At 60.7% G+C, this 51,598-nt stretch carries 50 protein-coding genes and 7 pseudogenes; 36 read left to right on the forward strand and 21 right to left on the reverse strand.

Translation table 11 applies throughout. The features are described 5' to 3' along the window. Positions 1 to 83 precede the first annotated feature (83 nt). Entirely contained in the window at positions 84 to 329 is a 246-nt protein-coding gene (locus BM374_RS36110; protein ID WP_092303553.1) for a hypothetical protein, read from the reverse strand. 231 nt (positions 330 to 560) lie between these two features. On the opposite strand from BM374_RS36110, the gene BM374_RS36115 reads away from it, so the two are divergent. Further along, a complete protein-coding gene (locus BM374_RS36115; RefSeq protein ID WP_092303555.1) occupies positions 561 to 1,274 on the forward strand; it encodes a Crp/Fnr family transcriptional regulator in 714 nt (237 codons plus the stop codon). A 573-nt stretch (positions 1,275 to 1,847) separates the two neighbouring features. Here the strand turns inward: BM374_RS36115 and BM374_RS36120 are convergent. Both BM374_RS36120 and BM374_RS36125 read right to left on the reverse strand, forming a co-directional pair. After that, positions 1,848 to 2,171: an H-NS histone family protein gene (locus BM374_RS36120; RefSeq protein WP_092303557.1), complete on the reverse strand. Its 324-nt coding sequence runs from the start codon at positions 2,169 to 2,171 to the stop codon at positions 1,848 to 1,850. Between the two features lie 353 nt (positions 2,172 to 2,524). Next, on the reverse strand, positions 2,525 to 3,118 hold the full coding sequence (locus BM374_RS36125) for a transposase (RefSeq protein ID WP_283807112.1): 594 nt from the start codon (positions 3,116 to 3,118) through the stop codon (positions 2,525 to 2,527). 289 nt (positions 3,119 to 3,407) lie between these two features. On the opposite strand from BM374_RS36125, the gene BM374_RS36130 reads away from it, so the two are divergent. The 6 genes and pseudogenes from BM374_RS36130 to BM374_RS36160 all read left to right on the forward strand — a co-directional run bounded on the left by BM374_RS36130 (position 3,408) and on the right by BM374_RS36160 (position 8,859). Further along, on the forward strand, positions 3,408 to 4,304 hold the full coding sequence (locus tag BM374_RS36130) for an ABC transporter substrate-binding protein (protein ID WP_177248782.1): 897 nt from the start codon (positions 3,408 to 3,410) through the stop codon (positions 4,302 to 4,304). Between the two features lie 1,059 nt (positions 4,305 to 5,363). Then, positions 5,364 to 5,522, forward strand: coding sequence for a hypothetical protein (locus BM374_RS36140; protein WP_244552834.1), 159 nt, complete (start codon positions 5,364 to 5,366; stop codon positions 5,520 to 5,522). Positions 5,523 to 6,212: 690 nt separating this feature from the next. After that, a complete protein-coding gene (locus BM374_RS40405; RefSeq protein WP_092303561.1) occupies positions 6,213 to 6,428 on the forward strand; it encodes a DUF6894 family protein in 216 nt (71 codons plus the stop codon). Between the two features lie 354 nt (positions 6,429 to 6,782). Then, positions 6,783 to 6,963: pseudogene (locus BM374_RS36150) on the forward strand (DUF3072 domain-containing protein). A 299-nt stretch (positions 6,964 to 7,262) separates the two neighbouring features. Continuing rightward, positions 7,263 to 7,682, forward strand: a complete 420-nt coding sequence (locus BM374_RS36155; RefSeq protein WP_092303563.1) for a ribbon-helix-helix domain-containing protein — start codon at positions 7,263 to 7,265, stop codon at positions 7,680 to 7,682. Positions 7,683 to 7,686: 4 nt separating this feature from the next. After that, a complete protein-coding gene (locus tag BM374_RS36160; RefSeq protein WP_092303565.1) occupies positions 7,687 to 8,859 on the forward strand; it encodes an extracellular catalytic domain type 1 short-chain-length polyhydroxyalkanoate depolymerase in 1,173 nt (390 codons plus the stop codon). A gap of 20 nt (positions 8,860 to 8,879) precedes the next feature. Here BM374_RS36160 and BM374_RS36165 read toward each other — a convergent pair whose 3' ends face one another. After that, positions 8,880 to 9,077 carry a hypothetical protein gene (locus tag BM374_RS36165; protein ID WP_092303567.1) on the reverse strand — a complete coding sequence of 66 codons (198 nt, stop codon included), beginning with the start codon at positions 9,075 to 9,077 and terminating at the stop codon, positions 8,880 to 8,882. Between the two features lie 204 nt (positions 9,078 to 9,281). Beyond that, positions 9,282 to 9,488 carry a cold-shock protein gene (locus tag BM374_RS36170; RefSeq protein WP_210188625.1) on the reverse strand — a complete coding sequence of 69 codons (207 nt, stop codon included), beginning with the start codon at positions 9,486 to 9,488 and terminating at the stop codon, positions 9,282 to 9,284. A 182-nt stretch (positions 9,489 to 9,670) separates the two neighbouring features. Between BM374_RS36170 and BM374_RS36175 the strand changes: the two are divergent. Beyond that, positions 9,671 to 9,772 (forward strand): annotated as a pseudogene (locus BM374_RS36175) (TetR/AcrR family transcriptional regulator); the annotation flags it as partial. Between the two features lie 103 nt (positions 9,773 to 9,875). On the opposite strand, the pseudogene BM374_RS36180 reads toward BM374_RS36175, so the two are convergent. Then, positions 9,876 to 10,737, reverse strand: a pseudogene (locus BM374_RS36180) (integrase core domain-containing protein). 599 nt (positions 10,738 to 11,336) lie between these two features. Here BM374_RS36180 and BM374_RS38270 point away from each other — a divergent pair. The 10 genes and pseudogenes from BM374_RS38270 to BM374_RS39745 all read left to right on the forward strand — a co-directional run bounded on the left by BM374_RS38270 (position 11,337) and on the right by BM374_RS39745 (position 18,641). After that, positions 11,337 to 11,552: a hypothetical protein gene (locus BM374_RS38270; RefSeq protein ID WP_143270336.1), complete on the forward strand. Its 216-nt coding sequence runs from the start codon at positions 11,337 to 11,339 to the stop codon at positions 11,550 to 11,552. 270 nt (positions 11,553 to 11,822) lie between these two features. Beyond that, positions 11,823 to 11,948 (forward strand): hypothetical protein, encoded by a 126-nt coding sequence (locus BM374_RS40060; protein WP_283807111.1) that lies wholly within the window; start codon positions 11,823 to 11,825, stop codon positions 11,946 to 11,948. Then, positions 11,945 to 12,220 carry a hypothetical protein gene (locus BM374_RS36200; RefSeq protein WP_092303577.1) on the forward strand — a complete coding sequence of 92 codons (276 nt, stop codon included), beginning with the start codon at positions 11,945 to 11,947 and terminating at the stop codon, positions 12,218 to 12,220. The genes BM374_RS40060 and BM374_RS36200 overlap by 4 nt, the downstream gene beginning before the upstream one ends. A gap of 175 nt (positions 12,221 to 12,395) precedes the next feature. Continuing rightward, positions 12,396 to 12,756: pseudogene (locus tag BM374_RS36205) on the forward strand (hypothetical protein). 256 nt (positions 12,757 to 13,012) lie between these two features. Next, positions 13,013 to 13,228, forward strand: a complete 216-nt coding sequence (locus BM374_RS36210; protein WP_092303621.1) for a hypothetical protein — start codon at positions 13,013 to 13,015, stop codon at positions 13,226 to 13,228. A 120-nt stretch (positions 13,229 to 13,348) separates the two neighbouring features. Then, entirely contained in the window at positions 13,349 to 13,558 is a 210-nt protein-coding gene (locus BM374_RS36215; RefSeq protein WP_177248783.1) for a DNA ligase-like domain-containing protein, read from the forward strand. 630 nt (positions 13,559 to 14,188) lie between these two features. After that, positions 14,189 to 14,683, forward strand: a complete 495-nt coding sequence (locus tag BM374_RS36225) for an ATP-dependent DNA ligase (protein WP_349510022.1) — start codon at positions 14,189 to 14,191, stop codon at positions 14,681 to 14,683. Between the two features lie 568 nt (positions 14,684 to 15,251). Then, positions 15,252 to 15,470, forward strand: coding sequence for a hypothetical protein (locus BM374_RS38275; RefSeq protein ID WP_143270337.1), 219 nt, complete (start codon positions 15,252 to 15,254; stop codon positions 15,468 to 15,470). Positions 15,471 to 16,719: 1,249 nt separating this feature from the next. After that, a complete protein-coding gene (locus tag BM374_RS36230; RefSeq protein WP_092303623.1) occupies positions 16,720 to 16,932 on the forward strand; it encodes a hypothetical protein in 213 nt (70 codons plus the stop codon). 1,529 nt (positions 16,933 to 18,461) lie between these two features. Continuing rightward, positions 18,462 to 18,641, forward strand: a complete 180-nt coding sequence (locus BM374_RS39745) for a hypothetical protein (protein WP_092303581.1) — start codon at positions 18,462 to 18,464, stop codon at positions 18,639 to 18,641. Between the two features lie 110 nt (positions 18,642 to 18,751). Here BM374_RS39745 and BM374_RS36245 read toward each other — a convergent pair whose 3' ends face one another. Beyond that, entirely contained in the window at positions 18,752 to 19,156 is a 405-nt protein-coding gene (locus BM374_RS36245; RefSeq protein ID WP_092303583.1) for a hypothetical protein, read from the reverse strand. A gap of 745 nt (positions 19,157 to 19,901) precedes the next feature. Next, positions 19,902 to 22,982 carry an EAL domain-containing protein gene (locus BM374_RS36250; protein WP_092303585.1) on the reverse strand — a complete coding sequence of 1,027 codons (3,081 nt, stop codon included), beginning with the start codon at positions 22,980 to 22,982 and terminating at the stop codon, positions 19,902 to 19,904. Between the two features lie 621 nt (positions 22,983 to 23,603). Between BM374_RS36250 and BM374_RS36260 the strand changes: the two genes are divergently transcribed. Further along, complete coding sequence (locus BM374_RS36260) at positions 23,604 to 25,283, forward strand: DNA polymerase/3'-5' exonuclease PolX (protein WP_092303587.1); 1,680 nt, start codon at positions 23,604 to 23,606, stop codon at positions 25,281 to 25,283. 224 nt (positions 25,284 to 25,507) lie between these two features. Here the strand turns inward: BM374_RS36260 and BM374_RS39105 are convergent, their stop codons facing one another. Together BM374_RS39105 and BM374_RS36265 are read right to left on the reverse strand one after the other, a co-directional pair. Further along, positions 25,508 to 25,645, reverse strand: a complete 138-nt coding sequence (locus BM374_RS39105) for a hypothetical protein (protein WP_177248784.1) — start codon at positions 25,643 to 25,645, stop codon at positions 25,508 to 25,510. A gap of 102 nt (positions 25,646 to 25,747) precedes the next feature. After that, positions 25,748 to 26,190 (reverse strand): annotated as a pseudogene (locus BM374_RS36265) (Hsp20 family protein). 397 nt (positions 26,191 to 26,587) lie between these two features. Here BM374_RS36265 and BM374_RS36270 point away from each other — a divergent pair. Further along, positions 26,588 to 26,860, forward strand: a complete 273-nt coding sequence (locus tag BM374_RS36270) for a hypothetical protein (protein WP_092303589.1) — start codon at positions 26,588 to 26,590, stop codon at positions 26,858 to 26,860. Positions 26,861 to 27,036: 176 nt separating this feature from the next. After that, positions 27,037 to 27,834 (forward strand): annotated as a pseudogene (locus tag BM374_RS36275) (AAA family ATPase); the annotation flags it as partial. Positions 27,835 to 27,969: 135 nt separating this feature from the next. Here the strand turns inward: BM374_RS36275 and BM374_RS36280 are convergent. Then, entirely contained in the window at positions 27,970 to 28,908 is a 939-nt protein-coding gene (locus BM374_RS36280) for a LysR family transcriptional regulator (RefSeq protein ID WP_092303591.1), read from the reverse strand. Between the two features lie 90 nt (positions 28,909 to 28,998). On the opposite strand from BM374_RS36280, the gene BM374_RS36285 reads away from it, so the two are divergent. Both BM374_RS36285 and rpoH read left to right on the forward strand, forming a co-directional pair. Beyond that, positions 28,999 to 29,871 carry an NAD(P)H-dependent oxidoreductase gene (locus tag BM374_RS36285; protein WP_092303593.1) on the forward strand — a complete coding sequence of 291 codons (873 nt, stop codon included), beginning with the start codon at positions 28,999 to 29,001 and terminating at the stop codon, positions 29,869 to 29,871. Positions 29,872 to 30,106: 235 nt separating this feature from the next. After that, complete coding sequence (rpoH, locus tag BM374_RS36290) at positions 30,107 to 31,018, forward strand: RNA polymerase sigma factor RpoH (RefSeq protein WP_092303595.1); 912 nt, start codon at positions 30,107 to 30,109, stop codon at positions 31,016 to 31,018. A gap of 40 nt (positions 31,019 to 31,058) precedes the next feature. Here rpoH and BM374_RS36295 read toward each other — a convergent pair whose 3' ends face one another. Then, positions 31,059 to 31,289 (reverse strand): hypothetical protein, encoded by a 231-nt coding sequence (locus BM374_RS36295; protein WP_143270338.1) that lies wholly within the window; start codon positions 31,287 to 31,289, stop codon positions 31,059 to 31,061. A 292-nt stretch (positions 31,290 to 31,581) separates the two neighbouring features. Here BM374_RS36295 and groES point away from each other — a divergent pair, with 292 nt between their 5' ends. From groES to hpnN, 8 genes are all read left to right on the forward strand, one after another. Beyond that, positions 31,582 to 31,896 (forward strand): co-chaperone GroES, encoded by a 315-nt coding sequence (gene groES / locus BM374_RS36300; RefSeq protein WP_177248785.1) that lies wholly within the window; start codon positions 31,582 to 31,584, stop codon positions 31,894 to 31,896. Between the two features lie 35 nt (positions 31,897 to 31,931). After that, positions 31,932 to 33,554 (forward strand): chaperonin GroEL, encoded by a 1,623-nt coding sequence (gene groL, locus BM374_RS36305; protein WP_092303601.1) that lies wholly within the window; start codon positions 31,932 to 31,934, stop codon positions 33,552 to 33,554. A gap of 193 nt (positions 33,555 to 33,747) precedes the next feature. Next, positions 33,748 to 34,080 (forward strand): hypothetical protein, encoded by a 333-nt coding sequence (locus BM374_RS36310; RefSeq protein ID WP_092303603.1) that lies wholly within the window; start codon positions 33,748 to 33,750, stop codon positions 34,078 to 34,080. Between the two features lie 124 nt (positions 34,081 to 34,204). After that, complete coding sequence (locus BM374_RS36315; RefSeq protein WP_092303627.1) at positions 34,205 to 34,459, forward strand: hypothetical protein; 255 nt, start codon at positions 34,205 to 34,207, stop codon at positions 34,457 to 34,459. Positions 34,460 to 34,637: 178 nt separating this feature from the next. Continuing rightward, positions 34,638 to 34,781: a hypothetical protein gene (locus BM374_RS39110; RefSeq protein WP_177248786.1), complete on the forward strand. Its 144-nt coding sequence runs from the start codon at positions 34,638 to 34,640 to the stop codon at positions 34,779 to 34,781. A gap of 389 nt (positions 34,782 to 35,170) precedes the next feature. Further along, positions 35,171 to 37,000 carry a glycoside hydrolase family 15 protein gene (locus tag BM374_RS36320; RefSeq protein ID WP_092303605.1) on the forward strand — a complete coding sequence of 610 codons (1,830 nt, stop codon included), beginning with the start codon at positions 35,171 to 35,173 and terminating at the stop codon, positions 36,998 to 37,000. Between the two features lie 11 nt (positions 37,001 to 37,011). Further along, positions 37,012 to 37,884, forward strand: a complete 873-nt coding sequence (locus BM374_RS36325) for an SDR family oxidoreductase (RefSeq protein WP_092303607.1) — start codon at positions 37,012 to 37,014, stop codon at positions 37,882 to 37,884. 241 nt (positions 37,885 to 38,125) lie between these two features. Then, on the forward strand, positions 38,126 to 40,663 hold the full coding sequence (gene hpnN / locus BM374_RS36330) for a hopanoid transporter HpnN (protein WP_244552835.1): 2,538 nt from the start codon (positions 38,126 to 38,128) through the stop codon (positions 40,661 to 40,663). A gap of 34 nt (positions 40,664 to 40,697) precedes the next feature. Here hpnN and BM374_RS36335 read toward each other — a convergent pair whose 3' ends face one another. Both BM374_RS36335 and BM374_RS39750 read right to left on the reverse strand, forming a co-directional pair. Then, on the reverse strand, positions 40,698 to 41,801 hold the full coding sequence (locus BM374_RS36335) for a S1C family serine protease (protein ID WP_502689493.1): 1,104 nt from the start codon (positions 41,799 to 41,801) through the stop codon (positions 40,698 to 40,700). A gap of 134 nt (positions 41,802 to 41,935) precedes the next feature. Then, complete coding sequence (locus tag BM374_RS39750; RefSeq protein WP_244552836.1) at positions 41,936 to 42,349, reverse strand: hypothetical protein; 414 nt, start codon at positions 42,347 to 42,349, stop codon at positions 41,936 to 41,938. A gap of 192 nt (positions 42,350 to 42,541) precedes the next feature. Here BM374_RS39750 and BM374_RS36345 point away from each other — a divergent pair, with 192 nt between their 5' ends. The 3 genes from BM374_RS36345 to BM374_RS39115 all read left to right on the forward strand — a co-directional run bounded on the left by BM374_RS36345 (position 42,542) and on the right by BM374_RS39115 (position 44,197). Beyond that, complete coding sequence (locus BM374_RS36345) at positions 42,542 to 42,754, forward strand: hypothetical protein (protein WP_092303609.1); 213 nt, start codon at positions 42,542 to 42,544, stop codon at positions 42,752 to 42,754. Between the two features lie 299 nt (positions 42,755 to 43,053). Further along, positions 43,054 to 43,947: a sensor histidine kinase gene (locus BM374_RS36350; protein WP_092303611.1), complete on the forward strand. Its 894-nt coding sequence runs from the start codon at positions 43,054 to 43,056 to the stop codon at positions 43,945 to 43,947. 79 nt (positions 43,948 to 44,026) lie between these two features. Continuing rightward, positions 44,027 to 44,197, forward strand: coding sequence for a hypothetical protein (locus tag BM374_RS39115; RefSeq protein WP_177248787.1), 171 nt, complete (start codon positions 44,027 to 44,029; stop codon positions 44,195 to 44,197). 1,325 nt (positions 44,198 to 45,522) lie between these two features. Here BM374_RS39115 and BM374_RS39755 read toward each other — a convergent pair. The 6 genes and pseudogenes from BM374_RS39755 to BM374_RS36385 form a co-directional block, all read right to left on the reverse strand. Then, positions 45,523 to 45,696, reverse strand: coding sequence for a DUF1236 domain-containing protein (locus tag BM374_RS39755; RefSeq protein ID WP_244552837.1), 174 nt, complete (start codon positions 45,694 to 45,696; stop codon positions 45,523 to 45,525). 356 nt (positions 45,697 to 46,052) lie between these two features. Then, positions 46,053 to 46,766: a glycosyltransferase family protein gene (locus BM374_RS36365; RefSeq protein WP_210188627.1), complete on the reverse strand. Its 714-nt coding sequence runs from the start codon at positions 46,764 to 46,766 to the stop codon at positions 46,053 to 46,055. Positions 46,767 to 46,830: 64 nt separating this feature from the next. Continuing rightward, a pseudogene (locus tag BM374_RS36370) lies at positions 46,831 to 47,332 on the reverse strand (transposase); the annotation flags it as partial. Between the two features lie 251 nt (positions 47,333 to 47,583). Beyond that, positions 47,584 to 47,844: a lipocalin-like domain-containing protein gene (locus tag BM374_RS39120; protein ID WP_177248788.1), complete on the reverse strand. Its 261-nt coding sequence runs from the start codon at positions 47,842 to 47,844 to the stop codon at positions 47,584 to 47,586. Between the two features lie 167 nt (positions 47,845 to 48,011). Beyond that, positions 48,012 to 48,728, reverse strand: a complete 717-nt coding sequence (locus BM374_RS36380) for a dienelactone hydrolase family protein (protein WP_092303615.1) — start codon at positions 48,726 to 48,728, stop codon at positions 48,012 to 48,014. A gap of 16 nt (positions 48,729 to 48,744) precedes the next feature. Then, positions 48,745 to 49,725, reverse strand: coding sequence for a Bug family tripartite tricarboxylate transporter substrate binding protein (locus BM374_RS36385; RefSeq protein WP_244552838.1), 981 nt, complete (start codon positions 49,723 to 49,725; stop codon positions 48,745 to 48,747). A gap of 156 nt (positions 49,726 to 49,881) precedes the next feature. On the opposite strand from BM374_RS36385, the gene BM374_RS36390 reads away from it, so the two are divergent. Next, entirely contained in the window at positions 49,882 to 50,793 is a 912-nt protein-coding gene (locus tag BM374_RS36390; RefSeq protein WP_177248789.1) for a LysR family transcriptional regulator, read from the forward strand. Between the two features lie 122 nt (positions 50,794 to 50,915). Here the strand turns inward: BM374_RS36390 and BM374_RS36395 are convergent, their stop codons facing one another. Then, positions 50,916 to 51,173, reverse strand: coding sequence for a WGR domain-containing protein (locus tag BM374_RS36395; RefSeq protein WP_028337791.1), 258 nt, complete (start codon positions 51,171 to 51,173; stop codon positions 50,916 to 50,918). A 77-nt stretch (positions 51,174 to 51,250) separates the two neighbouring features. On the opposite strand from BM374_RS36395, the gene BM374_RS39250 reads away from it, so the two are divergent. Next, on the forward strand, positions 51,251 to 51,598 hold a 348-nt coding region (locus tag BM374_RS39250), incomplete at its 3' end, for a hypothetical protein (RefSeq protein ID WP_210188626.1).

The raw sequence follows: 51,598 nt of genomic DNA on the forward strand, positions 1-51,598 counted from the left end.
CACCTTTTGAAAAACGGGGATAGCCGAACGCTGCGGCATGGAAACTCCAGTGAGAAGGCATCGTTGCGATCAGGACTAAAGGGCTACTTATCGTCTTCGCTCGGGAAGGGTTCGCAGGTTTTGCGGCCAAGGAATGTATCCGGCGCAGGATCGCGCAATATTCGAACAGTTTTGTAGATCAGCTCCTGCGATTGTGCGATGGCGTGCCCATCTTCCTCTAACGAATGCCGGACTGCCACGGTCTGCGCCTTGGCTGATGCCTTCAGGCGCTTTGATCTCTTTGTAAGCGTCAACTCACGCATCGCACGAGCTAACTCGCCGTCCGACATAGGAACTGCTCTTGCTGTCAACGACGGATGCTGACTAGTCCTCGTAACGGTTAGAGCGTCCACCAATCTTTTCAGGACAGAAATTCGTTCCATCGAATTAAACCTTCACAATTCCGAGTTGGAAATTGGAACCATCCAAGCAATCATAGCTTAGGCGAGTTAAATCGGCTCGACGTACCAAATGATGCGACGATATGATTTTTGGGAGTTTGCTTGGATAGTCCCCAACAGATGTTGGTCCGCAATTTAAGGGAGCACTCCCGGCTGGCCGACGATGACATCGACGAAATCCGCAGCTTTTCGATTACGACCCGTGAGCTTGCGGCAGACCAGGATTTTGTCCGACAGGGAGATCGTCCAGAGGTCGCGGTGCTGGTAGTATCCGGGATGCTCGCCCGCTATCACCTTCTGGAGGGTGGGCGCCGACAATACCTTTCGTTCCACATGTCCGGCGATCTGCCAGACTCTCAAGGGCTCTTCATCGACAGAATGGACCACGCGCTGTGCGCGCTTGGCCCAGCAACCGTCGCATCGATCCCGCACAAGCAGATACTGAAAGCCTTTGCGCGGCGTCCCTCGTTAGGCATCGCGATCTGGAGGGAGACGCTGGTGGATGCCGCAATCTTCCGGGAAGCCATAACTAACAACAGTGCGAGGGCAAAACAGACGAGAATGGCCCACCTCTTCTGCGAGTTGTTCTATCGCGCACGTGTTTCCGGACTTAACAGGGGGAACAAGTGCTCAATCCCGCTAACCTTGGTTCAGCTCGCCGAAACCCTCGCTATGGCTCTCGCCACTGTCAATCGGACACTTCATCAGCTGCGCGCCTCCGGCACCATGGAATTTCATGACGGCGAACTGGTGGTTCTAAAATGGCGCGAGTTACAAAAATTAGGCGACTTCAATGCGGATTACCTTCATTTGAAGAAGCAGTTGCCGATCTAAAAGCAGGTCGCCTTTGCGTCAAAATGCGCAGAACTCAGGTTGAACAAATCTGGTCCGCTCAGCCGTGATGAGCGGACCTCCGCAGACCTGGCGCAACTTCTCAGATGGGTCAGAAGCCTTCGTCGCTCGCTTTCTCGCGGATCACAATTACGCGCAGTATGTCGTACCGCGATCTCGACCTATCAAGCACCCTGCCGTCGTTCAATGCCCGGCAAGCAACATAGCACAGACGACATGGCAGGCGCCCGGCGCGGCTGCACTTGGGGAGTGATCCATAGGGCCGAGCTGGAACGATCTCTCGTTCATCCACCATACATCCGACACGGCGCAATACTTGCTACGGTGCGGGGAGGCCGAGTAGTGCGTGCGGAGTTGTTCCCAGATGGGACGAAAGGTCCGGGCTTCAAAGAAGCAGAAGCGTGTTACGCCGGACCTACTAATCCTGGCTGCTGAGCTTGAAAGGCTGAAACGAAAGCGCGCATCAATCCCCGACCTCGAAAAACTCTGGAGCGAAGTGCAAGCACTCCGAATGCAAGTTAGAAAAGCCGAAATGAGACGCCAGCACTGAACCGGCTACATCGCGGCCCGGTCGATACGTAAGTCATCGATCCGTTTTCCGGACTTCAACAGGTTTGTTACCCAGCGAGGCTGCTTACCGCGCCCGGCCCAAGTCTCCGATCTATTTGACGGGTTTCGATACTTTGGAAGAACCTTGGGATAGCGCCGTTGGGCGCGGACGGTATTCGGCGCAACGGCGCGGCCGAGCTTAGCCAACCGCTCCTCTAGCGTCTTTTGTTTCGCCGCGAGTTTGGCTGGGAGTATGGCCTCGGTCTGGCGGTAGAGATCCCAAAGCTGGTCGATGGACATCTGCGCCAGCGCATCACTAGACAGTTTCATATCTTGCTCCCTTCAGGAGAAGACCCCCGAAAATTAGGTTCCGACATTGGAACTTTTTTGAGGCTTTTTAGCGCCTGATCCTCGTTGAGTCGGTGACCCTTCGGGGCACGACTAGTCTCTGCGACGTAGTGCTTTGTTGGCTCCACACCATAGTGGATCCTGATTGGGCCGCCTTTGATTTAACGCAAGACGATGCCCGCGCTCAGGGCGCCCCATACGCTGGAGCCCGATCTATTCTGGGACGCATCTCCATCCGCGCGCTTTGGGCTAACGTCAGCCACAGGCCGATTCCGTTGAAAAAGGCCGGCAGTATTCCGCTGTAATCGTTGAACCGGGACGAGATCGAGGTGGTCCTATGCTGGCCTTGCGACAGGCATCGCGATCAGCTTGGCTATCTTCCGGAGGTTCTGCGGGGTGGCTGCGAGAGTGAACTCGTCGCGTGCGCCGTTTGGGCCTCGCAATCGTAAACGGTCGAGCTTGAGAATGCGCTTGAGGTGCGCGAACAGCATCTCGATCTTCTTTCGTAATCGACGCGAAGTACGCCCCTCCCATGATCGTGCTATCTCGCGCGCCAGGTTGCGAGTGCCCTCATAGATCGAGCGAGACACTTTGCGGACGAAGTCCTTGGGGCAGCAGCGAACCTTCAAGGCGCAGTCGGTGCAATCGTGCCTGCTCGCGCGGTAGAGCATCGCTGCGCCATCGTTCACCAGTGTTCCGGTTGTGGTCAGCATCTTGCCACCGGGGCAGGTATAGACGTCGCTAGTGTGGTCGTAGGTGAAGTCCTCGCGCGAAAAGGTCCCGTCCGCGCGGGCCGACTTGTCGAACACGGTCACGTGCGGCTCGATCCCGTGCTCGTAAACCAACCAGCCGAGCATCTCGGCCGAGCCATAGCCGCTGTCGCCGAGGAGCCGCGTGGGGTAAAGGGTCGCTAGCAGCAGCGCCTCCAGCGCGGCCTGCCACTCCGGCTAATCGTGCAAAAGTTGGCCCCCCTGTGGCTGAGAAGCGTCCACACAGGGAAGCCAAACTGGAAGTCGTAGCCGCCCGGCCTAGCCGACGCGATTGACGCGGAACGGGCTTCCGGCAACCACTCCTTCTTTTTTCCTATCGGAAATGAGACCGTGTGTATAAACTGCAGCTTCGGATTGATCGCAATCGCCCATGAGACGACGTAGCGCTCTTGGTATTCTCGGTAGCACCGCATTATGGTCGCTTGCTGCGCGTGGGCAAAGGCGAGCGATGCCTTTGATTGGTTTCCTTGGCATTTCCAGCCTCGCAGACCAACACCCCCGCGTTGGCGCCTTCGTCCGGCGCATGCACGAGCTTGGCTGGTTCGAGAACCAGACGATCTTAATCGAATATCGATGGGCCGAGGGCCGGACGGAGCGATATTCCGAAATCGCAGCCGAGTTTGCAAAGCTCAGAGTGGATCTCGTCGTGACCGCGGGTACTGGGCCGGTACTGGCCGTCAAACAGGCGGCACCTGAAATCCCTATCGTGTTCGCGATAGCGACTGATCCGGCCGCAACAGGCATCGTCAGTAGCCTTGCCCATCCCGGCGGCAATGCCACCGGCCTGTCTTACCTCGGACCCGACCTTGCGGGCAAGCGCGTGGAGTTGTCGCGCGAAGTTCTCCATGGCCTATCCCGGCTGGGAATTATGGCCAATCGGCTTGCTCCCGGTCCGATGCTTGAGCTGCAGGAGGTCGAAGGCGCTGCCATCAAGCTCGGAATGGCAGCCACTCTCTTCAAGATTGCCGCAGTCGATGACATCGACGCTGTGTTCACATCATTCAAGGACCGATACGATGCGCTGTATGTATGCTCCGATCCTCTAGTTAACACTGGGCGTTTTCGCATCGTCAGTCAGGCGCTTACCGCGCGCGCACCAACGGTCTTTGGCGAACGCGACAGTGTTAGTGCCGGAGGGCTCTTCTCCTACGGTCCAAACGTTCCTGACATGTATCGACGTGCTGCAGATCTCGTTGACAAGATACTTCGCGGCACCAAGGCTGGGGAAATTCCAGTCGAGCAACCCACCAGAATTGAGTTCGTGATCAATCTCAAGACCGCAAACGCGATTGGCCTGAACATTTCGCCAATTATTCTGGCGCGAGCTGACGAGGTTATCGAGTAGGTGACGCGCCCGAATCGGTGAAGGTGCTGTTGATTGCGATCTGAGAGATGGAAAAGCGCATGTGGCGGGATACATCCGCGGCGTGAAGCACGGCAGGTTCATTATTCCGGCTAGTCCCATTTCGCTCCCCCAATCTTTTGCTTCTGCTTCGGCGAGTTGCCTCGGATGCATGCCGCGAACACCCAGAGCTAGGATGTGTGTCGTTCTGGTTGTGAGGCCGACCAACATGCTCAGCTGATTTGTTAAAAATGCAATTCCGCCTGTAGGGGAATATTTGCCCATCTGCGCCTTGATGACGCTCGCCGTCGACCATGGAGCGTCTAGCGATGGGACAAAGGATCCAAATTTTGAAGCGGGCACAAGCGTTGCCCGATCTCGTGAAAATGCTTCAAGAGCTCGAGGAGTTGCGAGAAAAGGTCCGGCTCGCCCGGGCCGCGCGGGTGTTGCACTGAGGCTAGTCCATCCTCTCTTCCGGGGCGCTTCGGCGCGTTAGGAACATATTACCCGGGGGCGCGTCCTACAGGCGCAATCGATCCTGCTGGCTTGTGGGTCGACGATGGACAAAACACTCGCTTACGCCATTTCTGCAATCATTGTGAGCTTCGGTGTCTGGATCCTTATTGCTGGCGTGGGCTCCAGCTCGCCGGCCCTGTGGACGGTCGTAGGGTTGGTCCCCATTACGATCGGGCTGATCAGCGCCCTCGGACCCTCATGATGGCTTTTCGTTCGTTTCCGAAGCGGAACGATAGCCGCGCTACTCGATTTGTCCTACGAAGAGGCAACCGCCGAGTCGAGCGCGCCTTCCTGAGCCAATTGACTTCAGAGCCGTGAACCAGCACTCCGCTCTTTGATCACGAACTCGTCGCCCGGCTCCTAGAGCTGCGATTGGTCGAGGCTATCTCACTGCCCTCCGGCGATACTGAATATCGAATTACCGCGGAGGGACGAGCGGCTTTGCAAACCTGGTGAAATCTTGAGCTAGGTCAGCGCGTCTGCATTTTCCGAATCGGCGAGGTGTGCTCGCTCTCGTCCTGAAGTTTTAAAATGGTGAGCCATAGAGTGAGCCACTTCGTCTCAATGCTCCTGCTTGCCGTCGCCCTCACCTTGACTTTGTGCTTCGGGCTGGCAGCCTGGCGCCTATCGGCCGGCAATGACGTCGACGTCACCGCCACGATTCCGCATCTGGAATACGGCTGGCGGTCGAGGCCGAACGACTGAGGGCCTTGCGCTCGCCCTCCGGTTGCGGAATCCTGCCGCTCTTGCGGGGAGGACAATCAATGTCGCTTGACATCGAACAACTGAAGATCTGATGCGAATAGCTACGGCTGGCGGCGGCTTCACGATCAAGGGCGGGCCACGAACCACGGAAGATTTGATGCGGATAGCCACAGCGGCAAGCTCGAAAGCATGCCGCGTGACCTTTACGGGCGTGGGTCCGCGGACGACAGAAGACCTCATGCGAATTGCTACGGCGAGAAAGGGATGCTTTGAATTCGCCTAGTCACGGTCGAAAAATGAATCATCGTGCAGTACGGCCAACTCGACTGCAATGTCCGGCCGTAAAATCGATAGTGCGCGGCGGAGCGATTGGCCTGTACCAGAGGGCGGGCCAATACTATCACGAGCTCGCTGATGACGTGCGCGCCGTAATCGCAGCGTTCGATCTTGCCGCTTAGGCGTTCTGCAACGCCATTGAACAAGCTAGGGCACCTGGAGCCTTAAGCCGACTTACGTTGCGACTTGCCGCTAGTTTCTTCGCTGCCGCCTCTTCAGCCACCCTCCATTCCGGCAATCGGCATCGGCATCTCCTTCTGACGGGTGGGTGACACCAGCTTGTAGTTCTGCACTGCAGAGCGAGGGCTAAAGTCTCTTTAGGAACGATTGAATTGCGATGGCGATTACGCGTGCATGCCGAAGTATCGTTTCGATTTGATTGGTGAGCTTGCAGCGTGTGACATCACTGGTCACGAGTGCATGAACGACACAGAAGCCCGGCGTGACGGCGACCTATTGGCGCATAGGCTCGTATCGGAGAAACCGAGCCTGCTCAGCGATAGGAACTTCATCATCGTACGGAATGACAAGGGCGACGAGATCTATCGCGCACCTTTGGTGTTGCATTAGCTTCCGCGATCACAGAGCAAATGCCGCAGCATTTGCCAAATCACCTGCTCGCCAGCCTTACCTCATCAACCCATCAGGGCCGTCCGGCCCCCGAGCGCTCTCGCGTGCGAGGCGGATGAGCACTCCAATAAAAACGCCGCCCGTTTGCATCTTTGCGCGGGCGGCGGATTTCCAGCCCCTGGTGGGAATGGCAATTCCCCTGTGCCCCTGCACCATGCCAAGGTTTTGTGTCACCTAGCCGGACACCTGCCGAGGCGAAAATGCGACACCCGCGGCAATAGCGCGGCCCCACCGAAGTAGAACAAATAAGGAACAAAAGCTCAAGTGTATTGTTGGTCGGAAAAGGAGATCAGCATGGCCGACAACACTGAAAAGGACCCTAAAGACTGGGTTTCCGGAAATGACCCAATGACCGGCGCGCAGCAATCCTATCTAAAAACTCTCGCCGAGCAGGCCCACAAGCCACTAGGATCTGACGAAGGCGGAGGCGTCTGAGATGATCGACCAGCTCCGGCAAAAAGCGGGTCTGGAATGATCGCGACGCCTTCAGCCATCGCCCGAGGTCGGCGATGGTGCTTGTCCTGTCGCAGGCCGCTAAATCTCCGGCACAACCGCTCCATGCGCGCTGGCTCGGGGATGTCGTGCTGATTGCGGACCATGCGAGGTTCCGCGTGTCCCACCAAAATTTGATGAATCGCCCCGAGCGCCGGTTCGCAAAGGCGGATCCAGGATATCGCGGCGGTCCGTATATCACGCGTTGCGGGCACGCGCCCTTGACCCCCCAACGCTCCATCCATATACCATCCAAATGGATGCTATGTGGATGGTAGAGCGATGCCGGGCAACGTTCACGAAATTCGACCAAAGCCGTCCGACACGGAAAAAATCACGATCAATCTTGGCTTTGTCGATCTCGGTCAGGTCGATTTGATGGTGCAGGAAGGCTTCTACTCGAACCGCACGGATTTCATCAGGACCGCGATCCGCAACCAGCTCGAACGCCACGCTGATGTGGTCAAGCAATCCACGGCGCGAAAGAGCTTGGACCTGGGCTTGCGAAACTACAGCCGCGAAGATCTCGAGGCGACGCGGCGGGCGGGCGAGATGCTGCACATCAATGTTCTTGGCCTTGCCACTATCGCGCAGGACGTCACGCCCGAGCTGGCCCGCGCGACGATTGCATCGGTCTCTGTGCTGGGGGCCCTGCACGCCAGTCCGGCGGTCAAGTCCGCTCTCGCCGACAGGACGAGGTAAGGTCATGCTGAACCAAGACATCATTCGCGAAGCTACACGCCTCACACGCTCGGGCCAACTCGTCGAAGCCACCTCGCTGCTTCAGCGCATGCTTCGGGGCGAAAAAGAGCGGGACGCTACCGCACCGATGAGTGGCCAGCCCGCCCTTGCTGCAGGAAGAGAGCCGCAGACCATCGACGCCAAGGCGAACGCCGCCGAGACGAGGCGTCCGCGTCGGGCGGCCCAGCCGGCAGTGGATATCGCCAAACACCTCCACGGGCTCGGGCTGGGAGGCGCCCTGCGGCGTGCGCCGCCTTCCATGGCGGACATCGTGCCGGACGGCGCCAAGTTCGTCGAAGGCGTCTACGCAAATGCCGCGGGAAGCCGCGCCTACCGGCTGTTCATCCCGAGCGGCTATCACGGACAGCCCATTCCGCTGGTGATCATGCTCCACGGCTGTACGCAGTCACCGGAGGATTTTGCCGCCGGCACGCGCATGAACTTCATCGCCGAAGAACAGACCTGCTTCGTTGCCTATCCCGCGCAGCGGGCGGAAGCAAACCAGGCGAAATGCTGGAATTGGTTTCGGCCGGCCGACCAGCAGCGCGGCACCGGCGAGCCCGCGCTCATCGCCGGCATCACCCGCCAGATCATGCGCGACTATTCGGTCAATCCGGAACGCGTCTACGTCGCCGGACTGTCCGCCGGGGCCGCGGCCGCGGCCATCATGGGATCGACGTACGGCGATCTGTACGCAGCGATCGGCATTCATTCCGGACTGGCTTGCGGAGTAGCCAGCGACCTTCCCTCCGCGCTGATGGCCATGAAGCAAGGCGGCGGGCCTGAGGCACCGCCGAGCGACGGCCCGCCCGTGCCGACAATCGTCTTTCACGGCGATCGCGACGCCACGGTGCATTCCAAGAACGGCGCTCGGATCGTACGACAATCGATCGGCGGATCCCGCACGAAGATAAAGGTGCATCGCGGGCGGGTACCTGGAGGACATGCCTACACCCGCACGGTCCACGCCGACGCCGGCGGGCGCGGAATCCTCGAGCACTGGGAAATCCACGGAGCCGGACACGCATGGTCAGGAGGCAGCCCTGCCGGCTCCTACACCGATTCGGACGGACCGGATGCGACGAGGGAGATGCTGCGTTTCTTTCTCGAGCACTCGCTGCAGCGGAGACGAGACTAGCTTCGCTGCGGACGCAACGATCAGGACTTGGGCTTGTGTTCGACGGCCGCCTCGCGAGCCAGCCGCTCCGCCTTCAGGCGCTCCCGGTTCGCATAGAACGCCTGTTGGTCGCGCTCATACTCCGAGGCCGGCACCTTGGCACCTGTGTCTCGAAACACCTTTCGCGCTTCCCGCTCGGCCGCGGCCGGCCTCGTACGCTCCGATGGGCGATTGCTCATTGCTCCCTCCTTCGGGCGCTAACGGTCCTTGCGCTTTGCTGCGCATTTGGACCGCCAACCTAGGGGGTAGATTTTCCCCGGCGGGGCTTTTGGGGAGCCGGGGGCATGGATTCGACGCGTCGCGAAGCCCTTAGTTCCAATCCGTTCACGTTTCTCAGGCAACTTGTGTTGCGGCTTGGATCGGCAATGGACGCGCTCTTCCCGTCAGCCGATCCGCAGATCCTCCGCCGACATTTTACCGGACCGGCCTGCCCTCAGCTCGTAGCTGATCCGCGCGCCTTCAGCCAAGCCCGTGTAGCCGGCTTTCTCGACGGCGCTGATGTGCACGAAGACATCTGAGCTGCCGTCATCAGGTTGAATGAAGCCATAGCCTTTCGTCGTGTTGAACCACTTCACCTTACCCATCGCCACGTCAATATCTCCGATCCAAAAGGTATTATCGCGAGATTGATCATAACCTGGCCATGGACGCATGATTGTTCGATTCCGGACATAGCAGCGAGCCGGATCACATATTCGAGCGCAGGCGCCGCCAACTGAGGCTGCCGGGGACGTGCGGAAAATCAACTTGGACAGTACCGGGCTCACCAATAATTGCCGAGGTCGCCGGCGTCAGCGTTGGCTCGCTCTATCAATATTTCCCTAGCAAGGAGGCGCTCGTCGCGGCCGTGATCGATCGTCACAACGAGAAGATTCATGCAACCCAATTTCTCGGCACTGAAACCACTCAACTTCTTAGTCGAGGTGGCAACCAGCATAGCCGCAGAAGTCTCAGGCCGCTGACCTGCCACTGAGTTTTCATCCGGTGGCGGTTAGAGTCTCGGGGTTTTGTACGCCAAGTGGCGCGGGTGGAGCAACGGACGATCGGCGGAGCTGGTCGGGGTTGCGCTGCCGGTCGTCCGTTGCGATGAGGTGGGCGGCATAGGCCGCCGGGGTCAGGTATTTCAGCGACGAGTGAGGCCGCTGGAGATTGTAGTCGGCAACCCAGTTCGCGATCTTGGCACGAGCATCGTCAAGTTCGAAGAACAGGGTCTCGTTGAGCAGTTCGTCGCGCATTCGGCCATTGAAGCTCTCGACAAAGCCGTTCTGCATCGGCTTTCCTGGTGCGATGAAGTGCCAGTCGATGGCTGCGTCCTTGCACCAGGCGAGCATGGCGTTGCAGGTGAACTCGGTGCCATGGTCGGACACGATCATTCCTGGCTTGCCGCGCCGCTCGACGATCGCCGTCAGTTCGAGGGCCACGCGCCGCCCCGAGATCGATGTCTCCGGAATGGCGCCCAGACATTCCTTGGTGACGTCGTCGACGATGTTGAGGATGCGGAGCAGGCCCGCCGTTCCGACAGGCTCATGACGGCCTGCAGATGCGCGACAGCAGCGCGCTTGGCGGCGGGCCCTACCATTTTTTTGAAAGGAGCTCGCGAAGGGCGGCTGCATCGAGCATCTGCTCGGCAAGAAGCTTCTTCAGCTTCGCGTTCTCCTCCTCCAGGGTTCTCAGCCGCTTGGCCTCGGAGACATCCATGCCGCCGAATTTGGCCTTCCAGTTGTAGATCGTCGCTTCGGAGATCCGGTGCCTGCGAGCCAGATCGGCCGTCTTCGCCCCGGCCTCATGCTCCTTCAACAACGCGATAATCTGCTCTTCCGTAAACCTTGCTCGCTTCATCTGTCCGTCCTTCTTCAGGCCGGACTCTAACTACTTCTGGAGGAAATACTCAGTGGCAGGTCACCGCCCGTGCGGCGATGCCGGCCTCGTCTTGTGAGCGGCGCGTTTCCGAGCCCTCGGGAGCGACGTTCTCTGCCGCTCTCGTTAATAAAATTGACTATTTATGTCTTATTTAATAATTCAATATTGGAACTTTAATTGAGGTGCACGGGCCTGAGCTTGGAGTCTCAATAGGGGCATCTGCCCAGGCACGCATCTTTAAGGGTAATCTGCAGGGACCGGGCGACATGGATCGAGATCACCTTGACGCGATGTCCATCGATGAGCTGTGGGCGCTGCACACCGACGTGGATCAGATCCTAACGGTCAAGCTGATCGCAGCAAAGAGCGACCTTGAGGAGCGGCTTAAACAGCTCGGTCGGAGAGCAGACTGGAAGGGACGGATAAAAAGGAACGACAGAGCTCGCGTTATAATTCGTGATTAATTTTGGATTAAATCCGTTATTTTTTTTGATCTGCATGTGATTTAATTGTGGTCTCGCTACAAAGCCCGGTGCGGCCCTCCTACTCCTTTCCCGGCGCACGCGGAAGGTCCGGCCATGACTGATATCCATTTCCAGAATTCCCCATCCTCAATGCGATCGGTCGCTCCATTCGAATGGGCCAACTTGCCCGAGGCGGGCAATCGCGGCGGTCGAGCGGATGCCGCTGCCGCTGTTCTTCGGCACCGCTTCGAAGCGCTCGCTGCTCAAATTGCGGAGTTGGAAGCACTTCGCGGACGCGTCCTTGAAGCTGAGCAGAAGATCGCCTCTTGAGCTGAACAACGCAGCCGCCTTCCTTCAAGAAGCTCCGCCCCCATCCACATCAGAGTGACCAGCTGGCTCTGCTAGGGAGCGCCACGGCGCCGAACGCGCAAAAACAGCACAGAAAAAAAGATAATTAGAAGTCGGTCTGATTGACTGATACACGCTTTGCTACACACGTCCGAAAGCCAATTTGTTCTTGCTGCGTTCACGTGCGATAACGCGGCGATCACGACAAACCCATTCCTCATCCGCATCATCCCGCACGAAGAGAGCATCGAGGTGCGCCTCTCGACCTATTTCTATTTCGATGACAATCCCGGCCGGCGCAGCATCAACGGTCGTTTAAGCCGCGAACAGGCTGAAGCCACCGCGCGCGCCGAACGCGACAAGCTGGGTCAGGCGTGACACATGAAGCACGTCGAGGCCCGCCCTACGCCGATCCGGACGCCGCCGCGCGCAAGTTGCTCGAGCTCGCCGCCGGCGTCGTACCGATCGACGGCCGCATCCACATCGAGAAGATCAACGCGCCGTTTCTGTCGAAGACCGGCTGCAAGGCCACGGGCGCGGAATTCGCAACCGGGCTGCAGGGCGCGATCGACAAGGGCTGGCTTGAGCTGCGTGAGAGCGGCACCTTCGTGAAGCTCACTTCACCGCCTGAGAAGCTGCTCGCCAAATAGGAACTTTGGAATCGAAGGCCGGTTCTGGCTCGCCGCCGAGCCGGCGTCGCGGCCCCCGGCCGATATCCCCCCAAGCCCCTGCAGCCGGGCCGCGCCTGTCCTTCGGAACCTTCCACGCCGACTCGCTTCTCTACTCGCTGATTCTAAGCTCTGGTCGGTCAGTGGAGTATCCGTGATGCGTTCCTCGCCATCTATCGTGCCGGCCGATCGCCTCGACCGGGACATCTACTTGGTGCTTGAGGATTTCGGCGCGCGCCGGCTGCGCCTGGCGCGAGACCGACGAGGCCGATACCGATCTCGAGAGTGTTCTTCGGGATATCCTCTCCGGCCAATACGCCTACCCCTTGCGAATCGTGTGCTTCAATCCGGTCGAGGGCTGGTCGCGCGACGCGACCTCGGACGTTGCCGACGCGCTGGCGGAGCGGGCTGCTCAGGCCCGCGTGGAGATTTCGCCGGCGCTGCAGGACTTCATCAACGCCAACGCCACGCGCCGCTTTGACCTGCAGCTCGCCCTACCCGTGCGCGGCGTGGCCTGATGGGTGGCAAGCCAGTTGGCTGGACCGCCCGTGACGAGCGCGAGCCCTTCTCCACTGTCCGGTCTGCGGCAAAATGCTTGATATGCGCGATCTCGCCGAGGTGATCAGCTGCATGATCAGGAGATCGAGGAAGAACCGACACAGCACTAGAAAATCCGGCGCCGGCAGAAGATTGCGGAGGCCATATGGACCCTTAGCAACTCCTCGAATGGGCCGAGCGTTGACTACCGCTCGTTGCACTTCGTGGAGCGCTTTGATGGACAGGATCTCGATCTACGATGAATTGAGCCGCGTTGAACGGGATGTGGTCGCAGGAGAGCGTCAGCTCGCAGAACAGGAGCGGCTGGTTTTGGAATTGAAGCGGCAAGGTGAAAACACTGCGAACGCGGAGGCGGAGCTGGAACGCCTGCGTGAATGCCAGCGGCACCGTGATCGGGATCGCCAAAGGCTCCTATCACTCCTGCAGCCCTGAGACAGTAAAAGCGCTCCCTCGAAGCCGACCTATAGCGTCCAGCTCACCTACCAGACCGCGAGCGACGTCAAATCACGCGCAAGATTCGCATATTTGCGGCCGCATGACTATCTCGCATCCATGTCCCGCGTGTTCGAATTCTGCCTGCCCACCAGCGCCAAAGCCGTACCCGATGGCCCCAACTGGTTCCATGAGATCAAGTACGACGGCTATCGGCTGCGCGTCGAGCGGAGTTGCCGAAACGTGCGGCTGATCACGAAGAACGGCCACAACGAACGGCCACAACTCGACCGATCGATTTCCGTGCATCGTGCAGTCCGCGCTGCGTAATCGCGAGCAGCGGTTCATCGTCGACGGCGAGGCAGTGATGCTCGGCGTCGACGGCCAATTGGCGTTTACGTAGATCGATCGAGACGAGAAGCTGAAGCAATGAAACTCGCTCGATGAGTCTCTTCGGCCGTGCAGCTATGGCGGGTGCTGATCGGTCATTGCTGAGCCAGTCGGCAGCTCGTCATGAGAACGTTGTGACTGCATTTCCAACCGGCGCCGAGATCGGAGCTGACCGGGCGCGGGACAAACGCGAGGGCAGCCATGAGCAGCGCGGCGGTGAAAGCAAGAGCGCGGGCGTTTCGACAGTTGGTCATAGACGTCTCTCCGTCCCTTGAGATGGAGGCAATCATTCGCCCTTCCGGCTTCAACTTCATGTCGTCTGCGCCGTAATCGTGTTTCCGGACCGTTTCGACCGGTGTTGGCGAGATCCGCCGGCAAAATCGCAACGGGCCTTCAGTCGCCGCGAATTGCGTTCCCGCACCTTGTTCGCGAACCGGATTCGCAAATTCACGTGTGAGTGCATATCTCCGCTTTCATGCGTATCGCGTACGAGCTGTGCCTGGCTACCGCTGGCAAGCAGGTGCCCGACGGGCCGGACTGGATTCACGAAGTAAAGCTGATGGCTACCGGATGCTGGTTGTCCGGGAGAACGGGCGCGTACGCCTGCTCTCGCGCAATGGCACAGACCGGACGAAGCGTTATCCCTGGATTGCTGAGGCCGCGCTGAAGAACCGGCAAAAAAGGTTTGTGATAGATGGCGAGGCCGTGATCCTTGGGGTGGACGGCATCAGCGACTTTAACGCGCTGCACAGCCGGCAACACGACCATGAGGTGCAGCTATATGCCTTCGATATCCTCGTGATGGGTAGCGACGACCTGCGATCAGTGCCCCTTCACGTGCGTAAGACCAATCTGGAGCAGCTACTGGCCCGCCGGCCCGACGGGATCGCTGCGGCGCCTTTCGAGCGCGGCGAGATCGGGCCGGATCTATTCCGAGCTGCCCGCCGCATGGGTCTCGAAGGATTAGTTTCCAAGCATCGCGATCGCCCGTACCGCGGCGGCCGGCAGAAGTATTGGATCAAGGTCAAGAACCGCAGCCATTCGGCCATAGGGCGGGAATTGTGAGAATGGCCAACCGAGGCGGCCTTAGTTCACCTTGCGCCGTACGCTTCCACTGAAATCATCGGGACCCAACATCTGATATATCCGCCACCGCGCGTGCCCAGCTCCTGCTCTAATAAGAGGGCGAGCATGGAGGCTAAAAGACGCGATGGAGCACGTGTAGACTCTGGACTGCCCAAATTGCAACGAGGTGGTTTCGCTCGGAGTCGGTGCTGGACGGCCGGCTGTCGATGATCGCGCACCTTTTTATCTGCCTCAACTAAGCGCGCCCGCCGGATTGATACTAACACCCCAGTTCGCGTCCCGCCCGACAACCGGCGGCTCCTCGTTTTCGGGTCGTAAGCGGAGGAACACGCTTGCCATTGCATGGGAGGCCATGCCTTCACCGTAATGCGGACCCGACAGGCGGCGGCTTTATCTGCAGCCCTCCAACCAATATTTGTTGTGTTCGCTCCTGAGCGCAAAGTCGGCGGGGCCAGTTAGGAACTACCACTTTTTCCCGCTGTTTGAATGTGCTGGATCGGCCGGCGTTCGTGCTCCGCGAACCCGTCGCCGCCTAAAGGGGGCTTCAATGATCAAGAAGAGAAGGCCTGCTCGCAGCCACGCGACCCAAGGAGCAGAACGTCGTGCACCGATCGAACAAGCGATACGAGAGATCGAAGTGCTGGAAGAAGCGCTGAAAAAGTATTCTGAACAGGTGCGATCACTACGGCTGGCTCGTGAGGCCATCTTGGCTGATCTACGCGGCAGAAGCGGCGCCAGACGCTTAGCTTCAGATGACGCTCGATGACCAGAGCGAATGGACTGGCTGTAGCGCTGCCGTTTCGGGCGCCCGGACAACCTGCCAGCGTGAACCGGCGGGCCGACTGCAACGACCTTAATGGGGAGTTTTGTCTTCTCGGTTGAGTAGCCCTAATCGCCGTTCAAGCTCTTCCTTCTTGGCGACGAGTCTCGCAGCGAGAATCTCATTGACGACCGTGTGAAGTCGCCAAAGCTCTTCGAGAGACATGCTCTCAAACGGCTTCCGCTGCATGAATCCCCCCGACTCATTGCCACAGCTTGGCGCTATGGGGGGCAGATCGCAAGTCGGCTGGTTGCGCGGAAAGTTACCTACACCGACGCCGCCGACCTAATCTATTGGAAGGTGAACGACCGGGCCCTAATCGCGGCCGTCGCAGCTGAGCCTGGGCTAATCGGCTTCGCAGGACACCTAATTCAGCAATTTGGCTTTCGAGAAACACGCTGCGTTGGCGCGGAGCAACAGCGGCATCGAAGATTTGCTCGGAAATACCCATCACGACCTCAATACAACTAGACCGAAAAACATCTCAATAATCATAGGATTAGGACGGTAGATGGGCACGATTGCGAGCGGAATTTTCTTGGGCGGCGCGCCCAAAGGAAGAAACTCCTAGCGGATTGATGCTTGAATCATTTCGGACGGCCGGTCGAGCGGCACGCCAGACCTTTAGCTTTGCCGGCGGCTGGCACGACCACAGGGCGGTGCACGAAACCATTCAAGCCCATCTGAGAAGTCGTCCAGAAACGGAAAAGGGCGTAAGTTGCCGGCATCAGACACGGGGATGCACCATGCTAGTCCTGATGAACCTGATTTGGCGTCGACTTGCCTACACAATGTTGATCGGCATGAGATCCAGGCTCGTACGTCATTGAGACGTAGGAGGCTGTGATTAGGAGGCCACCATGCCCAAGGAGATCGTGATAACCCTCTGCTCATTGGCTGCTGCCTGCGTCGTCGCATTTAGCATGGCCGCCTTCGTGGCTCATCACTAGATCCAAAGAAAAACCCGCCGGCGTGAACCGGCGGCCTTCCCTCACTATCTGTCCCATTAAATACGCATCCAACTGTATGCTAGATAACATTGCGTTGCGGCGTACCTGTTGTAGGCTGCTCCTCACCGGGCCGGCTGCATATTTCACTTAGATGTTTTCACCCGGATTTTGGCATGCGCCGGCCGCAGTCTGTCGCGAGACTGCGGCTTTGCATCTTGTGCAACTGTCACTTTCTCGGAGACCTGATGACTGACGAACATTGCCTCATCGTCCACGCAGCTGGAAAGCAACTTGACCTCCTAAGGGGTGAAGCGTCCCGCATCGCAAAAGGTGCGCAAACCGTCTGGTGGACAGATCGGGCCCAAGTCGGCACACGCTTCTGTTTCGAAGATGCGAAGGCCAAAGAGGTTTTCGCGCTCACCTGCGACAGCTTCGGCATTGCGTGCCGAGACGGCTAGCCCAAAAGAATCCCGCCGATCTTGTAGCAGCGGAGTTTGACTGAATCGGCGGGCACCGATCGCTGATGCTGCCCAGCATGTCGGCCCGCCAGCGAGAACCGGCGAAACGTGATCAAGTGTTGCACAGTGAAACGATTGGTGAGATCCATCTGCCACGCGATGATCAGCCGATAGCACCTCGGTGACAGTATCTTCCGACGGCGTTGCTAGACCGTTTGCAACACATCGGAGGCCCCAAGGACGGCAATCGAGCGCGCTCAGAGCCTTAAACCAGATGAAGACCGCACGAAGGTCGCCCCAGAGTCTGCCGCGCCGTTCATCCTCAGTCCAGTTTCGATTTCGCGGAAGCAGGGACAACAGCCACGTGCCGCTCGATCTCTGAACCGTCCCCGTCGACAACAATAACGATCGTGCCGTTAACGCGATTGTACTCGGGATCGCTGCCGATGTTCCGAGCGACGCGGGTGCCGTAGTCATCCGCTAAATCAGCGAGCTAGATTGCTCGCCCACATCATCGGCCTGTAATTGCCCAATGTGAATGATCAGAAATTGATATCGCTGCACACCGATAGCCCTTCCCGTTGGGGCGATCATGCGCCCCTGCCCGGGTGGGCCGCACCTGTCAAAAATGATAGGTCGATGCTACGGCGAAGATCTTAACAAGCGGACAGGGTAAGGACGCTTTGTTGGCGGTCCCTTTTCATTTCGGATGCGACGCCAAGACTGGTTCGTGGCGAGCAAAGGATTTTTACCAAAACTTGGACGACCTAGGCGGCCCCCAACTCCACCTCTCCGGAAAGTAATAGGCAGTGGAACCATCCGCCGCTTGTTCCGACTTCGCATCATTGAGACTGGAGGGACGAAGGTGGAAACCGGTGTAACCTGGCACAACCTTGGCGCGGATTTCGTCCCGATCGGGGCTTTGAGCACCATCTGTTGACACGCTGGACCTCCTCTGGATCGCAGATCCCTAGCAGCGACCATGGCCGAATGCTGTAACCGAGGTGCGACATTCACGAGGAACTGCGCTATCGCCTAGGTTTGTTTCAGGCCGGTAGCATAATGTGATTCACGAGGCTGCGTGATGGCCTGAGGATTGAATAGGTAGCGACGCTCAGACAGTGACGCCCCCACCTCTTCACCAGGTGGAGCGTTTCGGCCTGCTGCTCATCTTGGCACTCGGGCGATAAGGCCAACACCGATCGCACTTGTTGCCGAGAATCCTCAGCCGGAGCTGAAATTGCGTGATGCGGCACGATCGTTTTTGACTATGCATGGATCGGCGCGTTCAGTCTGAGCATGGACGCGATCATTACTTGGATTTTCGTCATTGTGATTGCGGCGGGCGCAGCGATTTTGATCGCTCACGCGATCGATGCAATTCGTTCTTGATCGAAGCGTAATCGGACTTTGCCAGCGCAGATAGGGACCTAGGATTCACAAGATTTGATGGGCAAGGGAGCCCACCTCTGCTTGACGCATTCGCATGGTCACTCTAACCCGCGCGTGATCACGTTGGAGAAGATCAAGTGGCAAAAACGACGAAGAGCAAGCGCAAAGAGTACACGAAGGACGACGTCAAATTGCTCAAAGCTCATTCTAAAGCCCGCACCCCGGTAGCCAAGCTATCAAAGAGGATGAAGCGATCCGAGGGCTCGTTGAGGCAGAAGGCGCGCAACCTTGGAATTGGTCTGGGACATCAGCGCTAAACGAGCGGTCGAGAAGCGCCCGGGGCTTCTTCAATCACCGTAAACAAACAAGTCGCCCGCCAGCACGGAATGGCGGGCCTTCTTCTTAGGATCATGCTGGGTACAGTCGCCTACCGCTTGCTTCGCCCGTTCCTTTGAGGCTGCTGTGGAATTTGGTTCGCATCAGCACTCGATGAAGAGAGAGCATCTAGTCGCTCACTGATCGAGCCCAGCTGGTCGGAGAGAAGTTTGCGCTCTCCTTGCTCTGCGGCAATCCTGCGCTGAAAATCGGTCACTTGGTCCGTCAAGGCTGTTTGGCCCTTCTGAACTTCGATTAGCCTTTGTCGGATGGCGGCTACGGCTCTCCGCGTATCATCACCGTTCACTTCCTGAGTACGCGCTTTGGCGGCCCCGAGCGCCGCGATTTTGTTGTTCATCCAAAACAAGCTTGCACCGGCAGCAAACACCACGAGAGCAACAATCACCCACGGGAGTGCGGATCGGCCCGTGCGGATGGTGGCTAAAGCGTCTTCCATGTCCAGCCTCTGACTATGATCGAACGAGCCTAAACGCTCAGAACGCGAGTTTGTTGCCAATCCCCTTTCTGATATGGGCTCTACCTGGTGCTACCACGCTGGACGACGCATCGGAACGCGAGTCAATCCTCGCAAGTTAATGCTGGCGAGGAGTTGCCGTGGCTTTGTCTGACGCTGATAGTTTCAAAGAAGGGCTGAGGAGTGTCGCCGTATGGACGAACAGGCCGCAAGGGAAGAGGACAAAGAAGGCTGGCTGCGCCTCGCTCGAGAATGGGACAAGATCGCAGCCAGCGCTGCTAAAAGAGACGGCATTTTCGGCCGGCATGAGTGAATATGGAGGCGCGAAGACTGCTTAGCCCGCGGGCGACCGGCTGAGCTAATATCCATTGCTTCCTTCGGAAACAATGGGGCCACACCCATCAACTTGCATGGCGCGCCTAAGCTTTGGCGCCGCTTATCTCACCCATAGCCGCTACCTAGCCTCGACGTGCAACCGATCAGAGGCAGCCCGCTCAGGCCAGTATCGTGCGTCGGCTCGTGGCCAAGTGGCCAAGCAGAAGCGAATCAAGCAGATTCGGTGCATCGTTCGCCAGAACAAAGTAGTCGCCTCGGCCAGATCTCGAGCGAAGCTCAATCGGAAGCCTCGAACGCTGCGGCTCTTGCGCGCCTTCTTCCGGCCAACCGATCCGGCAACCCATGCTGCACCTTGGCGCTGGCGCCCCGGCTCCGCGCCCGGGGGCGGCCTTCAGGAAACTGCTCGGAGCCGGAGCGTCTCGCCTCTCTTCAGGACCAAACTTCGAGGCCGGCCGATCAGGTATCCCTGCATCTCGTCGCACCCCTCTTGCCGGAGAAGCGACATCTGGGCGTCGGTCTCGATCCCCTCCGCGAGCACTGGCACGCCGAGCCCATGGGCGAGGCCGATCACCGCCCGGACGACGGCCAATGACCGCTCGCTCTGCCCGAGCGAGGCGACGAAGGACCGATCGATCTTGATCCGGTCCAGAGGAAAGGCCTCGATGTACGACAAGGAGGAATAGCCCGTTCCGAAGTCGTCCAGCGCGATCCGTATGCCGAGGTTCTTGAGCGCCTGCATCGCCTTCTTGGCGCGCAAAATGTCCTCGATGAAGACGCCTTCGGTGATCTCAAGCTCGAGGCGTGAGGCCGCAAGCCCGCTCTGCTGCAGCGCCTTGCGGACCTGCACATCGAGGTTGTCGCGGCGGAACTGCGCCGCCGAGACGTTCACCGCCACCCTGACGGGCTGATCCCACGAGGCGGCTTCCCGGCATGCTTCCATCAGCACCCAGTCGTCGATGTGCGCGATCGAGCCGCTGCGCTCCGCGATCGGGATGAATTCCCCGGGAGCGACGATGCCGCGGACGGGATGTCGCCAGCGAACGAGCGCCTCGTATCCCGCGATGTGGCCTTCCCGGTGCTGCTGCGGCTGGTACTCGAGATAAAGTTCGCCGCGCTCGACGGCGAACCGCAGGTCATGTTCGAGGGCGCGCCGCTCGCGAATCTGCTGGTCCATGGCGCTCGTGAACAGGCGGATCGCGCCTCTGCCTTCGTGCTTGGCACGGTAAAGTGCAGCATCGGCGTTCGCGAGCAGCGAGACGGCATCTTGCGCGTCCCTCGGAAATGAGGCCAGGCCGATGCATAGATCGACCTTCAGGGGCCGACCCTCGACCTCGATCGGACGTTCGAAGGCGGCGCGCATTCTAGTCGCCAACAGTTCCGCGCTGGCGAGCAACGGCAAATGGTCGGTGATGCCGATGAACTCGTCGCCGCCGATTCGCGCCACGTACGACCCTTGCGCGGCTTCCTGCAGGCGGCGCGAGGCTTCCCGCAGCACGGCGTCGCCGACTGCGTGGCCGAACTGGTCGTTGATCTCCTTGAAATGGTCGAGATCGATGCAGAGCACGGCGAAGCCGTTGCCGGTGACAAGTGCCCGGTCGATCGCGTCGACCAGATGCCGATCGAACGCGGTCCTGTTCGGCAATTCGGTCAGCGCGTCGTGGCAGGCGAGATAGCCGATCTTCTCCTGAGTCCGGTTGCGCTCGGTGACGTCGAAGGCGACGCTGACGTGGGCGGCGCGACCGTCGTAGAGGAGCGGCCGCGACTCGATCGCGACCTGGATCACCTCACCGGATGCGGTCCTCTGCAGCTCGAAATCGCGTTCGGACCCGTCGCCCGGCTCTCCCCATCCGAGCTGCTCCTCGGTCATGGTGAGGAGCTCCTCACGCCGATAGCCGTAGTGGCGGCACATGGCTCCGTTCACGGCGATCAGTTGCCGCGTCTTCGCGTCCGCCACCCACATCGGAAGCGGGTTCTCCTCGAAAAGAAGGCGGAACGACGCCTCGCGCCGCTTCAGGTCGGTAATATCGATCCGCACCCCGATGCTTCCGCCGTCGACGGTCCGTCTCTCCTCGACGCGGACCCAGCGGTCGCCGGCCAGACGCTGTTCGTGAGAATGTCGGGGCAATGCATGGCGCGCCATGCGTTCGGCGAGCCACTCTTCCTCTTGGCCCATCGCTTCGGGGTACTGTCCTTGGAACAGTCCGACCCGGAGAATGCTTTCGAATGGCGTCCCGATCGCAAGGGCCTCCCCGCTGGCCGCGTAGAACTCCGCGTACTGCCGATTCCAAAGCACCAGCCGGTCGTCTTTGTCGAAGACCGCGAGCCCTTCGGGGACGACGTCGAGCGCCTCCGTGAGATGGGTGTGCGCGGCGCGCGCCGAGGCCTCGGCGTGCTCCGCGGCGGCCTTGGCCTCGGCGAGCGCGGCCTCGGTCCGGTGACGCTCCGTGATATCCTCGTGGGTCGCGACCCAGCCGTTGCCTTCCATAGGCCGGTGCCGAATGCGGACGATGCGCCCGTTGGTCAACTCGACCGTGGTGTCCGATTGCTGGGCGATGACCGGGGCGCTGTTGCGCCAGACCAGATAGTCCTGCTTCGACATCTTCGGAGCGCTGCCGACCGAATAGCGAAGATCGACGATGTCGTTCAACCTCATGCCCGGCTGGACCAGCTCGGGATCGAGATCGTAGATCTCCAGATACTGGCGGTTGCAGACGATCAGGCGCTGATCCTCGTCGAACAAGCAAAGTCCGTGGGACATGTTGTTCAGCGCCGTATCGAAGCGCTCGGCGAAGTCCGTCGCGGTCTGCTCCGCGGCCCTCGCGCGCTCGCCCTCTTCGGCCAGCCTGCCGTGGGTCCGGACCAATTGGACGAAGGAACGGAAGTTGGTGTTGATCATCCGTCCGAGCAGGACGAGCAGCAGCAGTAGATTGATCCCAAGCGAGATCATCATCCCGTCGCCGGAAACCAGCAGTACCGTCGCGATTGGCGCCCCGGCGATAAGCATCGTCAGCAGGGATGCCGGCGGAAAACTGCCTAGGCAGTACGCGGTGCCGACACAGCCCATGAAGACGAGCAGTGCCACCGGCGCGCGGAGCTCGGGCTCGACGACCGCGAACAGCGCCAGAATCCAGAGCACGAATCCGGCATTGAGCACGACTGCCACGAGGCGGGTTCTGGCGAGTTGACGGAAGGCCTCTTCAGGGGTGAACTCGGCGCAGCTCAAGCGCAGCCATTGGATCAGCCGGACAAGACACACCGCGAGCAGCGCCGCCGGCAGCGCAAATCGCAGCCATGGCGATACCGTGGACGGGAGCACGAGCCCTACGCTGATGCTGTCGATCAGCAGCACCGCGTAAAGAACCGGCACCTGCTTCCGCAGCACGCGGAATTGTTCCACGAGCAGCGAACGACCGAGCGGGTCGGTCGTACTGCCGATGGAGAAGGCGCCAAGCGTCCGCGAGAGTAGGCCCATCGAGAATGTCCCCAGCCGATCAATAGGCTAGGGCACGAGTGTCGAACGACGCGTAAAGGTCCTTGGTATCTTTGGGCTTAACGGTTCTACTTCACTTGCGAAGAGCCGCGCAGCTCGGATCACGGCGGACTAGATTTGCCCAGACTGAGAGCCACCGCTCCTATGTTCGCGTGGCGGGCAGTCTACCTACCTTACTCAATGAGTCTCGCAAATTCGAAGGCGGAGAGGAGTTCCAATGGCCTCGCTAGTCCGCAGCGCCAGGCTGCTACCGGTGCCAAAGGGCCAATCCGGTCTTTCGTGGTGCCCATCGAACTCCCGGCGAGAGCCGGCGTTACTGACATCATGTCAGACGCATTCGATTACTTCCGGGCCTACGCAGTCCGAGCTCTCTGCAAAGCGAGGGCCATGCCGCGAGGAAGGATGAAGCATCTGCAGCTGGTGGCCGGCCGGATCTACAATCTCCTCAAGAAGGAGGCTGCCTATGGCCCCAATGTCCAGCACCTCGAGGACTTCCGAGCAGCCCAGAGGCTCGAGAGCTCTCTCGAACGCCGGCCAAGCGACCCCCCCTGCGGTCGCCTTGCTCAGGCTGGGCTGCAAAGCGCGGACCGGGAGGCTCGCTGAATGCCTTCGCTCGACGCTCGCGGTGTGGCAAATCTCCTGCGAGAGTACGCGCAGCGCACCGCCTTGCGCGGCGGCAATCCCTACCGGGCGAAGGCCTATTCGAGAGCCGCCGACAGTCTGGCGGCTCTCGCAGTTCCTCTGGACGTGCTCATCGCCGAAGACCGGTTGACTGAGATCCCCGGGGTCGGCGATGCGATCGCCGACATCATCACCAAACTCCACAAGACGGGCAGTCATCCGAGCCTCGAAAAGCTGCGGAAGGAGATTCCCGAGGGCGTGCTCGAGATGCTTGCTGTGCCGGGCCTTCGTCCGGAGAAGGTGCTGCGCCTTTATAAGGATCTCGGCATCGCGTCGCTCGTGGAATTAGAAGCCGCCGCCAAGGACGACCGCATTAAGAAGGCGAAAGGACTCGGCGCCGCGCTGCAGACCAAGATCCTGCAGAACCTGGCCATCGCAAAGAGTGGAGAAGGCCGCCTGCACCTGCACCGTGCCGCCGCTCTGCTCGCGCATGCGAAGGAGTCCATCCGGAGGGCCCGGCCAGAGCTCAAGCGCGTGACGATCGCCGGCGATTTCCGTCGGGGCTGCGAACTCGTCGGCGACCTCGCGATCGTTGCCGAGGCTGCCAAATCAGACAAGATGTCAGTGCCATCGGCCGGTGGACTGCAGGTCCGCGTTTCCGACCGCAAGCATTTCGGCGCCGCCCTTCTCTTCGCCACCGGCTCCGCCGCTCACATCCAGCAGCTCCAAGCCTTGGCCGACGAGAAGGGCATGCGGTTGGACGCTGACGGCCTGCACAAGGGCCGGACACTGGTTGCCGGCGAGGAGGCCAGCATCTACGAGGCTCTCGGGCTACCCTTCATCGATCCCGAGCTCCGGGAGGGGCACGGCGAGGTCGAGCTGGCTCTGAAGGGTAAGTTGCCGAAGCTCGTCACCGACGACGACCTCCGCGGAATCCTGCACTGCCACACGGATGCCTCCGACGGGACAGAGACCCTGGAGAGGATGGCGAAGGCGACGCGCCAGCGCGGGTTCGAGTATTTCGGGGTCGCCGACCATTCCAAATCTGCGCATTATGCGGGAGGTCTGTCGGTGGAGGAGATCGCGCAGCAGCACCGGGAAGCCGACCGGCTGAACAAGCGGTTCGGCAAGGATTTCCGGATCCTGAAAGGGATCGAGTCCGACATTCTGGCGGACGGGTCGCTCGACTACGACGACGACGTGCTTGAACGTTTCGACTTCGTCGTCGCCAGCATCCACGGCCGGTTCAAGCTAGATCGCAAGGCGCAGACGCAGCGCCTGCTTCGGGCGATTTCCCATCCTTACACAACGATCATCGGCCACATGACCGGGCGGCAGCTGCAGCGGCGGCCAGGCTACGAGATCGACGTGGAGAAGGTGCTGCGGGCCTGCGCCAAGCACGACGTCGTGGTCGAGATCAACGCCCACCCATGGCGGCTCGACCTGGACTGGCGTTGGCATCAGGCGGCGCTGGAATTTGGCTGCACGCTGAGCATCAATCCCGACGCGCACTCAATTGCTGAGCTCGACCACATGCACTGGGGCGTCGAGATGGCCCGCAAGGGCGGCGTCCCTGCCGACAGAGTACTGAATACGTTGACCCTCTCTGAGATGACGCGATATCTCCGCCGCAAGAGGCGCTCGCTCTCCCAAGCCGCCTAATGGCACCGGCTCGCGATCTCTCCCTCGAGGGGGAGCTAGCGGTCGCCGCCGGTCGCGACTAGTTGATCCGTCCAGGCATGTCGGCAGGGGGTCCCAACGCCCGCGGGTCACGGCCAAGTTGATAGCCGAATCCTTGGCCGCCTCCAGCGCCTCGCCTCTAACGAGCCGCTCAAGAAATGGCATGCGATCGTCTTAAGCTTCCGCTCTTTGGCGGAATCGGAGCTCTACCACCACGCCGGCGGGCGTGCGCGTCCATACACGCGTGCGCGCGTCTTCCACACGGCTATCTGCTCCTGCAGCTTGGTCGCCAAATCCTCCTTGAACGCTTCGACGCTGTCCCTCGAAGTTTCGATGAGCTGCATGTCCCTCCTCCGGCGCGACTTCGGCCGCATCGCTGCACTATTTCGCTGATGAATGAAGGCGCCGCGCGGGAAACGCGCGGCTGCTCATGGCTCGCCTGATCGTCAGGCGGCCTTGGATCCGATCTGAGTCACGTTGCTTGGCGAGGGCCATTTAATGGCGATCCGCCGCGGCTTCATCGGCTCCGGAATTTCCCGCTGCAGGTCGATGAGCAGCAGCCCGTTCTCGAAGCGGGCACCCTTGACCCCGATGTAGTCGGCCAAGGCGAACTGACGCTTGAAGTTTCGCGTCGAGATGCCGCGATGCAGGAAGAACTTGCCTTCCGTTTCGGACTTGCGCCTTCGAGGGTCAGGACGTTCTGCTCGCTCGTCAGCGAGATCTCCTCCGGCGCAAAGCCGGCGAGCGCTACTGTGATTTGGAAGCGGTTATCATCGAGACGTTCGATGTTGTGGGGGATAGGTCTCTTCAGCGGTCCGCTGGACCTCGCCGAGAGCGTCGAAAATGCGGTCGAACCCGATGGTCGACCTCCAGACGGGAGTCCAATCATAACTCATATCCAAATCCTCCTTGGAGCAGATGGGTACGGGCAGGCTCCGGATACCGCCGGCGCCCGTCCTGGTCTCGAGACCCCGAAAGCCTCCCGGCGACGACGAAAAAATTTGGAAGCCGACAAAAGGTTTCAAGGAGCGCGACGTGATTTTTTGTCCCCAAAAGGGAGATGGTTAATGCCTGGATTAGGCTCGCTTGCGGTAACGTGCGGCCCTCGCGCGAGCGGGCCTGACATCGCAGTTTCGGGGGCAATCACCCGCATACTCCGGCAACCAATCACTTGAAGTCGCCCCGGCCGGTTCTAATTCAATGCTTAGCCGAACCGAGCTTCGGCTAAGTGGAGCATCATATCGGAGACTAGCGCATCGCGCATAAGACTGAGTTGAGGACATGACATGAGAAAGCTTGCTCTTGCAGTTGTAGCGGCGGCAACGCTCCTCGTTGGATCGGTTGCGCCGGCTTCGGCCCATTGGCATCACCACGGCTGGGGTGGACCGGGAATTGGTCCCGGGCTTGCTCTCGGATTGTTCGCCGGAACACTGGCTGCTGCCACGGCACCCCCGGTCTATTATGGACCGGTCTATGGCCCACCGCCCTACTATTACGGCCCTCCGTATCGGGTGGTTCGCTACTATCGGCCGGCTTATCCCTTCTGGTACGGCTGGTGATGAGACGAAGGCCCGGTCTCCGCCGGGCCTTTTGTCAAGCCTCCCAGGGACGCAACTGGTCTTTCAAGGAGGCAACAGAGTAGCGCGCCGTCCCCTGCTGAAATCAAGCTCGTTCTCTCCGGTTGTTCCGGAGACATGCTCGAGCTTTCAACATGACCAAGAAATCCGGTTCAACGTCGATCTCGGGCTCGGAGTTCGTCGAAAGGTTCGTCGGCGTCGGGGCCGCGCGCGTGCGGGATCTGTTCCAGCAGGCCCACGAAAAGGTGCCTGCGATCATCTTCATTGATGAGCTCGACGCGCTGGGCCGGGCCCGAGGCATCGGCCCCTTTGCAGGCGGGCACGACGAGAAGGAACAGACGCTCAACCAGCTCCTGGTCGAGCTCGACGGCTTCGACTCCCGCTCAGGCCTTGTCATCCTAGCCGCGACCAACCGGCCGGAAATCCTCGATCCCGCTCTGCTGCGGGCCGGCCGTTTCGATCGGCAGGTCCTGGTTGATCGGCCTGACAAGAAAGGCCGCATCGAGATTCTCAAGGTTCACATGAAGAAGGTGCAGATCGCAGCCGACGCGGCCTTGACACCGGGTTTCACCGGCGCCGATCTCGCCAATCTGGTCAATGAGGCGGCGCTCCTGGCGACGCGACGCGGCGGCAATTCCGTCAGCATGAGCGACTTCAACAATGCCGTCGAGCGCATGGTCGCCGGCCTGGAAAAGCGCAATCGATGCTCAATCCCAAGGAACGGGAGATCGTCGCCTTTCAGGAAATGGGGCATGCGCTGGTCGCGCTCTCATTGCCCGGCGTGGATCCGGTGCACAAAGTCTCAATCATTCCGAGGGGTGTCGGCGCGCTCGGCTACACCATCCAACGGCCGATCGAGGATCGCTTCCTGATGACCAAGTAGGAACTCGAAAACAAGATGGCGGTTTTGCTGGGCGGCCGGGCGGCAGAGTTGATCGTGTTCGGTCATCTCCCGCGTAACCCCGTTGATCGAGGAGAGAACGTCAGCATTCGTGCCTCAGTTCCAGAACACGGAATCCGTTTGCCCTCCCGCAATTTACCCCGGCGAACATCACTGCCGTGGCGTTCGAAAGCTGCAAGAGACTGACCGGTCACGTCCGGCCACCGATGCCCTGCTTTTCGAGGCCCGGCGTCCGCGCGATCTGCGCCGCGAGATAGTCGATCAGCAGGCGCACCCGGGCGATGCCTGACCGCTCGGGAACGATCAGCATGTTGAGCGGAACGGGAGGCGGCGAGAATTCGGGCAGCACCATTTCGAGCTTGTTGACGGCAAGGAGATCCTCCACGAGCCAGAGATGCGCAGGCGCGATGCCCCGTCCGGCCGCGAGTGCCTCGCGTGCGGCAAGTCCATGATCAACACGCAAGCGCCCCCGGAACGGCACCACGTGCCGGCCGCCGCGGCGCCCGTGGAGCACGAGCAGATCGCTGCCGGCGATGTTCGACATCCTGACACCCTCATGACGTGCCAAATCTTGCGGGCGCGTCGGCTTGCCGCGCGCGGCGAGATATTGTGGAGCGGCAACCAGCACTCGCCGGGACTGGCCGAGAGACTTCAACTTCATCGAGCTATCACCAGGTGGCCCGAGCCGGATGGCGATGTCAACGCCCTCACGCACAAGGTCGATACGCTCGTCAGTGAGGCTCAAATCAACCATGATGTCAGGGTAGCGATCCTGGAAGGCGAACAGGAAACGGCTGACGTGCAGCACAGCGAAAGCCGCGGTGCAGGAGATGCGCACCGTCCCTTCGGGCGCGCCGCGCGCGCTGCGGGCCTCCTCGCTTGCCTGGTCAACCATGCGGAGGATCTGGACGCAGTTGCGGTAGTAGCGCGCGCCCTCTTCGGTCACTGCCACGCGGCGCGTGGTCCTGCTCAGCAAGGGCACGCCGATCGCTTCCTCCAGCTCGCGCAAATGCCGCGTGATGGTCGACTGACCGACACCGAGCTCGCGCGCGACCGCAGACAGATTGCCCCGCTCCGCGACCCGGACGAAGCTGCGCATGCGCTCGAGGGAGATTTCTGATTTATCCATTTTTCGGCACAATCCTATCCATTGCTGACATCTACCGCGTCGCGGCTTCGCGTGCCACCTCATCGACGTCACTGATCAGGAGGTGCTGTCATGAGAGTCTTGATTGTCTTCGCCCACCCGGAGCCGCGCTCGCTGAACGGTGCGCTGCTGGACGTCTCGGTCACGGAGCTCAAGCGGCTCGGCCACGACGTACAGGTGTCAGATCTCTACGCCCAGGGGTGGAAATCAGAGATCGATCGAGGGGACTTTCCGTCGCTGGGGCAAGCTGAACGGCTGAAGCCGGCCGCAGCCTCCAAGCAGGCCTTCGAGGCCCACACGTTGACCGGCGACGTAAAAGCCGAGATTGAAAAGCTGTTGTGGGCGGATGTCCTGATTCTGCAGTTTCCGCTGTGGTGGTTTTCGATGCCGGCGATCCTCAAGGGCTGGGTGGACCGGGTGTTTGCCTACGGCTTTGCTTACGGGGTCGGCGAACACAGCGACAAGCGATGGGGCGATCGCTATGGCGACGGAACGTTGAAGGGCAAGCGCGCAATGCTGGTCGTGACCGCCGGCGGCTGGGTGGAGCACTACTCGGCTCGCGGCGTCAATGGGCCCATCGACGACCTGCTATTCCCCATCAATCACGGGATTCTCTACTATCCAGGCTATGACGTCCTGCCGCCTTTCGTGGTCTATCGCGTGGATCGGCTCGACGATGGCGGCTTTGCGCCGATTGCCGAAGGACTGCGAGAGCGGATGCGCGCGCTCGCGACCACCGCGCCCATTCCCTACCGGCGGCAGAATGATGGTGATTACCTGATCCCAAGCATGCAACTCCGCGCCGGGCTCGAGGCACCAGGGACAAGCGGATTCGCACTTCACGTGGATCGAGGAGCCAGGCGGGTCAGTAAGCCCCGAGCGTCGGGCTCCTCCCCCGCAGCATCGGGCTCAGGCAGCTTGGCTTCCGACGAGCTGGCTAATTGATAGAGGGAACAACCCATTGGCTTGGCGGTTCTTTTGGCGCCGCCGGCCGGGGTTGTCGTGGGTGCCCTTAGGGCCCAGCCAAGCCGGAGGACACGGCGGTTCGTACCATTTTGCTCCATGGAGGATTTGGATATGAAGGCCAACTGTCTCTTCACTTTGCAGTCCACCGGTCTCACGCCTCCCGCGAGGCTCTCGCGACGAGACCTTCCCTTTGGCAGCCCGTTCGGGCTCAGGGATGGCGTCTGAAGGAGGGCAAGTCATGTCAATCAAGTCTGCCCTTCCTGCCATCCATTCGGAGGCCGGGTTATCCCGCTATCTGCAGGAGATCAGAAGCTTCCCGCTGCTCGATGCATCCGAAGAAGTGATGTATGCAAGGCGCCTTCGGGAGTTCGGGGATCGCGAAGCGGCCTATCGTTTGGTGACGAGCCATTTGCGATTGGCTGCCAAGATCGCCCTGAAATATCGGCGCTACGGACTGCCGATCGCCGACCTCATCTCCGAAGCCAATGTCGGATTGATGCTGGCCGTCAAACGGTTCGACCCTGAAAAGGGATTTCGCCTGGCGACCTATGCCGCGTGGTGGATCAAGGCGTCGGTGCAGGAGTTCGTGCTGCGATCATGGTCGCTCGTCAAGCTCGGCACAACCGCGGCGCAGAAAAAGCTATTCTTCAACCTCCGAAAGCTGAAGAAACGCCTTGGTGCGCCGGATGAAGGCGAGCTTTCGCCGGAGCAGGTGAAGCAGATCTCCGAGCACCTTCAGGTCAGGGAAACCGACGTCGTCGAGATGAACGGGCGGATCCGTGGCGACATGACGCTGAACGTTCAGCTCAGCGAAGAAGGCGAGCAGTGGCAGGACAGGCTCGCCGATTCATCTTCTGATCCTGAGACCCTGCTCATGGAGAGCGGAGACCGTGAACGGCAGAGGATCGCACTCTCCGAGGCGCTGAATGCGCTTTCTCCGCGAGAACGCACCATCGTCGAAGCGCGTTACATGGCAGAACAGCAAAGCACGCTGGACGATCTCGCTCATACTTTCGGGATTTCTCGTGAGCGTATCCGTCAGATCGAGCAGCGTGCGTTGAAGCGCATCAAGACGATGATCTGCGCACGCCTTCCGGATCTGGAGACTGCTTCAGCAAGCGCTTAGCAGAACACGAAAAATCGCTCGCCGGCTGCTGATCGATGGATCAGCAGCCGGTGCAGATGTCGGGTACAATGGCCTCCGCCGAGAAATCATGGGTCTTGCGGCCGTCGGACCTTGTTTTTACGGGCTTGCCTGGCGACTGGCCACTTTGATTGCTGACAATCTGATTGGCGGTGGCGTCGGGACTTCGCGCCGCTCGCGGCGAATCCACTTCTTTGGCCTGCAGCGAAACCGCCATCCCGAGTAGAGCAGCAAGTACCAATAGCGTCCGCATCTCTGATGACCCTCCTTTCGACGATGCTCCAATCTTCTGCGCAGAGATGTTCTGCGGCCGAGAAAAGATCTTGGTTTGACGACCCCGGTTTTCAACATAAGGCGAGTGATTTCGGACGTTGGCGGCCGGCCTCCGATGGACGAGCTCGCGCCCGCATGGACGGGCCAGCCTAGCCGAAAAAATTCGTTTTCCCCTCTTGAAAGTGGTTCCCTCGCGCCTAGGTCCTTTTCGCCCGGGGGCCGTTACGGACCCGGATTTTGGACATCGCTGAACCTACCCAAGGAGGATGTGCATGCATTTCCGTCCCTTGCACGATCGCGTGCTCGTGCGACGCCTCGGCGCCGAAGAGAAGACCGCCGGCGGCATCATCATTCCAGACACCGCAAAGGAGAAGCCGCAGCAGGGCGAGATCGTCGCCACTGGCGCCGGCGCACGCAACGAGCAGGGCCAGCTCGTTCAACTCGACGTCAAGCCAGGTGACTTTGTCCTGTTCGGAAAGTGGTCTGGCACCGAGGTCAAGATCGACGGTGAGGAATTCCTGATCATGAAGGAAAGCGACCTTCTAGGTGTTGTCGACAAGGCAGCCACCCTCAAGAAGGCAGCTTAGCGCGCTGACAGTCATAGAAGAAAGGAGAGATCAAAATGGCTGCCAAGGACGTGAAGTTCGCAACGGAGGCCCGAGAGCGCATGCTGCGGGGCGTCGACACACTGGCAAACGCGGTGAAAGTCACACTCGGTCCCAAGGGTCGCAACGTCGTCATCGAGAAATCGTTCGGTGCGCCACGCATCACCAAGGATGGCGTGACCGTCGCCAAGGAGATCGAACTGGAAGACAAGTTCGAGAACATGGGCGCGCACATGGTGCGCGAGGTTGCGTCCAAGACGAATGATCTGGCCGGCGACGGCACCACCACGGCGACCGTGCTCGCTCAGGCCATCTTCAGGGAGGGTACCAAATCCGTCGCCGCCGGCATGAACCCGATGGACCTGAAGCGGGGCATTGACCTCGCCGTCGAGGCCATGGTGGCCGATCTCAAATCCCACGCCAAGAAAATCACCGCCAATGACGAGATCGCCCAGGTCGGAACAATCTCCGCCAACGGAGACAACGAGATTGGGCGTTTTCTCGCAGATGCGATGAACAAGGTGGGCAACGAGGGCGTGATCACCGTCGAGGAGGCCAAGAGCCTGCATACCGAGCTAGAAGTGGTTGAGGGCATGCAGTTCGACCGCGGCTACATCTCGCCATACTTCGTGACCAACGCCGAGAAAATGCGCGTCGAGCTCGACGATCCCTACGTTCTGATTCACGAGAAGAAGCTCTCCGGCTTGCAGACCATGCTGCCGCTGCTGGAGCAGGTCGTCCAATCCGGTCAACCGCTCCTGATCATCGCAGAGGACATCGAAGGTGAAGCGCTTGCGACGCTGGTCGTCAACAGATTGCGTGGCGGACTGAAGGTCGCGGCCGTCAAGGCGCCGGGCTTCGGTGATCGGCGAAAGGCCATGCTCGAGGACATCGCGATCCTGACCGGCGGCAATGTCATCAGCGAGGATCTGGGCATCAAGCTGGAAAACGTGACGGTGAAGATGCTCGGACGCGCCAAGAAGGTGGTCATAGACAAGGACAACACCACCATCGTCGGCGGCGCGGGCGCCAAAAAGGATATCGAGGCGCGCGCTCAGCAGATCAGGGTCCAGATCGAGGAAACGACCTCCGACTATGATCGCGAAAAGTTGCAGGAACGCCTCGCCAAGCTTGCCGGAGGCGTTGCGGTGATCCGCGTCGGTGGCGCGACAGAGGTCGAGGTCAAGGAGCGCAAGGACCGTGTCGACGACGCCATGCACGCGACTCGTGCGGCGGTGGAGGAAGGCATTCTTCCCGGCGGCGGAGTAGCGCTTCTCCGTTCCCTCAAGGCGCTGGACGGCCTTAAGACCTCAAATGCCGATCAGAAAGCCGGTATCGATATCATTCGTCGTGCAATCCAGGTGCCGGCTCGCCAGATCGTGCAGAACGCCGGCGAGGACGGTTCACTGGTCGTCGGCAAGCTTCTGGAGCACCAGAGCTACAATTGGGGATTCAACGCAGCCACCGGCGAGTACGAAGACCTCGTGAAAGCAGGTGTGATCGATCCTGCCAAGGTTGTTCGTACGGCCTTGCAGGACGCAGCATCGATCGCTTCGCTTCTGATTACCACCGAGGCCCTCGTGGCCGAGAAGCCGAAGAAGACCGAGGCAGCTCCAACCGCTCCCGCCATGGACTTCTGAACAACAGAGCCCGGCCGGCCACGGCCGGGCTCCCAACGAGAGGAGAATACCGCTTCCAAGACGGAGGTCTTGCATGAGCCGGTCTTATCGTCGTCGGCTCAGGATGAGACAGGACGCGATCCATTGGTTCATGTTCTCCCTGAGCTTTGTCACCATCAGCTGGATCTGCTTTCGAACGATTGGAGGAGTATAGATGATGCGCCATCTCGATACGTTCTCCGCGCGGGCGGAGACAAACCACAAACTGCGGGGAGCCCTGCTCGCCTTGGCAATGGGCAGCGCGATGTCCTTGACCGCCTTCGGTGCTTACGGCGTGGAAAGCCCGCGGGGAGTCGAGGCGACACAGAGCGCCTTCACCGGACTGCCGCTGCCGCCGATCCCCTATCTCGACACGATGCCGTGGCTGAAATGGCAGCCCGCGACGGCAACGATGAAGACGGACATCCTGCTGCCGCCGGCCTCGACGCCGAGCGGCATCTGGCCGGAGCTGACGCCTCGTTTCGCCGGACAGACTGCAACAAGCTGAACGTCGCGGAGCGGCCGTGAGGCCGCTCCCGATATTGCGTGCGAGAATAGAATCCGCTCGCCGCGATTTGCAGCGCTAATGCCCGGCGGCGCAATCGCAAATGCTTCGGCAGGAGCAGGCGTCCATGAGAAATTCGTACGCCAATCTGAGCCATCCCAGCGAAGAGCAGCTGGCCACGCTTGAATCACTGATCCGGGATGATTACGAGCGCTGCCATCCCGGAGAGACCCTCGACGATCTCAAACAGCGGGCGTCCTTTTCAAGGGAGGACAGAGGATTGTTGCGGGACTGGATGACGGTCGCGGCAATGCGGCAGCAATCCGCGGTCGGCGGCGCGGACTTGCGCCACTCACGGCAAATCGTGCCATGGAGCGGGTGAGGCATCTCGTCGGCATGGTCCGTGAGGAGGATTTCGAATTGCGGCGAGATCCCATTCCGGAGCCATCGCCGGACGAATTCCTTGTTGGTGTGCGGAAGCCACCTACCGTCCTGCAGTCCTGTGACCGTTATCGTTCGCACGATTGCGGCTGGACAGGTCGAGAAACCGATGAGTTGAGGTGACCTACTCCGTCGCGTTACCTTTCGTTCCTGCGGACGACGGCATTGCCGCCGGCGAAGAGGCGCTGCTCGCTTTGTTGATGGTGCATGCATTCCTCCTCGCACGGTTGGGGGCGGAGCGTGAGGCGGCACGCCGCACATGACGCAACGCCACCTCTCGACTCTGACTGAACGATACCTTCGCTCCGCGATTGACACAGGGGGCGTTGTGAGGAGGACGGACCATGAAGCGGGATCAATCTTCTAACGCGCAGCACCGCAAGACCGGGTCGTCGGGGATTGCGTCCGGACTGCAGCCGGGCGGCACGAAGCCGTTGGACAAAACTGGAGCAACGATGGGAAGCGAAGGAACCGGGGGCGGCAGCACCGAAGGACGAGCCGCGGGAAGCGCGAAGGCGGATGACCAGACCAAACAGCAACCTACCCGCCGCCCCTGACGTCGGACCTGCCTTTCGCCGAAAGTCTATGCCGCCGAAATCGCGCAGCCGGAACCCAAGGGCGATACGCCCATTGGTCCGACTGGGTAAGTTGAATGGCTCGGATCGAAGACTACGCGTTGATCGGCGATTGTGAGACCGGAGCCCTGGTTGGGCGCGACGGGTCGATCGATTGGCTCTGCCTCCCTCGTTTCGATTCCGATAGCTGCTTCGGACGGCTTCTCGGCAACGAGCACAATGGGTACTGGAAGCTTTGCCCGGTCGATGAAGATCCAAGCGAGCGCCGCTACCGGCCGGGGACGCTGATCCTAGAGACGGTCTTCACGACCAAACAGGGGCGCGTCCGCCTCATCGATTTCATGCCTCCAAAGACAGGCGTTTCAAAGGTCGTGCGGATCGTCGAGGGCCTTGAGGGCAAGGTCGACATGCGCAGCGAGCTGGTCGCGCGCTTCGACTATGGCGTCAGCGTGCCATGGGTCAGCCGCATTGAAGACGGGGCGCTCAGTCTGGTTGCGGGGGACTCGATGCTGCTGCTCAGAACCGAAGCGCCCATGCGCGGCGAGTCCATGAAGACGGTCAACTCGTTTTCGGTCAAGAAGGGCCAGCGCGTCGCTTTCGTTCTTTCCTATCAGATTTCGTACCAGGAGCCTGCGGCTGCCGAGGATCCAAGCGCCCTATTGGATGCAACGGAGCGCTTCTGGCGCGATTGGTCCAGTCGCTGCGAAGCGGCAGGCGCCTACTCGGAGGCGGTTCTGCGGTCGCTGATAACCCTTAAGGCGCTGACGTTCGCCCCAAGTGGCGGCATGGTTGCCGCGGCGACCACCTCCCTTCCCGAGCAGATCGGCGGCCCAAGAAACTGGGATTATCGGTTCTGCTGGGTGCGCGATGCCACGCTGACCCTCTTGGCCCTCATGGGAGCGGGCTACTTCGACGAGGCGCGTGCCTGGCGAGATTGGCTCGTCCGCGCCGTTGCAGGAAGTCCCAAGCAACTTCAGATCATGTACGCGGTCACGGGCGAGCGCCGGCTGACCGAGTGGGAGGTGCCGTGGCTCTCGGGATATGAAGGTTCGAAGCCCGTGCGCATCGGAAACGCGGCGCACACCCAGCTTCAGCTCGATGTCTACGGCGAGTTGATGGACGCTCTCTATCAGGCGCGCCGCGGCGGGCTTCACGAGAACAAGCGTGCATGGGCGGTTCAATGCGCCCTGCTCGATCATCTGAAAGGCATCTGGACCGAACCGGACGAAGGCATTTGGGAGGTCCGCGGCGGCGCAAAGCATTTCACCTATTCGAAGATCATGGCGTGGGTGGCCTTCGACCGGGCCATCAAATCGGCGACCGAATTCGGCATGCATGGGCCGGTACAGGAGTGGGAAGCACAACGCGCCGCCATCCACGAAGACGTTTGTCGGCACGGATACAATGAACAGCGGCAGAGTTTTGTTCAGGTGTATCGCGAGCCGCAGCTCGATGCGAGTCTGCTGCTGGTCCCCGCGGTCGGTTTCTTGCCACCGCATGATCAGCGCGTCATCTCCACCATCGAGGCGATCGAGCGGGAACTGCTCCAGGACGGCTTCGTCCGGCGGTACGATACCGGCGCGACGAAGGACGGCCTCCCGCCCGGAGAGGGCATGTTCCTCGCCTGCAGCTTTTGGCTGGCAGACGCGTATCACCTCGTTGGCCGTGACGCGGATGCCAAGGTATTGTTCGAGCGCCTCCTGGCGCTGCGCAATGACGTTGGCCTACTCTCGGAAGAGTACGACATCAAACGACAACGCCTCGTCGGAAATTTCCCGCAAGCCTTTTCGCACATCGCGCTAGTGAATACTGCGCACAACCTCACGCATCGCGAGAAGCCCTCTGAGCACCGTGGAGGCAAAGAAGCAGTCCCGAGCAAAGGACATCAGGCGACGAGCTCCGGTTAGGAGGAAAGGCAATGGCAGAGATCACTACCGACCCCGCGGCACCAGCCCTCCCGGGCGAACGTCCTCGACCACCAACTCGCTTTCCAGTCGTCCTAGAGGGCCAGCCTGCCCTCGTCACCGGCGCAAACTCCGGGATCGGGCGTGCTGTCGCCCTCGGCCTTGCCGCCTCCGGCGCCGACGTTGTCGTCAACTACATCGTGGATCCGCAAGCGGCTGAAGACGTGGCCCACCGCATCGAAGCGTTGGGCCGGAAGGCGATCACGGTCAAGGCGGACGTCAGCAGTGAGGAAGACGTACGGTCGATGTTCGCCAGAGCCCTCGAGCACTTCGGGACGCTGCACATTGTGGTGAACAACGCTGGACTGCAGCGGGATGCGCCCTTCCACGACATGAGCCTGGATCAATGGAACAAGGTCATCGGCGTCAACCTTACCGGCCAGTTTCTCTGCGCCAGGGAAGCCGTCCGCGAATTCAAGAGGCGAGGTGTCGTGAAGGACGTCTCCGCCGCGGCCGGCAAGCTTATCTGCATGAGCTCGGTCCACCAGGAGATACCCTGGGCGGGACACGCGAATTATGCAGCCTCGAAAGGCGGCGTCATGCAGATGATGCGAAGCGTGGCCCAGGAGGTGGCTCCGCTCGCCATTCGTGTCAACGGGATTGCGCCGGGCGCCATTCGCACCCCCATCAATCGGCCCGCCTGGGAGACCAAAGAGGCCTACGAAACCCTGATGACCTTGGTCCCCTATAAGCGCATAGGAGAGCCAGTCGACATCGCGCAGGCGGTCGCCTGGCTGGTGTCGGATGCTGCCGACTACGTGACGGGCGCGACCCTGTTCATCGACGGCGGCATGATGCTCTTCCCCGGCTTCGCGACCGGAGGCTAGGTCGTACCGCTGATGCGCATGTCTCCGGCCGCCTGGAGGCCTGAGTTCCCCAACATGCCGGCGGCAACCGGCGACCGCTTCGCACGTTACACATCTGCTTCCCGGGGCCAGGTAGAGGACTTTTCGGCTATTCCAGCCGGCAAGCGCTTGGACGACAAACGAAACACATGACTCAAGCGGTCGTCAACATCGTCGATCTTTGCGTCCGCCGCTGGCGAGTCACCATCTTGTCGGAACGCTCTTGCTAGTTGCCTGCGCGTTCTACGCCGCAACGCGGTTTTCCATCAACACCGACATCCAGACGCTCGTATCGCAGAACCTTCCTTGGCATCAGCGCGAGGTCGAGCTCTCGAAAGCATTTCCGCAAAAGGGAATCTCCGTAGTCGTGACGGCGACGACGCCAGAAAATGCTGACGTTGCGACCGACGAGCTTGCAGAAAGGCTGAAGCAAAATCCGGAGCTGTTTCGCGACGTCGTCCAGCCCGACAGCGGCGAGTTCTTCGAGCGCAACGGCCTGCTGCTTGGCTCGACCGCAGATGTGCAACGGACAGCCGACGGGCTGTCTCGTGCCCGCCCCTTCCTGGAGGCCATTGCGGCCGATCCGACCTTGCGCGGCGCAGTCGACGTACTGGGCTCGGCTGCGCAAGAAGTTGCGGCAGGTCGGCTGAAGCTCGAGCAGCTCGGTTGGCCGCTTTCGCTCACGCGAAAAGTCTTGGATGACGCATTGGCCGGTAAGCCTGCATTCTTCTCCTGGCAGGAGCTTCTCCAAGGGCACGCTCTCGCCGAAAACCAATCGCGGCACTTCATCGAAATTGCTCCGAAGCTCGACTTCAAAGCACTGCAACCCGGCCGGGCGGCAACCGACGCGATCCGGAAGGCAGCCTCGGATCTCCAATTGAAGCAGCGTTTCGGTGCCGAGATCAGCCTTACTGGTGAGGTCCCGATGAATGACGATCAGTTCTCGGTGATCCGCTCCAGCGCGGGGCGCGACACGCTCACGGCCGTGATCGGCGTGCTGGTGATCCTTTGGCTTGCACTCCGTTCCTTCAGGCTCATTGCCGCGGTGTTCTTCACCCTGGCTGTCGGGCTCGCCGCAACCGCCGCTCTGGGACTCCTGATGGTTGGCTCCTTCAACCTGATCTCGATTGCATTCTTCGTGCTGTTCGTCGGATTGGGCGTCGATTTCGGCATTCAGTTCAGTGTGCGTTACCGGACCGAACGGCACGAGCTGGATAACCTCCGTCATGCGCTGCGCTGCGCCGCGCATAAGGCGGGAGCGCCGCTGGCGCTCGCGGCGGCCGCCACCGCGATTGGCTTTTTCGCTTTCTTGCCGACCGACTATCGCGGTTTGTCCGAGCTCGGACTGATTGCCGGCTGCGGTATGCTGATTGCGTTTGCCTGCAGCATTACGTTCGTACCGGCGATGCTGACCGCGCTCAATCCGCCAGGCGAACCCGCGGCGGTGGGCTTCAAATGGCTTGCGCCGGTCGACGCATTTCTGCAGCGTCACCGCATCGCGGTGATCGTCGGCACCATTCTTGTCGTGTTGGCTGGCACGCCGCTACTGTTTCACCTCTCCTTCGATTTCAACCCGATCGACCTTCAGAACCCCAATTCTCCATCCGTAGTCACCTATCGGAAGCTGCAGTCGGAGCCCGAAACCAACGGAAATGATGCAGAGGTGCTGGCGTCCTCGCAACGGCAGGCGGATCGGATCGCGAAACGGCTTTCGTCGCTTCCGGAGGTCGCCCGCGTGGTGACGCTGACGAACTTCATTCCGACCGATCAGGAGCAGAAGCTCGCTGCGCTCCATGCCACCGACCGGGCCATCGGGCCGGTGCTCAATCCACGCGGTAAGAGGCCGATCGACGAGGACACCGTCGACGCGCTTCGCAGTACGGCACAGGCGCTCTCGAAGGTGGCAACCGGCGCCAGTGGTGTGGTCGCGGACGACGCACGCGCCGTCGCTTCGCAACTTGATCAGCTGGCAAGTGCCTCGACCGACGTTCGCCGCAAGGCGGATGCGGCGGTGGTGCCGTCCCTGAACTACGATCTCGACCGCCTTCGCAAGACCCTCTCGGCTCAACCGGTGACGCGAGAACGCCTCCCTGCCGACCTAGTCCGCGACTGGGAGTTGCCGGACGGTCGCGCGCGGGTGCAGGCTCTCGCGAGAGGCGATGCCAACGACCTCGGTGTGCTGCGAAAATTCGCCGAGGCCGTTCTTGCCGCCGAGCCCGCCGCGGCGGGAGCTGCGGTCAGTTATTACGAGTCCGCCAGAACCGTGACCCGCGCTTTCGTGGAGGCCGGGATCATGGCGCTGGTTACGATCACCATTCTCCTTGTGATTGCCTTGCGGCGCATCACCGATGTCCTGCTCACGCTCGTCCCGCTGCTTGTCGCCGGCGCGCTCACGCTGGAACTCTCCTTCCTGCTCGGTCCGCAGCTCAATTTCGCCAATATCATCGCGCTTCCGCTGCTGCTCGGCGTTGGAGTGGCGTTCAAGATCTACTACATCATGGCCTGGCGCGCCGGCAAAACCGGACTGCTGCAATCGACATTGACGCGGGCGGTGGTGTTCAGCGCCATGACCAATGCGGCGGCTTTCGGCAGCATGTGGGCCTCCAACTACCCGGGCATGTCGAGCATGGGAAAGATGATGGCGCTGGCCCTCGCCTGCACCATGGCTGCAGCCGTGCTATTTCAGCCGGTTCTGATGGGGCAACCACGGCAGATCAAGCCGCATGCGGAGGTGCCTCCATTGCGAGAGGCGGCGGAATAGCAGTCCGGTAAATGGATTCGAGTGTGGACAGCATTCATCGTTGGGCCAGCTGGGAGACATCAGCGATAGACAACTTGACTGTGCGGGTTTGCCCGGCGCGATCGATGGTCAATGCGATCTGCTTCCCAATGCCCTCATCTTCAAGGATCGAGGTCAGTTCCTCCATGCTGTGCACGGGCTTGCCGTTCACCTCGGTAATGACATCTCCGATCACTCCGTCCTCCCTCACGCCTTCAATCCCGGCTTTGGCGGCCGGAGAGCCGCGCAAGGTTCGGAGGACGATGACGCCGTCAATTCCAAGGCTTGTTGCCTCGCCCTGCTTGGCCGCGACGATGCCGACTCCCGGCAATGGAACGTGACCACTCCGGATCAACTCGGCGGCGACGCGGTTGACGATGTCGACGGGAATGGCGAATCCGATTCCGGCAGATGCGCCCGAGCCGGAGATGATAGCACTGTTAACACCGATCAGGCGGCCGGCACTATCGAGCAGCGGACCGCCGGAATTTCCAGGATTGATGGGCGCGTCGGTCTGGATCATCCCCTTGACCTCGCGCGCAGTGACCGAGGGCAGGGTTCGACCAAGCGCACTCACGATCCCAGAGGTCAGAGTCTGGTCGAGACCGTAGGGGTTGCCGATCGCGAATGTGCTCTGGCCTACCTGCAGGTCAGCCGAACGGCCGACAGCAATCGGATGCAGTGCCGATCTTGGCCGCTCCAACTGAAGAACAGCGAGGTCGTAGTTTGGAGCGGCGCCGACTACATGCGCCGCGACGAATTCGCCTGACGTCAGCCGAACCCCAATCTGCGCGGTGCCGCTGATGACGTGATTGTTCGTGATTACATGCCCCGCGAGGTCCCATATGATGCCTGACCCAGATTGCACAACACTGTCCTGTTCATCAGAAAATACAGACGCGCTGGGTCTGCCGCGGGCAAACACATGCACGACTGACGGAGAGACCTCCTTGAAGAGACGGACAGTCGCCTGCTCGCTGGCAGCGAGCTCGGCACGAGGTGTGACAGTCCGAGGAATAGAGGCAGAAAACCAGAGCGCCGACAGGTAGGGCTGCATTACCCAGACGGTCGCCAATGCCAGCAACCAGACGATCATGAAGCGCAGGAAACGAACCGGCACCCTGATGCCTCCTTTCCGGCATCTCAATTTTCAGGACACCCCGGCGGCAACAAGCCCCTCTCGCGAACAGCGTGGCGCGCTTCGCGGAGCAGGACACGGTTGAGGCCGCACGTACGCTGCGGCCTCACGCGATCTTACTTTTGCGCTCCGGAACTGTTGGAATTGCCCGGCGCGGCGCTGCCCGCACCCGATCCCACGGTGCCTGATGTCGAGCCGCCGGACGTCATGGCCTCGAAAACCGACATGCCATGCGGACCAATGGTCATGACAACGGGATTCCCGTCCTTCGATTTCGCCTGCACGACGAAGGACTCGGCCACGACCTTCACATCGGTAAAGCCTGCGGCTTGCAGATCCTTCCTGATGCTCTCGATCGCCGACTTGTTTTGGGCGCCGCCATTGGACTGGGCAGCATCGGCTGGGCTCTTCTGATCGTGGCTGGCGGACGCTGCGTCCATTTGCGAGCTGTTAGCGGGCACCGTTGTTTGGGCAAAGGCCGGGACCGCGAAGCAGGTGAACAACGCAGCTGCCATAGCGAGTGTTTTCATGGAGCTTCTCCTGAAGTGATATGCGTGGCGCTCATGCGGCTTCTGAGCCGCAAATCAGAGAAGCGAGCTGCCGGTCCGATCGTTCCAAACACACCACACTCGATGACTGCGTTGTTCGCCGCGAGAGATCGAGGCGACCCCAATAGGAACGCTTCTTTTCTCCGCGCCTTCTGATTTCAAGGAGAATGTGACATGACCTATCCGAACGACAATCGACCTGTCGGCAACCTGAATCGGCGGAACAACTGGGGAGGTTGGGCGGCTTTGGCCATCTGCGTGATCGTGATCATCTTGGGTGCGTTCTACTATTCAAACCGGCACAACACGACCGCATCGAACCAAAGCACCTCGCCAGCAACAACCACAGGATCAAACTCGACTGGTCCAGCAGCGCCGAAGAAGTAGCGGCAAGGGGTGTTGGCGTGGTTCGGTCCAGCCGTCACGGTCGGCCACAGCGCACGGGATCGGCTGCTGCCCTCATCTTTCGCGTCCTACCGCCCGTCTAGAGCACGGTGCACAGCTCGATTGCCTGATCGTTGACGAAAGCGGTTAGTAGATCGGTTCTGCATGGCGCCAGCCTGTCGAGCTAGAGCGGCTTCTTGTCGGAACATCGAGCCCGGAGGTCACGATGCCCGGGATGGAAGCCATTCTGCACCGCCTCCTGACGACCAGGTTTCGATTTTCCGATTTGGGTGCGATACACCTTGACGCTCGGCCTCGTCGGGATCGCCTTCATCGCCCGGGTGATGCTCGACGATCATCTCCGCTCTTACCCCGTTCTACTATTCATTCCGGCGATCTTCCTGTCCTCCGTCCTGTTCGACTGGGGCAGCGGTCTGGCAGCCACTGCGGCGGGTGCGGCGCTCGCTTTTGTCTACTTCATCCCCGGTCCGTCATTATCCGCCGCGATCCCCCTCGTCCTCTTCGTCCTCACGGGCATCTGCATCGCCGCTATCACCGAACTTCTGCGGCACACGCTGCGGAAACTGTCAGAAGCAAAGCTGTATTCGGACGTTCTGTTGCAGGAGCTCGCGCACCGAACGCGGAACGATCTCGCTACCATCATCTCGATCCTCAGGCTGCAAGCCCGATCAGCCACCGATCCGGCTGTCCAGACGGCGATCGCGTCAGCGGTGAGCCGGGTGGATGTGGTCGCCAAGGTTCACGATCGGTTGCGCGATACCGCAGACAGCAGCCGCATCGACCTCGCGCCCTACATCGAAGCCCTATGCGGAAGCCTCGCCGACTTCAATCGTGGCGTCCGCACGATCTCGATCAGTGTCCGCTGCGAAAACATCGAGGTGCGGAGCTCGCAGGCGGCGTCGATCGGGCTGATCGTGAACGAACTTGTGACGAACTGCTTCAAATACGCCTTCCCGGAAGGGCGCAGCGGTACCGTGGAGATCGGCGTGCGCGCCAAGGACGACCGCATCCTGGTGACCGTTCAGGACGACGGTGTCGGCTGTCCGGCCGAAGTCAAGAGCGGACTCGGCACGCGGCTGATCAGTCTGCTGGCGTCGCAGATGAAAGGGACGGTGACGAGAAGATCTCTTCCGCGGGGTTGCGAGGTGCAGGTCTCTCTCGCGCACGACGCATGAGCGCCTCAGGCGCTGAATTTATCGGATCTAACTGCAACCGAAGACAGGTTGTGGCATAGACGGGTCGGAGCCTGCGACTATGACCACCCCCTCGCCGAAGATCCTCGAAGACCTGGAGCGATTCAGAAGACTCTACGCGGAGACGACCGATCCGCTTGCCGCGCGGCTGCTGCAGGAGATCATCGCGGAGCTTGAGGCGTCTCCTTCCCCGGCGCAGCAGGACGCAGCCAAAAAGCCCGAGGACGGCTAGACGGATGAGCCTGGGCGAGCGCGACACTGCCTGCGAAAGTTATTCCCCTCCGCTCGGGGCCAAGGCCAGATTGCCCGATGCCGCAGCCTAGGGACACGTTCCTGCCGACGTAAGGGGCCGTCGTCGGCACGAGACCCGGCCGGGCTGCTGATGGTGGCCAAGGCCGGATCGGCCGCGCCTGTCCCGCAATTGGCGAAGCTGGGCCTGCAGTCGGATCTCTTGCAGGGCGCTGCGTACCTTTCGCGCATCATCCCTTCGGGAGGCCCAACTCTTCGACCGCTCGCCCACAGATTTCCGCAGGGTCTTTGAGGCCGGTCTGACCAATCTCGAGGATCTTCTTGGCGATCATTTCGGTGAGAGGGTCGTCGGCGATCCTTGAGGCCAATAGTGCCTAGGGCCTGTTCGTAGGACGTCGAAAGCCTCGCGATCTCCTCGGGCCCAAGTGGGGAGTTTTGAAGTATTCGGTGATGGCCATTTGTTGGCCCCGACGACCAGCGACCACCGGCATGCGATGGAGTAAAAGCTTCGCTGATCCAGAGGAACGTTAGCATGGATGCCAAGTTTTCCTGAAGCCCCTGCCCCAGGGGTGACCCCGAACTGGCCCCAGCTCAAAGCCCCTAGCCCCCAGAGCTGGGGCCTTCATCCGCCAGAGGGGCGGTGAACGAATGCTTCAGTAGGGCTCCGCCAATAAAGCTGTTCGTCACCTCGGCGACCGTGGAATCCTGCGGCACTACCGCCGCTGGTCAGCGAAGTCGATCCGCATGCAGCGGGCCGCGCTACGGAAGGAGCGGCCTTTCCTTTTAGACATCAGCATCTCATCACCACCATCCGCCTCCAAATGGGCCGGACCGCTCGAAGGCGAGACGCCGGTCGGGTGTCCTTCTCTGTAGCTTTGCCGAGCGCTTCGGATGCGGGCGCGCCGCTGCGGAGGCGCGCGCAGACGTGTCTTTTTTGACCTCGGCGACAGGTGCTGCAGGCATCGCAGCCATGGCTTCGCGCGCTTGCTTGTGCTCTTCGGGGGAGTGGATCAGCCTGCGCGATTGTCGGCAAATCGGCGCGCGGACGCGTGTCGAACACGATCTTCTCCGGAAGCGTTCGCGCCGAGGCGATCCGGATGATGGTTCTGTCTGGATCGGGCAGGCCCGCCCGGTCGACGGAAGCCGGCAATTAAAGATCCGCAGCGAAGAGCGGCGCCAGCAGCAGCCCGCCGGCGGAGACGAAATAACGGATGATCGGCATGGATTGCCGCTCGCAAACGAGAAGTCAGGTATCGGCGGCCGGATTGGGGCGGCGGGCCGCTGCGATCAGCGACCCGCCGGGATGGCTTAGTCGATCTCCTGGACGACCGTGCGGGTCGACGGATCGACCAGCATCACGCGCTCGCCCGAGTAGACATAGCGATACTTGGTAAGCGAGGGACCCCAGTCGGCAGGAACAGCCTCGAGCTCGACTTCGCGCGGCACCGGCTGACCGACGACGATCTTCTGGCGCGTCTCCACGGGACGGACTTTGTGACGTAGGTGCGGATCTTCGTGCGGTATTCCGGCTCGATCTGCACGGCGGTGGCGCGAGCAGTGCCCGTGGTGGTGACGACCGTCGACTGCGCCATCGCGCCCGTCGAGATCAGTGCGACGATCGACGTTGTCAGCAGAAGCTTGTTCATGTTGTTCTCCTCACCGCCATATGCGGCATGCGAGAACCCGCGAAGGATGGCAAGATTCCGGAACGCGGCAGGGATTATTGCCTGTTTTCCCGAATCTTAGAGGCGAGAACGCCGTCTCGTCGGCGCACAGGAAGTGTCTCGGGTCAAGGACTGGCTTGAGCCGCTTCGGGGGCCGCCACGCTCAGTGCGCGTTCATCGCTTCTGTACCACGATGGAGAGCGCCGAACCGTCGTTCAAGATCGAGAAGACCTCCCGCAGCGACAGATGGGCAGCCGCCTGCTCGAAGCTATCACTCGCATCGATCTTGGCGCGGCCGACCGCCAGGTTGGCGTCGATTGTGTCGGGCCGGACGGCGCGAGGTGGCGGCAACTGCGCGAGGTGGAAGGCCAGGAGCGCAGCGTCTTCGCGCAGCTCCACCAAAGCAGGTTTGGTGCCGACCTCCGCCCTCGCGCTCAATTCGTTGGCCCGGCGCAGCACCTCGGGCGGCTCTCGGTCTTCAGGGGTCGCGAAGAGTTTGCCGGACGCGGGCCTGGCCGTCAGCGCTCCTATGGGAACGGCGAACAGTAGCCCCACGATCACGGGTGACATCCAGAGCAGAAGCGGCAGCGAAACAGCGTACGCGCTTGCGGCCATTGCGACGCCGCACAAGGTCGGAACGCCGTACTTCCGATAGAGCTCCCGGCGTTCCACCGTGCCATCGTCGCGCCTCTGCGTCTGCCATCCCACGTCGCGGCCAGCTAGAATCTCGACGACAGCGATCGACTGAAAGATCATCATCACGGGCGCCATCAACGCCGATACCAGGATCTCTGCGAAAACTCCGGCCGAGGCACGCAACGCGCCGCCGAATTGGGCTGATGCCGAGCGCCGCATCCAAAGCAGAACCAGGCTGAGCAGCTTCGGCAACAAGAGCAGACCCATGGTGGCCCCGAACACCCAGATGGCGAGCACGGGATCTTGGGCGGGCCACGTCGGAAATAACGAGAACCCCTTCGGAAAATACTCGGGACGCATCGCCTTCAATCCCCTTTTGCCGATTGGCGTCGGCCTTGATCAGGCTCGCGTCGACGAATCCTTCACCGCCGACCAGCCGCTCCTCGATACAACGTCGCAAGACATTCTCGAACACGCGACGGAACAGATCGCTTTCTCGGAACCGACCATGCCTGTTCTTGGAGAACGAGGCCGAGTCGGCAGAACCATCGGTAGGCCAAATTGAGGTGAACCTCATCGCATAGACGTCGCTCCGATCGGATGCCGAAGCAATAGCCGATCAAGAGCATCCGTATCATCAGCTCGGGATCGATCGAAGGCCGGCCGATCGTACTGTAGAAGGGCGCCAGTTCCTGCCTAATCTGTTCAAGATCGACAAATCTATCGATCGAGCGAAGCAAGTGGTCGGAAGGCACGTGCCTCTCGAGCGAAAACTCGTAGAACAAAGCAGCCTGTTCGACTTGCCGATGTCCCATCATGATCTTCAGTCCTGCCGATTAGACAGACTGAATCACCGCTATCTCTGAGTCGCAACTGCTGCTTTTTTCAACGGAATCGACCCAAAGGCGACATTCCGTGTTGGTGGCTCCGTCAGCGGCAAGGAATGCGACTAAACGGTCAGGGTTCGCGTTCCCAGGTCAGAGTGCCGACGACTTTCTTGCCCTGATAGGTGCCAACGGAGCTGACTTGTTCAGCCGTTCGGAGGCTCAACCGGTCAACTTGAAAAATCTCACCTGATCCAGCCGGTAAGGAGTTCGTTGCCCGATATGTCTACCTTGGTCGTGAACTTGTCTCCGTCGATGGTGAATTTGCCGGTGTAAACAAGCAGCGACCTGAGCAGCACCGCTGCTTCCTCGTCATTTGTTGCAGGCTTCCGGTTCGCTCCAACGATCATGAAGGCCGCAAATCCGTCCGGCGTGAAGAGCGCCCTGCCTTTCGGGTTAGGACCAAACGGTTCGGTGGCGTCGCCCCGACAATTTGAATGGTCCAAGAGGTCAACTTCCAGCTCCCGACCAGTTGCTTCGATGTGTCGTCCGCAAACACAGGTCCGGACGGAAAATAACAACAGAAAGCAATCAATAAGGCAACGAGACGCGCCATGCTGTTCCCCGTGAATGGCAAGTCGGGTTCCGACCATGCACAGGATAGCCGGGGCAATTAAAAGTTACGAGCCTCGGACGGCGACTGGAGACGTTGAAGAATCTCACAGGCGCGCCTCATTGAAAAATCATATGCTACCCGGTCGAAGGAGGGGCTTGTCCGCATCATGTAGCCGTGGCGTATCCCGGGCAAGATGTGCACTTCGACGTTCTCCATGCGCGCCGCTGCATCACGATACGCCTGCAGCACCTCGGTTGGTGCGCGATTGTCCTCGTCGCCCCAAATGAAGCAGACTTGCTCGCGAAGCCCGCCAAGCTCGTGAAGATAGTCGAGCATCTGGGACGCGTGGCAACAGATGCCAGCGGCGTAGCCAAGTCGCTTCGGCCCGAGGATCGCATACGGACCGCCGTAGCAAAATCCCATGACCACCGCCCGGCCGTTGAATTGCGGGATCGTGCCGAGGTGTCTCAATGTGTCGATCATATCGTCTTCGCCGGCCTTGATTTGCTCGAGGCGCGGCTGCGCGCGCTCGGCCGCACGCGGGTCGTTCCGAGGCAGCGGTCCGGCGACCGAACGCCAGAACAGATCCGGCACTGCGACGATGACCCCGTATGCCGCCAGCTCGTCGGCGATGGCGATCATGTCGGTATCCACGCCGTGAATAGCAGAGGCAAGTACGATTGAAGCCGCCTGCTTTTCAGTCGAGGGCACGACCAGATAGCAATCGAACGCGCCGCCTTGCTTCGCGCAAATCTTGCTGAATGTCCCCTGCATGTAAAACTTTGCCCCGCTATTCCGGTCGGATCTTCGCGAGACTGATCACTTTGGCCCACTTCTCGGTTTCATCGGCCATCAGCTTGCCGAAATCGGCGGGCGAGCCGCCCAGTCCGGACGCGTCGAGGCCGCGCAGGCGCATCCTGAACCCCGCATCGGCCAGAGCGGTGTTGGCCTCCTTGTTGAGCCTGTCGATGATCGCGCCAGGGGTGCCTTTCGGCGCGCCGATGCCGAACACTGAGCTGGCCTCGTAGCCGGGCACGGATTCGCCGATCGCTGGCACATCCGGCAATGCCTCGGATCGCATCGCCGTCGTCAGCCCCAGCGCGCGCAGCTTGCCGCTCTCGATGTAACCGATCGACGGCGCCACATTGACAAAGACGACCTGCACCTGCCCACCGAGCAGATCCGTGATGGCGGGCGCCACGCCTCGATAGGGCACATGCTGAAGATCGAGCCCGCCGGCGGCCTGCTTGAACAATTCCGCGGCGATGTGGGTGATCCCGCCCACGCCTCCCGAACCGTAGGAGAGTTTCCCCGGATTGGCCTTAGCATAGGCGATGAACTCCGGAATTGTATGGGCAGGAACCGATGGGTGGATCACCATCACCAGGGCGCCACGGGTCAGGCCCGCGACCGGCGCGATATCGCGCAGGAAATTGAAGTCGAGATTTTCATAGAGCGTAGCATTGATCGCGTTCGGAGAGCCAACCAGCAGAAGCGTGTAGCCGTCGGGAGGCGCCCGCACGACAGCGTCGGTGGCGAGATTGCTTCCTGCCCCGGGCCGGTTCTCGACGATGAATTGCTGGCCGAGCCGCTCCGACCACCAATCTGCGACCAGACGCGCGAGAATGTCGTTTGGGCCGCCGGCGGCGAAGCCGACCATGATCCGGACCGGCCGAGAGGGATAGGCGTCGGCGTATGCCGGGCCCGACAGCAGCGGCGGTGCGGCTATCCCCGCCGCGAAGCGTAAAAATTGACGTCGGGAGGAAGTCACGGGCTTTGCTCCGTCGAACCTATGCCCACGCTGGCTCTCTTCAACGGTGGAGAATAGTTGATGCTGTCATAAGCGCATAAGGCTATTGTCTGATGAGACCATCTCGAAATGGATATGGGTACTCTCATGCAGATGAGCGATCGCATCGGAAAGCGAATGAAGCTGCAGGATCTCCACGTGCTGATGGCGGTGGTTCAGGCCGGCAGCATGGGCAAGGCGGCAGTCCTGCTCAACACCACCCAGCCCAACATTTCGCGATCGATCGCGGAGCTCGAGCGGGCGTTCGGCGTCCGCCTGCTGGATCGCCACCGGCGCGGAATCGAGCCGACCGCGTGCGGCCGCGCCCTGATCGATTGCGGTGCCGCCGCCTTCGACGAGCTGCGGCGGGGTGTGAAGAGCATCGAATTTCTGGCCGACCCCACCGCCGGAGAGGTGCGGATTGGAAGCACGGCTGATCTGGCGGCGAGCTTCGTTTCCGCGCTCATAGACCGGCTCTCGCGGCGTCATCCGCGGATCAGATTTGAGCTCGTGACCGGCTACATCGACGCGCTGCATCGCGACTTGAACGAACGCAAAGTCGATCTGTCGTTCGTGCGGAGTCGCGGCCCGATTGCCGATGAGCGGCTGCATTTCGAGTTTCTTTTTGAAGATCGCTACGTCATCGCAGCGGGCGCAAATAATCCATTGACGCGCCGGCGCAATATCCAGCTCTCCGATCTGGCGGAGGAGCGTTGGGTGCTTCCGCCGCGGGAGAGCGTGATCGGCTCCATCATTACGCAAGCCTTTCTTACCCGAGGGCTCGCGTATCCTCAGGCGACGGTCGTCACCGATGCCCCCCATATGCGGGTAAGCTTGCTAGAGACGGGGCGGTTCATCACGGTTTTCCCGGCTTCCACACTGAAATTTCTCGCCAGGGAGGCGGCGCTCAAGGTCTTGTCCATTGAACTGCCGGCGGACCGTCGACCGAACGGGATGCTCACGATCAAAGACCGCACCGTCAGCCCGGTTGTGCAGCTCGTCATCGACAGCGCCCGTGAGCTCGCAAAGCCAATGGCGAAACAAAAGTGACAAACAGCATGTCGGTTTGTGGCCCAACCCGGAAGTCAGATAAGCTCGACTTTTGCGCTGCCATCGGTGGAGAAGCGGACATCTCTGGGGGCAGGCGCACGGCCTAGATCAGGCGGTTGCATTCAAGGCGCGGGGTTCTTTGGAACGTAACCACGGCGCTTTTTGCGGACGAGCCAAGTCTCGAGCGCTTCGACGGCCTGGACCCTCCCTGCAAACAGATCCATCCGCCGGCGGCCGCGTTGGCCGAGACGCCCCCATTCGCGCACCAACGCCGTATCACCGAACAGAGTCGGTTCGATCGTGAGGACATAGAACCTGGCCATGTTGCAGGCCGGATCGCACCGTTGGAGCACGAGGTATGGCACCGTGAGTTCGGACATACCCAAGAATCGCAACTGTCGAAAGCACCGTCCAATTAATTTATCGAATCGATCAGGCCTCTCGATTCAGAAGTTTAATGCCGGTGATGAAAGCCATTGAGGGTGCTCAGCGACCGGTTTCGGAAAAAATATCGGCTGTTGTGGGAAGTCTGACTGCGAAGAAGGTGGGCGTCGCCCTGCGGGCCGGGCTGTTGGCTACGCTGAAGCCCCGCGAGCGGGTCTTCCGTAGGGTAGGCGCGGGACACCTCGTGAGAGGATATCCCTACGCCTCCCTCCAAACCGTGCGGGCACCTTTCAATGCACACGGCTTTCCGTACGCGCATGCTTTCAACCAGAAACGGTTGTTCGGCATGACGGGCACAGAACAATGGTCTTGCGCCGCCAACCGGACTGTTTCCAAACCGCCAGCACGCTTCGCAGATCTC

This window comes from Bradyrhizobium sp. Ghvi, assembly GCF_900115265.1.
Classification (GTDB): Bacteria; Pseudomonadota; Alphaproteobacteria; order Rhizobiales; family Xanthobacteraceae; genus Bradyrhizobium.

Excerpts from the sequence above, each read along its gene's own strand:
- BM374_RS36110 (WP_092303553.1), bottom strand. The coding sequence starts at position 329 with ATGTCGGACGGCGAGTTAGCTCGTGCGATGCGTGAGTTGACGCTTACA.
- BM374_RS36115 (WP_092303555.1), top strand. The coding sequence starts at position 561 with ATGTTGGTCCGCAATTTAAGGGAGCACTCCCGGCTGGCCGACGATGAC.
- BM374_RS36120 (WP_092303557.1), bottom strand. The coding sequence starts at position 2,171 with ATGAAACTGTCTAGTGATGCGCTGGCGCAGATGTCCATCGACCAGCTT.
- BM374_RS36130 (WP_177248782.1), top strand. The coding sequence starts at position 3,408 with ATGCCTTTGATTGGTTTCCTTGGCATTTCCAGCCTCGCAGACCAACAC.
- BM374_RS40405 (WP_092303561.1), top strand. The coding sequence starts at position 6,213 with ATGCCGAAGTATCGTTTCGATTTGATTGGTGAGCTTGCAGCGTGTGAC.
- BM374_RS36155 (WP_092303563.1), top strand. The coding sequence starts at position 7,263 with ATGCCGGGCAACGTTCACGAAATTCGACCAAAGCCGTCCGACACGGAA.
- BM374_RS36160 (WP_092303565.1), top strand. The coding sequence starts at position 7,687 with ATGCTGAACCAAGACATCATTCGCGAAGCTACACGCCTCACACGCTCG.
- BM374_RS36165 (WP_092303567.1), bottom strand. The coding sequence starts at position 9,077 with ATGAGCAATCGCCCATCGGAGCGTACGAGGCCGGCCGCGGCCGAGCGG.
- BM374_RS38270 (WP_143270336.1), top strand. The coding sequence starts at position 11,337 with ATGACTGATATCCATTTCCAGAATTCCCCATCCTCAATGCGATCGGTC.
- BM374_RS36210 (WP_092303621.1), top strand. The coding sequence starts at position 13,013 with ATGGACAGGATCTCGATCTACGATGAATTGAGCCGCGTTGAACGGGAT.
- BM374_RS36215 (WP_177248783.1), top strand. The coding sequence starts at position 13,349 with ATGTCCCGCGTGTTCGAATTCTGCCTGCCCACCAGCGCCAAAGCCGTA.
- BM374_RS36225 (WP_349510022.1), top strand. The coding sequence starts at position 14,189 with ATGCTGGTTGTCCGGGAGAACGGGCGCGTACGCCTGCTCTCGCGCAAT.
- BM374_RS38275 (WP_143270337.1), top strand. The coding sequence starts at position 15,252 with ATGATCAAGAAGAGAAGGCCTGCTCGCAGCCACGCGACCCAAGGAGCA.
- BM374_RS36230 (WP_092303623.1), top strand. The coding sequence starts at position 16,720 with ATGACTGACGAACATTGCCTCATCGTCCACGCAGCTGGAAAGCAACTT.
- BM374_RS36245 (WP_092303583.1), bottom strand. The coding sequence starts at position 19,156 with ATGGAAGACGCTTTAGCCACCATCCGCACGGGCCGATCCGCACTCCCG.
- BM374_RS36250 (WP_092303585.1), bottom strand. The coding sequence starts at position 22,982 with ATGGGCCTACTCTCGCGGACGCTTGGCGCCTTCTCCATCGGCAGTACG.
- BM374_RS36260 (WP_092303587.1), top strand. The coding sequence starts at position 23,604 with ATGCCTTCGCTCGACGCTCGCGGTGTGGCAAATCTCCTGCGAGAGTAC.
- BM374_RS39105 (WP_177248784.1), bottom strand. The coding sequence starts at position 25,645 with ATGCAGCTCATCGAAACTTCGAGGGACAGCGTCGAAGCGTTCAAGGAG.
- BM374_RS36270 (WP_092303589.1), top strand. The coding sequence starts at position 26,588 with ATGAGAAAGCTTGCTCTTGCAGTTGTAGCGGCGGCAACGCTCCTCGTT.
- BM374_RS36280 (WP_092303591.1), bottom strand. The coding sequence starts at position 28,908 with ATGGATAAATCAGAAATCTCCCTCGAGCGCATGCGCAGCTTCGTCCGG.
- BM374_RS36285 (WP_092303593.1), top strand. The coding sequence starts at position 28,999 with ATGAGAGTCTTGATTGTCTTCGCCCACCCGGAGCCGCGCTCGCTGAAC.
- rpoH (WP_092303595.1), top strand. The coding sequence starts at position 30,107 with ATGGCGTCTGAAGGAGGGCAAGTCATGTCAATCAAGTCTGCCCTTCCT.
- BM374_RS36295 (WP_143270338.1), bottom strand. The coding sequence starts at position 31,289 with ATGCGGACGCTATTGGTACTTGCTGCTCTACTCGGGATGGCGGTTTCG.
- groES (WP_177248785.1), top strand. The coding sequence starts at position 31,582 with ATGCATTTCCGTCCCTTGCACGATCGCGTGCTCGTGCGACGCCTCGGC.
- groL (WP_092303601.1), top strand. The coding sequence starts at position 31,932 with ATGGCTGCCAAGGACGTGAAGTTCGCAACGGAGGCCCGAGAGCGCATG.
- BM374_RS36310 (WP_092303603.1), top strand. The coding sequence starts at position 33,748 with ATGATGCGCCATCTCGATACGTTCTCCGCGCGGGCGGAGACAAACCAC.
- BM374_RS36315 (WP_092303627.1), top strand. The coding sequence starts at position 34,205 with ATGAGAAATTCGTACGCCAATCTGAGCCATCCCAGCGAAGAGCAGCTG.
- BM374_RS36320 (WP_092303605.1), top strand. The coding sequence starts at position 35,171 with ATGGCTCGGATCGAAGACTACGCGTTGATCGGCGATTGTGAGACCGGA.
- BM374_RS36325 (WP_092303607.1), top strand. The coding sequence starts at position 37,012 with ATGGCAGAGATCACTACCGACCCCGCGGCACCAGCCCTCCCGGGCGAA.
- BM374_RS39750 (WP_244552836.1), bottom strand. The coding sequence starts at position 42,349 with ATGAAAACACTCGCTATGGCAGCTGCGTTGTTCACCTGCTTCGCGGTC.
- BM374_RS36345 (WP_092303609.1), top strand. The coding sequence starts at position 42,542 with ATGACCTATCCGAACGACAATCGACCTGTCGGCAACCTGAATCGGCGG.
- BM374_RS39115 (WP_177248787.1), top strand. The coding sequence starts at position 44,027 with ATGACCACCCCCTCGCCGAAGATCCTCGAAGACCTGGAGCGATTCAGA.
- BM374_RS36380 (WP_092303615.1), bottom strand. The coding sequence starts at position 48,728 with ATGCAGGGGACATTCAGCAAGATTTGCGCGAAGCAAGGCGGCGCGTTC.
- BM374_RS36390 (WP_177248789.1), top strand. The coding sequence starts at position 49,882 with ATGAAGCTGCAGGATCTCCACGTGCTGATGGCGGTGGTTCAGGCCGGC.
- BM374_RS36395 (WP_028337791.1), bottom strand. The coding sequence starts at position 51,173 with ATGTCCGAACTCACGGTGCCATACCTCGTGCTCCAACGGTGCGATCCG.